This is a genomic window from Poseidonocella sedimentorum (assembly GCF_900116005.1).
GTDB lineage: Bacteria > Pseudomonadota > Alphaproteobacteria > Rhodobacterales > Rhodobacteraceae > Poseidonocella > Poseidonocella sedimentorum.
Genome location: NZ_FOYI01000008.1, coordinates 7,501 through 61,401, shown reverse-complemented (window position 1 = coordinate 61,401; position 53,901 = coordinate 7,501). Strand labels below are relative to the sequence as shown.

60 protein-coding genes (2 of these 60 cut by a window edge) are annotated in these 53,901 nt (G+C 67.1%); 32 read left to right on the top strand and 28 right to left on the bottom strand.

The window, feature by feature from the left end:
• Nucleotides 1–249, top strand: the end of a protein-coding gene (locus BM353_RS12170; RefSeq protein WP_092081251.1) for an adenosine deaminase. It extends 738 nt beyond the left edge of the window; the window shows 249 of its 987 coding nt (coding positions 739–987); the start codon falls outside the window, past its left edge; the stop codon is at nt 247–249.
• On the top strand, nt 246–878 hold the full coding sequence (gene upp, locus BM353_RS12165; RefSeq protein WP_092081249.1) for a uracil phosphoribosyltransferase: 633 nt from the start codon (nt 246–248) through the stop codon (nt 876–878). Before BM353_RS12170 ends, upp begins: the two co-directional genes overlap by 4 nt.
• A 3-nt stretch (nt 879–881) precedes the next feature.
• Here upp and BM353_RS12160 read toward each other — a convergent pair whose 3' ends face one another.
• The 3 genes from BM353_RS12160 to BM353_RS12150 form a co-directional block, all read right to left on the bottom strand.
• Entirely contained in the window at nt 882–1,952 is a 1,071-nt protein-coding gene (locus BM353_RS12160; RefSeq protein ID WP_092081247.1) for a 5-(carboxyamino)imidazole ribonucleotide synthase, read from the bottom strand.
• Nucleotides 1,945–2,433 (bottom strand): 5-(carboxyamino)imidazole ribonucleotide mutase, encoded by a 489-nt coding sequence (gene purE / locus BM353_RS12155; RefSeq protein WP_092081391.1) that lies wholly within the window; start codon nt 2,431–2,433, stop codon nt 1,945–1,947. Before purE ends, BM353_RS12160 begins: the two co-directional genes overlap by 8 nt.
• 72 nt (nt 2,434–2,505) lie before the next feature.
• Complete coding sequence (locus BM353_RS12150; protein ID WP_092081245.1) at nt 2,506–2,730, bottom strand: YdcH family protein; 225 nt, start codon at nt 2,728–2,730, stop codon at nt 2,506–2,508.
• A 157-nt stretch (nt 2,731–2,887) separates the two neighbouring features.
• Here BM353_RS12150 and BM353_RS12145 point away from each other — a divergent pair, with 157 nt between their 5' ends.
• Together BM353_RS12145 and BM353_RS12140 are read left to right on the top strand one after the other, a co-directional pair.
• The gene (locus tag BM353_RS12145; RefSeq protein ID WP_092081389.1) at nt 2,888–3,301 is read left to right on the top strand and encodes an Hsp20 family protein; all 414 of its coding nucleotides are present in this window, start codon (nt 2,888–2,890) and stop codon (nt 3,299–3,301) included.
• A gap of 4 nt (nt 3,302–3,305) precedes the next feature.
• Nucleotides 3,306–3,533 (top strand): DUF1150 family protein, encoded by a 228-nt coding sequence (locus tag BM353_RS12140; RefSeq protein WP_092081243.1) that lies wholly within the window; start codon nt 3,306–3,308, stop codon nt 3,531–3,533.
• 138 nt (nt 3,534–3,671) lie between these two features.
• Here the strand turns inward: BM353_RS12140 and BM353_RS12135 are convergent, their stop codons facing one another.
• Together BM353_RS12135 and trxB are read right to left on the bottom strand one after the other, a co-directional pair.
• Nucleotides 3,672–5,390 (bottom strand): bifunctional sulfate adenylyltransferase/adenylylsulfate kinase, encoded by a 1,719-nt coding sequence (locus BM353_RS12135; protein WP_092081241.1) that lies wholly within the window; start codon nt 5,388–5,390, stop codon nt 3,672–3,674.
• Between the two features lie 192 nt (nt 5,391–5,582).
• Nucleotides 5,583–6,527: a thioredoxin-disulfide reductase gene (gene trxB / locus BM353_RS12130; RefSeq protein ID WP_092081239.1), complete on the bottom strand. Its 945-nt coding sequence runs from the start codon at nt 6,525–6,527 to the stop codon at nt 5,583–5,585.
• Between the two features lie 193 nt (nt 6,528–6,720).
• Between trxB and BM353_RS12125 the strand changes: the two genes are divergently transcribed.
• Nucleotides 6,721–7,221, top strand: coding sequence for an Lrp/AsnC family transcriptional regulator (locus BM353_RS12125; RefSeq protein ID WP_092081387.1), 501 nt, complete (start codon nt 6,721–6,723; stop codon nt 7,219–7,221).
• A 15-nt stretch (nt 7,222–7,236) separates the two neighbouring features.
• Here BM353_RS12125 and pgeF read toward each other — a convergent pair whose 3' ends face one another.
• From pgeF to lgt, 3 genes are read right to left on the bottom strand one after another with little or no spacing between them, the layout of a single operon-like run.
• Nucleotides 7,237–7,992 carry a peptidoglycan editing factor PgeF gene (gene pgeF, locus BM353_RS12120; RefSeq protein ID WP_092081237.1) on the bottom strand — a complete coding sequence of 252 codons (756 nt, stop codon included), beginning with the start codon at nt 7,990–7,992 and terminating at the stop codon, nt 7,237–7,239.
• Entirely contained in the window at nt 7,989–9,053 is a 1,065-nt protein-coding gene (locus BM353_RS12115; protein WP_092081235.1) for a class I SAM-dependent methyltransferase, read from the bottom strand. Before BM353_RS12115 ends, pgeF begins: the two co-directional genes overlap by 4 nt.
• The gene (lgt, locus tag BM353_RS12110; protein ID WP_092081233.1) at nt 9,050–9,943 is read right to left on the bottom strand and encodes a prolipoprotein diacylglyceryl transferase; all 894 of its coding nucleotides are present in this window, start codon (nt 9,941–9,943) and stop codon (nt 9,050–9,052) included. The genes BM353_RS12115 and lgt overlap by 4 nt, the downstream gene beginning before the upstream one ends.
• 92 nt (nt 9,944–10,035) lie before the next feature.
• Between lgt and BM353_RS12105 the strand changes: the two genes are divergently transcribed.
• From BM353_RS12105 to BM353_RS12080, 6 genes are all read left to right on the top strand, one after another.
• Nucleotides 10,036–10,287 carry an accessory factor UbiK family protein gene (locus BM353_RS12105; RefSeq protein ID WP_092081231.1) on the top strand — a complete coding sequence of 84 codons (252 nt, stop codon included), beginning with the start codon at nt 10,036–10,038 and terminating at the stop codon, nt 10,285–10,287.
• A 54-nt stretch (nt 10,288–10,341) separates the two neighbouring features.
• The gene (locus tag BM353_RS12100; protein WP_092081229.1) at nt 10,342–11,487 is read left to right on the top strand and encodes an ABC transporter permease; all 1,146 of its coding nucleotides are present in this window, start codon (nt 10,342–10,344) and stop codon (nt 11,485–11,487) included.
• Entirely contained in the window at nt 11,484–12,287 is an 804-nt protein-coding gene (locus tag BM353_RS12095; protein WP_092081227.1) for an ABC transporter ATP-binding protein, read from the top strand. Before BM353_RS12100 ends, BM353_RS12095 begins: the two co-directional genes overlap by 4 nt.
• A gap of 22 nt (nt 12,288–12,309) precedes the next feature.
• Nucleotides 12,310–14,028, top strand: coding sequence for an MlaD family protein (locus BM353_RS12090; protein WP_092081225.1), 1,719 nt, complete (start codon nt 12,310–12,312; stop codon nt 14,026–14,028).
• 8 nt (nt 14,029–14,036) lie between these two features.
• Nucleotides 14,037–14,684, top strand: coding sequence for an ABC-type transport auxiliary lipoprotein family protein (locus BM353_RS12085; RefSeq protein ID WP_177220545.1), 648 nt, complete (start codon nt 14,037–14,039; stop codon nt 14,682–14,684).
• Nucleotides 14,685–14,985: 301 nt separating this feature from the next.
• Nucleotides 14,986–15,885: a UTP--glucose-1-phosphate uridylyltransferase gene (locus BM353_RS12080; protein WP_092081221.1), complete on the top strand. Its 900-nt coding sequence runs from the start codon at nt 14,986–14,988 to the stop codon at nt 15,883–15,885.
• A 39-nt stretch (nt 15,886–15,924) separates the two neighbouring features.
• Here BM353_RS12080 and BM353_RS12075 read toward each other — a convergent pair whose 3' ends face one another.
• The gene (locus BM353_RS12075) at nt 15,925–16,734 is read right to left on the bottom strand and encodes a ferredoxin--NADP reductase (RefSeq protein ID WP_092081219.1); all 810 of its coding nucleotides are present in this window, start codon (nt 16,732–16,734) and stop codon (nt 15,925–15,927) included.
• Nucleotides 16,735–16,845: 111 nt separating this feature from the next.
• Nucleotides 16,846–18,240, bottom strand: a complete 1,395-nt coding sequence (gene cysG / locus BM353_RS12070) for a siroheme synthase CysG (protein WP_092081217.1) — start codon at nt 18,238–18,240, stop codon at nt 16,846–16,848.
• 147 nt (nt 18,241–18,387) lie between these two features.
• On the opposite strand from cysG, the gene BM353_RS12065 reads away from it, so the two are divergent.
• A complete protein-coding gene (locus BM353_RS12065; protein ID WP_092081215.1) occupies nt 18,388–18,849 on the top strand; it encodes an Lrp/AsnC family transcriptional regulator in 462 nt (153 codons plus the stop codon).
• Between the two features lie 49 nt (nt 18,850–18,898).
• Here BM353_RS12065 and tpiA read toward each other — a convergent pair whose 3' ends face one another.
• From tpiA to BM353_RS12025, 8 genes are all read right to left on the bottom strand, one after another.
• Nucleotides 18,899–19,645, bottom strand: coding sequence for a triose-phosphate isomerase (gene tpiA / locus BM353_RS12060; RefSeq protein ID WP_092081213.1), 747 nt, complete (start codon nt 19,643–19,645; stop codon nt 18,899–18,901).
• A 127-nt stretch (nt 19,646–19,772) separates the two neighbouring features.
• The gene (locus tag BM353_RS12055) at nt 19,773–20,153 is read right to left on the bottom strand and encodes a HesB/IscA family protein (RefSeq protein WP_092081211.1); all 381 of its coding nucleotides are present in this window, start codon (nt 20,151–20,153) and stop codon (nt 19,773–19,775) included.
• A gap of 22 nt (nt 20,154–20,175) precedes the next feature.
• Entirely contained in the window at nt 20,176–20,742 is a 567-nt protein-coding gene (locus BM353_RS12050) for a sugar O-acetyltransferase (protein ID WP_092081209.1), read from the bottom strand.
• Between the two features lie 9 nt (nt 20,743–20,751).
• Entirely contained in the window at nt 20,752–21,114 is a 363-nt protein-coding gene (locus BM353_RS12045; RefSeq protein WP_092081207.1) for an SUF system Fe-S cluster assembly protein, read from the bottom strand.
• Nucleotides 21,115–21,190: 76 nt separating this feature from the next.
• On the bottom strand, nt 21,191–22,237 hold the full coding sequence (locus BM353_RS12040; protein WP_092081205.1) for a serine/threonine protein kinase: 1,047 nt from the start codon (nt 22,235–22,237) through the stop codon (nt 21,191–21,193).
• A gap of 64 nt (nt 22,238–22,301) precedes the next feature.
• A complete protein-coding gene (locus BM353_RS12035) occupies nt 22,302–23,483 on the bottom strand; it encodes an ammonium transporter (RefSeq protein WP_092081203.1) in 1,182 nt (393 codons plus the stop codon).
• Nucleotides 23,484–23,648: 165 nt separating this feature from the next.
• The gene (locus BM353_RS12030) at nt 23,649–24,125 is read right to left on the bottom strand and encodes a CinA family protein (RefSeq protein WP_092081201.1); all 477 of its coding nucleotides are present in this window, start codon (nt 24,123–24,125) and stop codon (nt 23,649–23,651) included.
• Nucleotides 24,122–24,613, bottom strand: a complete 492-nt coding sequence (locus tag BM353_RS12025; protein ID WP_092081199.1) for a phosphatidylglycerophosphatase A family protein — start codon at nt 24,611–24,613, stop codon at nt 24,122–24,124. The genes BM353_RS12030 and BM353_RS12025 overlap by 4 nt, the downstream gene beginning before the upstream one ends.
• A gap of 338 nt (nt 24,614–24,951) precedes the next feature.
• Between BM353_RS12025 and dusB the strand changes: the two genes are divergently transcribed.
• From dusB to hflX, 9 genes are all read left to right on the top strand, one after another.
• The gene (gene dusB, locus BM353_RS12020) at nt 24,952–25,947 is read left to right on the top strand and encodes a tRNA dihydrouridine synthase DusB (protein ID WP_092081197.1); all 996 of its coding nucleotides are present in this window, start codon (nt 24,952–24,954) and stop codon (nt 25,945–25,947) included.
• Nucleotides 25,944–27,011, top strand: a complete 1,068-nt coding sequence (locus tag BM353_RS12015; protein WP_092081195.1) for a two-component system sensor histidine kinase NtrB — start codon at nt 25,944–25,946, stop codon at nt 27,009–27,011. The genes dusB and BM353_RS12015 overlap by 4 nt, the downstream gene beginning before the upstream one ends.
• Nucleotides 27,012–27,014: 3 nt before the next feature.
• Nucleotides 27,015–28,382 carry a response regulator gene (locus tag BM353_RS12010; RefSeq protein WP_092081193.1) on the top strand — a complete coding sequence of 456 codons (1,368 nt, stop codon included), beginning with the start codon at nt 27,015–27,017 and terminating at the stop codon, nt 28,380–28,382.
• A gap of 159 nt (nt 28,383–28,541) precedes the next feature.
• A complete protein-coding gene (locus BM353_RS12005; protein WP_092081191.1) occupies nt 28,542–30,788 on the top strand; it encodes a sensor histidine kinase NtrY-like in 2,247 nt (748 codons plus the stop codon).
• Nucleotides 30,785–32,200 carry a nitrogen assimilation response regulator NtrX gene (gene ntrX / locus BM353_RS12000; RefSeq protein WP_092081189.1) on the top strand — a complete coding sequence of 472 codons (1,416 nt, stop codon included), beginning with the start codon at nt 30,785–30,787 and terminating at the stop codon, nt 32,198–32,200. The genes BM353_RS12005 and ntrX overlap by 4 nt, the downstream gene beginning before the upstream one ends.
• 106 nt (nt 32,201–32,306) lie before the next feature.
• A complete protein-coding gene (trkA, locus tag BM353_RS11995) occupies nt 32,307–33,683 on the top strand; it encodes a Trk system potassium transporter TrkA (protein ID WP_092081187.1) in 1,377 nt (458 codons plus the stop codon).
• A 3-nt stretch (nt 33,684–33,686) separates the two neighbouring features.
• Entirely contained in the window at nt 33,687–35,204 is a 1,518-nt protein-coding gene (locus tag BM353_RS11990; RefSeq protein ID WP_092081185.1) for a potassium transporter TrkG, read from the top strand.
• A gap of 123 nt (nt 35,205–35,327) precedes the next feature.
• On the top strand, nt 35,328–35,567 hold the full coding sequence (gene hfq / locus BM353_RS11985) for an RNA chaperone Hfq (protein WP_092081183.1): 240 nt from the start codon (nt 35,328–35,330) through the stop codon (nt 35,565–35,567).
• Nucleotides 35,564–36,844, top strand: coding sequence for a GTPase HflX (gene hflX, locus BM353_RS11980; RefSeq protein ID WP_425439412.1), 1,281 nt, complete (start codon nt 35,564–35,566; stop codon nt 36,842–36,844). Before hfq ends, hflX begins: the two co-directional genes overlap by 4 nt.
• A gap of 7 nt (nt 36,845–36,851) precedes the next feature.
• Here the strand turns inward: hflX and BM353_RS11975 are convergent, their stop codons facing one another.
• Nucleotides 36,852–39,317 (bottom strand): penicillin acylase family protein, encoded by a 2,466-nt coding sequence (locus BM353_RS11975; RefSeq protein WP_092081181.1) that lies wholly within the window; start codon nt 39,315–39,317, stop codon nt 36,852–36,854.
• Between the two features lie 86 nt (nt 39,318–39,403).
• Between BM353_RS11975 and BM353_RS11970 the strand changes: the two genes are divergently transcribed.
• Nucleotides 39,404–40,276, top strand: coding sequence for an NAD(P)-dependent oxidoreductase (locus BM353_RS11970; RefSeq protein WP_092081180.1), 873 nt, complete (start codon nt 39,404–39,406; stop codon nt 40,274–40,276).
• Between the two features lie 93 nt (nt 40,277–40,369).
• Here the strand turns inward: BM353_RS11970 and BM353_RS11965 are convergent, their stop codons facing one another.
• The gene (locus BM353_RS11965; RefSeq protein WP_092081178.1) at nt 40,370–40,930 is read right to left on the bottom strand and encodes a lipid-binding SYLF domain-containing protein; all 561 of its coding nucleotides are present in this window, start codon (nt 40,928–40,930) and stop codon (nt 40,370–40,372) included.
• 316 nt (nt 40,931–41,246) lie between these two features.
• On the opposite strand from BM353_RS11965, the gene rpsB reads away from it, so the two are divergent.
• Both rpsB and tsf read left to right on the top strand, forming a co-directional pair.
• Nucleotides 41,247–42,035 (top strand): 30S ribosomal protein S2, encoded by a 789-nt coding sequence (gene rpsB, locus BM353_RS11960; protein ID WP_092081176.1) that lies wholly within the window; start codon nt 41,247–41,249, stop codon nt 42,033–42,035.
• A gap of 92 nt (nt 42,036–42,127) precedes the next feature.
• Complete coding sequence (gene tsf, locus BM353_RS11955; protein WP_092081174.1) at nt 42,128–43,003, top strand: translation elongation factor Ts; 876 nt, start codon at nt 42,128–42,130, stop codon at nt 43,001–43,003.
• 51 nt (nt 43,004–43,054) lie between these two features.
• On the opposite strand, the gene BM353_RS11950 is transcribed toward tsf, so the two are convergent.
• The 5 genes from BM353_RS11950 to BM353_RS11930 form a co-directional block, all read right to left on the bottom strand.
• Nucleotides 43,055–43,765 carry an alpha/beta fold hydrolase gene (locus BM353_RS11950; RefSeq protein WP_092081172.1) on the bottom strand — a complete coding sequence of 237 codons (711 nt, stop codon included), beginning with the start codon at nt 43,763–43,765 and terminating at the stop codon, nt 43,055–43,057.
• Nucleotides 43,758–44,552: a 3-oxoadipate enol-lactonase gene (gene pcaD / locus BM353_RS11945; protein ID WP_092081170.1), complete on the bottom strand. Its 795-nt coding sequence runs from the start codon at nt 44,550–44,552 to the stop codon at nt 43,758–43,760. The genes BM353_RS11950 and pcaD overlap by 8 nt, the downstream gene beginning before the upstream one ends.
• 70 nt (nt 44,553–44,622) lie before the next feature.
• On the bottom strand, nt 44,623–45,627 hold the full coding sequence (locus tag BM353_RS11940; RefSeq protein ID WP_092081168.1) for a threonine ammonia-lyase: 1,005 nt from the start codon (nt 45,625–45,627) through the stop codon (nt 44,623–44,625).
• A complete protein-coding gene (locus BM353_RS11935) occupies nt 45,624–46,472 on the bottom strand; it encodes an alpha/beta fold hydrolase (RefSeq protein WP_092081166.1) in 849 nt (282 codons plus the stop codon). The genes BM353_RS11940 and BM353_RS11935 overlap by 4 nt, the downstream gene beginning before the upstream one ends.
• A complete protein-coding gene (locus tag BM353_RS11930) occupies nt 46,472–47,155 on the bottom strand; it encodes a haloacid dehalogenase type II (protein ID WP_092081164.1) in 684 nt (227 codons plus the stop codon). Before BM353_RS11930 ends, BM353_RS11935 begins: the two co-directional genes overlap by 1 nt.
• A gap of 139 nt (nt 47,156–47,294) precedes the next feature.
• On the opposite strand from BM353_RS11930, the gene BM353_RS11925 reads away from it, so the two are divergent.
• On the top strand, nt 47,295–48,164 hold the full coding sequence (locus BM353_RS11925) for a 50S ribosomal protein L11 methyltransferase (protein WP_092081162.1): 870 nt from the start codon (nt 47,295–47,297) through the stop codon (nt 48,162–48,164).
• 75 nt (nt 48,165–48,239) lie between these two features.
• On the opposite strand, the gene BM353_RS11920 is transcribed toward BM353_RS11925, so the two are convergent.
• Nucleotides 48,240–48,446 (bottom strand): DUF1127 domain-containing protein, encoded by a 207-nt coding sequence (locus BM353_RS11920; protein WP_092081160.1) that lies wholly within the window; start codon nt 48,444–48,446, stop codon nt 48,240–48,242.
• A gap of 271 nt (nt 48,447–48,717) precedes the next feature.
• Here BM353_RS11920 and ruvC point away from each other — a divergent pair, with 271 nt between their 5' ends.
• The 5 genes from ruvC to thpR are packed head-to-tail and all read left to right on the top strand — an operon-like array spanning nt 48,718 to nt 52,125.
• On the top strand, nt 48,718–49,215 hold the full coding sequence (gene ruvC / locus BM353_RS11915) for a crossover junction endodeoxyribonuclease RuvC (protein ID WP_092081158.1): 498 nt from the start codon (nt 48,718–48,720) through the stop codon (nt 49,213–49,215).
• Nucleotides 49,212–49,889 carry a Holliday junction branch migration protein RuvA gene (gene ruvA, locus BM353_RS11910; protein WP_092081156.1) on the top strand — a complete coding sequence of 226 codons (678 nt, stop codon included), beginning with the start codon at nt 49,212–49,214 and terminating at the stop codon, nt 49,887–49,889. The genes ruvC and ruvA overlap by 4 nt, the downstream gene beginning before the upstream one ends.
• A gap of 2 nt (nt 49,890–49,891) precedes the next feature.
• On the top strand, nt 49,892–50,917 hold the full coding sequence (ruvB, locus tag BM353_RS11905) for a Holliday junction branch migration DNA helicase RuvB (protein ID WP_092081155.1): 1,026 nt from the start codon (nt 49,892–49,894) through the stop codon (nt 50,915–50,917).
• Nucleotides 50,917–51,552 (top strand): hypothetical protein, encoded by a 636-nt coding sequence (locus BM353_RS11900; RefSeq protein WP_092081383.1) that lies wholly within the window; start codon nt 50,917–50,919, stop codon nt 51,550–51,552. Before ruvB ends, BM353_RS11900 begins: the two co-directional genes overlap by 1 nt.
• A gap of 9 nt (nt 51,553–51,561) precedes the next feature.
• On the top strand, nt 51,562–52,125 hold the full coding sequence (thpR, locus tag BM353_RS11895; RefSeq protein WP_092081153.1) for an RNA 2',3'-cyclic phosphodiesterase: 564 nt from the start codon (nt 51,562–51,564) through the stop codon (nt 52,123–52,125).
• Between the two features lie 16 nt (nt 52,126–52,141).
• On the opposite strand, the gene BM353_RS11890 is transcribed toward thpR, so the two are convergent.
• The gene (locus BM353_RS11890; protein ID WP_092081151.1) at nt 52,142–52,858 is read right to left on the bottom strand and encodes a response regulator; all 717 of its coding nucleotides are present in this window, start codon (nt 52,856–52,858) and stop codon (nt 52,142–52,144) included.
• Between the two features lie 131 nt (nt 52,859–52,989).
• On the opposite strand from BM353_RS11890, the gene mce reads away from it, so the two are divergent.
• Complete coding sequence (gene mce, locus BM353_RS11885) at nt 52,990–53,394, top strand: methylmalonyl-CoA epimerase (protein ID WP_092081149.1); 405 nt, start codon at nt 52,990–52,992, stop codon at nt 53,392–53,394.
• A gap of 36 nt (nt 53,395–53,430) precedes the next feature.
• Entirely contained in the window at nt 53,431–53,724 is a 294-nt protein-coding gene (locus tag BM353_RS11880) for a DUF1467 family protein (protein ID WP_092081147.1), read from the top strand.
• On the opposite strand, the gene BM353_RS11875 is transcribed toward BM353_RS11880, so the two are convergent.
• Nucleotides 53,657–53,901, bottom strand: the 3' end of a protein-coding gene (locus BM353_RS11875) for an EI24 domain-containing protein (RefSeq protein ID WP_092081145.1). It continues 478 nt past the right edge of the window; the window shows 245 of its 723 coding nt (coding positions 479–723); its start codon lies off the right edge, out of view — the gene reads right to left on this strand; it ends in the stop codon at nt 53,657–53,659. The two genes, BM353_RS11880 and BM353_RS11875, sit on opposite strands and share 68 nt — an antisense overlap.

Here is a 53,901-nt window from a genome sequence, read left to right as displayed (position 1 = left end):
CTCGGGGTCGTGCCCTCCTTCGCCGCGCACCCGATTGCGAAGCTGCGCGAGGCCGGCGTCCGCGTGACCATCTCGACCGACGATCCGCCCTTCTTCCACACCACCATGACGCGCGAATACGATGAGCTCGAGCGCGCTTTCGGCTGGGGCGAGGAGGATTTCGCCGCGCTCAACCGCATTGCGCTTGACGCCGCCTTTTGCGACGACGACACACGCGCCCGCATCGCCAAACATTGGGACCCATCATGACCGAGCATCTCACCGTTGTCCGCCACCCGCTTGTCCAGCACAAGCTGACCATCATGCGCGAGAAGAGCACCTCCACGGCCGTCTTCCGCCAGCTTTTGCGCGAGATCAGCCAGCTTCTGGCCTATGAGATCACCCGCGAGCTGCCGATGACGACCAAGCCGATTGAAACGCCCATGGAGGCGATGGACGCGCCGACGCTCGACGGCAAGAAGCTCGCGCTCATTTCGATCCTGCGCGCGGGCAACGGGCTGCTGGACGGCGTGCTGGAGCTCATCCCTTCGGCGCGGGTCGGCTTCGTCGGCCTGTACCGCGACGAGGAAACGCTGCAGCCGGTGCAGTATTACTACAAGGTGCCCGAGGCGCTGGAGGATCGGGTGGTGATCGCGGTCGATCCGATGCTGGCGACGGGCAATTCCTCGGCGGCGGCGGTGCAGCTGCTCAAGGATTCGGGCGCCAAGAACATCCGCTTTTTGTGCTTGCTGGCCGCGCCCGAGGGTGTCGCGCGGATGAAGGAGGCGCATCCGGATGTGCCGATCGTGACCGCCGCGCTGGACGATGGGCTCAACGATCTGGGCTACATCATGCCGGGGCTCGGCGATGCGGGCGACCGGATGTTCGGGACGAAGTGACGCCTAGCGGCGCGTAACCCGGTTCACATGGCCGAGTTTGCGCCCCGCGCGCACCTCGGTCTTGCCATAAAGATGCAGCGCGGCGCACGCGTCTGTCGCATAGTCCGCGACCTTCTCGATATCCGAGCCGATCAGGTTCTCCATCTGGACATCCGCATAGCGCGACCCGTCGCCAAGGGGCCAGCCGGCCACGGCGCGGATGTGCTGCTCGAACTGGTCGACGGTGCAGCCGTTCTGCGTCCAGTGGCCCGAATTATGCACGCGCGGCGCGATTTCGTTGACCAGAAGCCCCTCGGGCGTGACGAAGAGCTCCACCCCCATGACGCCGCAATAGTCGAGCTTGTCGAGGATGCGCGCGGCGATATCGACCGCCTCGGCGCGCTGCGCGTCCGTCAGGGTGGCGGGCACGGTGGTGGTGCGCAGGATGCCGTCGCGGTGGACGTTTTCGCCGGGGTCGAAACAGGCGAGGCGCCCGTCCGCGCCGCGCGCGGCGATCACGGAAACCTCGTGGGTGAAGTCGACGAACCCTTCGAGAATCGAGGGCGCGCCGGCCATCGCCTCCAGCGCGGGCGCCGCCTCGGCCTCGGTCATGATCCGCGCCTGGCCCTTGCCATCATAGCCGAAACGCCGCGTCTTGAGGATCGCGGGCAGGCCGATTTCGGCGACGGCCTCGGCGAGGTCCACCGCGTCATCGACCGCCGCGTACGGCGCCGTCCCGAGACCCAGATCGCTCAGGAAAGCCTTTTCCACCAGCCGGTCCTGCGAGACGGCCAGCGCTCGGCGGTTGGGCCGGATCGGACGCAGGGTGTCGAGCAGGTCGAGCGCGGCGGTGGGGATGTTTTCGAATTCAAAGGTGATCACGTCGACTGCCTCGGCAAAGCCGCGCAGCGCGTCCAGATCGTCATAGGCGGCGGTGGTGACCGCGTGGGCCACATCGCCCGCCGGCGGGGTGCCGCCGGGCTCGAAGATGTGGGTGCGATAGCCCATGCGGCTGGCCGCGACGCTGAGCATCCGGCCAAGCTGGCCGCCGCCGAGAATGCCGATGATCGCGCCGGCGGGGAGGGGCTCAGTCATCGCTTGGGGCCTCCGGGATCGACGCTGAAAGCGCCGCGCGCCACGCGTCGACGCGGGCCGCGAGATCGGCATCCGCGGTGGCGAGGATCTGAGCCGCCATGAGCCCGGCGTTGGCCGCACCGGCCGCGCCGATGGCCATGGTTGCGACGGGAAAGCCCTTGGGCATCTGGACGATGGAATAGAGGCTGTCCACCCCCGAGAGCGCCTTGGTCTGGACCGGCACACCGACAACCGGCACGCGCGTCTTGGACGCCATCATGCCGGGCAGATGCGCCGCCCCGCCCGCGCCGGCGATGATCACCTTGAGCCCGCGCGCAGCGGCGGTCTTGCCATAATCCCACAGCCGGTCCGGGGTGCGATGCGCCGAGACGATCCGGGCCTCATAGGCGATGCCCAGCTCGTCGAGAATCTCCGCGGCCTGTTTCATTGTGGGCCAGTCCGACTGGCTCCCCATGATGATGCCCACCTGTGCGCCCGCCATGCGCCCCTCCATCTTGTCTGGTCAACCGCTTAGCAGGGGGCGGCGGGGCGATGCAATGGCGCGGGGCCCGGCTCAGGCGATGATGTCGGGATAGAGCCGGTCTTCGATCTGGCGGATGCGATCCTTGAGGAAGAGCTTCTTTTTCTTGAGCCGTTGCAGCGTCAACTGATCGCCCGTCCCACGGTCGGCCAGCGCCTCGATCGCCTCATCCAGATCGCGGTGTTCGCGGCGGAAAACTTCCAGCTCCACGCGCAGCACCTCGTCGGATTTCATCGCAATATCGTTCTGCGCATTCATCCCTTGCTACGCTCCGGCCTTGTTGAACAGCTCCTTTTATCAGCTTGCGCCCGTCGCGCAAAGGTCTTGCGCGAACCATGGTTGATGCCCATATCTTGCCCGTGGTCGCCGCTTTCAGGGGCCACGAATGTACAGTCGCTTTTTGAAGGACCTGTCGATGACGAAACTGACCCTGGGCTCGCACCCCTTCCTGCTTGGCTTTGATCAGTTGGAGAGGCTGGTGGAGCGCACCGCCAAGAGCGGCAACGAAGGCTACCCGCCTTATAATATCGAACAAAGCTCCGAGACCACCTTCCGCATCACCCTCGCCGTGGCCGGGTTCCGCGAGGAAGACCTGTCGATCACGCTGGAGGACCGCCAGCTTGTGATCCGGGGGCGTCAGGGCGACGAGGCGGACGATCGCGTCTTTCTCCATCGGGGGATCGCCGCGCGGCAGTTCCAGCGCTCATTCGTGCTGGCCGACGGGGTTGAGGTGGGCGAGGCGCGGCTTGAAAACGGGCTGCTGCATGTCGATCTCAATCAGGCCCGCCCGGAAAGCGTGGTGCAGACCATCAACATCAATCGGGGGTAGGACCATGCAGACACCAATTGACATCATCAAAGACGAGGGCTCGCGGATCGTCTACGTCCGCGAGGTCGAGCTGGACGATCTGCCCGCCGGCGTGCGGCACCAGATCGAGGACGTGACCAAGCTTTATGCCGTGCACAGCGAATCCGGAGAGCGGCTTGCCATCGTGACAGACCGCGACGCGGCCTTCATGCTCGCACGCCATCACGACCTCGCGCCCGTTCCGGTCCACTGACCGCGCAGCGCGTTTCACAGACCCGCAAAGACCAGAGCCGCCGCGCGTAACCGCCGGCGGCTCTTCTCGTTCTCTCCCCCCAAACGCAAAGCGCCCCGGCGAGAGGCCGGGGCGCGGAGCATGGATCGGCCCGAAGGCTCACATCCCGGCGATGAGGCCGAGCTGCTCGAGCTTGAGGATCACCTGGTGGGCGCAGTTGTCCACGTCCACGTTCTCGGTCTCGAGGCGAATCTCGGGATTCACCGGCACGTCATAGGGATCGGAGATGCCGGTGAATTCCTTGATCTTGCCCTCGCGCGCCAGCTTGTAGAGCCCCTTGCGGTCGCGCCGCTCGCATTCCTCGATGGAGGTCGCGACGTGGACTTCGACAAAGGCGCCGCACTGCTCGATGTCCTCGCGCACGGCCCGCCGGGTGGTGGCATAGGGCGCGATGGGCGCGCAGATGGCGATACCGCCGTTCTTGGTGATCTCGGAGGCCACAAACCCGATCCGGCGGATGTTGAGGTCGCGGTGCTCCTTGGAGAAGCCGAGCTCGGAGCTGAGGTTCTTGCGGACGATGTCGCCGTCGAGCAGCGTCACCGGGCGGCCGCCCATTTCCATCAGCTTGACCATGAGCGCGTTGGCGATGGTCGATTTGCCGGAGCCGGAGAAGCCGGTGAAGAACACGGTGAAGCCCTGTTGCGCGCGCGGTGGGCGCGTCTTGCGCAGCTCGGAGACAACCTCGGGGAAGGAGAACCATTCGGGAATTTCCAGCCCTTCGGCCAGACGGCGGCGCAGCTCGGTGCCCGAGATGTTGAGGATGGTCACGTCATCCTTGTCGGCGATCTCGTCGGCGGGCTCGTACTGGGCGCGCTCCTGGACGTAGACCATGTGTTTGAAATCGACCATCTCGATGCCGATTTCGTCCTGATGCTCGCGGAAGAGATCCTGGGCATCATAGGGGCCGTAGAAATCCTCGCCGGCTGAGTTCTTGCCGGGGCCGGCGTGATCGCGGCCGACGATGAAATGGGTGCAGCCGTGGTTGCGGCGGATCAGCCCGTGCCAGACCGCCTCGCGCGGGCCGGCCATGCGCATGGCGAGGTTCAGAAGGCTCATGGTCGTGGTCGCACTGGGGTATTTGTCGAGCACGGCCTCGTAGCAGCGCACGCGGGTGAAGTGGTCCACGTCGCCCGGTTTGGTCATCCCGACGACCGGGTGGATCAGCAGGTTGGCCTGGGCTTCACGCGCGGCGCGAAAGGTCAGCTCCTGGTGCGCGCGGTGCAGCGGGTTGCGCGTCTGGAAGGCGACGACCTTGCGCCAGCCGAGCTTGCGGAAATAGGCGCGCAGCTCGTTGGGCGTGTCGCGGCGACCGCGGAAATCATAATGGACGGGTTGCTGGATGCCCGTCACCGGGCCGCCGAGGTAAATCTCGCCCGCGGTGTTGTGCAGGTAGTTGACCGCCGGGTGGGCATCGTCATCGGCCCCGAACACCTTCTCGGCCTCGCGCGCCTTGTCCGGCGCCCAGCGGTCGGTCACGGTCATGGTGGCGAGGATGACGCCTTCCTGGTCGCGCAGCGCGATATCCTGCCCGATTTCGAGCGCTTCGGCGAAGGCGGAGTTGACGTCGAGTGTGATCGGGATTGGCCAGAGGTGGCCGTCTGCGGTGCGCATGTTCTCGACGACGCCGTCGTAATCCGCCTCGCTCATGAAGCCCTTGAGCGGGTTGAAGCCGCCGTTCATCAGCAGTTCCAGATCACAGATCTGGCGCGGCGTGAGATCCCAGCTCACGAGATCCGCGGCCTCGACTTTCAGTTTCAGCGCGGATTCGTGGGAAACAAACAGCTCGGGGACAGGGGCGAGATTGGGGCTCATCGACATGCAAATGACCTCACGTAGAGAAAAAAGAGGCCCATCGCGGATCGGCGGGCCTTTGGGGCGGTTTCGGGTGCCGCTTTGCCCACACTCGCCGCGAAAGGCAAGGGTCGGGTGTCGAAAACGCGTGCCGATGGACAGAAACCCGCCATGCGGCGGGGGTATGGCGCGGGGCGCGACCGGGGCGCCCCGCCGCGCTCAGCTTTCCTGTTCGGCGAGGAAGCGTTCGGCGTCGAGCGCGGCCATGCAGCCCATGCCCGCGCTGGTGACCGCCTGACGATAGATGTGGTCGGTCAGATCGCCCGCCGCGAAAATGCCCGGAATGGAGGTCGCCGTGCTGCCGGGCTTGACCCTGACGTAGCCGCCCATGTGGGTCTCCAGCTTGTCCTTCACGAGCTCGCTCGCAGGGGCATGGCCGATGGCCACGAAAACGCCCTTGCAGGGGATTTCGGTGATCTCGCCCGTCTCGGTGTGGCGGACGCGCACGGCGGTCACCCCTTTGGGAGTGTCCTCGCCCACAACCTCGTCAAGCTCGTGGAACCAGAGCGGCTCGATCTTGGGGTTCTTGAACAGCCGGTCCTGCAGGATCTTCTCGGCGCGGAGCGTGTCGCGGCGGTGGATCAGCGTGACCTTGGAGGCGAAGTTGGTCAGGAACAGCGCTTCCTCGACTGCGGTGTTGCCGCCGCCGATCACGACGATCTCCTGCCCGCGGTAGAAAAACCCGTCACAAGTGGCACAGGCCGACACGCCAAAGCCCTTGAACGCGTCTTCCGAGGGCAGGCCGAGCCATTTCGCCCGCGCGCCCGTTGCGAGAATTACGGCATCGGCGGTGTATGTCGTGCCCGAATCGCCGGTGGCGGTGAAGGGGCGGCTCTCGACGTCGAGCTCGGTGATGATGTCGCCGATGATCTCGCAGCCCATCGCCTTGGCATGGGCCTCCATCCGCACCATCAGGTCCGGCCCCTGCACCTCGGTATCGCCGGGCCAGTTCTCGACTTCGGTGGTGGTGGTGAGCTGACCGCCCGGCTCGATCCCCTGCACGAGGATCGGCTCCAGCATGGCCCGGCTGGCATAGACGCCCGCCGTGTAGCCCGCGGGCCCCGACCCGATGATCAGAACCTTCGTGTGCCGTGTATCCGCCATGTGTGTCTCGCCTTTCCTTCGCGTGTCCGCGGCCCATATAGCCCCGGTGACCGGCCGTTGAAAGATGCGCATGGCCCCCATGCGACGGCCGAAACCCGAGCCCGCCGGCTGCGATAATGAAATTGCGCGCGGGTGAAATTTAATTGCGCCCCTGCGCGCATTGGGTTAACTTGTGGAAAAACCGAGGATGACGATGCCAACGTCTCGACTGGACCCGATCGACCGAAAAATTCTGGCGGAGCTGCAGGCCGATGGCCGGATGACCAACGTGGAGCTTGCGCGCCGCGTGGGGATCTCCGCGCCGCCCTGCCTGCGCCGGGTGCGCACGCTGGAGGAGGCGGGGTTCATCCGCGGCTATCATGCGGATGTGGACAGCCGCGAGCTCGGCTTCGAGGTGCGCGTCTTCGCCATGGTCGGGCTGCAGTCGCAGGCCGAGGGCGATCTCAGCGCCTTCGAGGCGCTCTGCCGTGATTGGCCGCTGGTGCGCGAATGCCACATGCTCAACGGCGAGGTGGATTTCATGCTCAAATGCGTGGCCCCCGACCTCAGCACCTTCCAGTCCTTCCTGACCTCGCAGCTTCTGACCGCGCCCAACGTGGGCAGCGTCAAGACGTCGTTGGTGATCCGGGTGGCCAAGGATGAGCCCGGCGTGCCCTTCGAGGTCCTTGAGGATCGGCTCAGCAAGACCGCCTGAACCGGAGCGCCGGCGTCAGAGACGGATCGCCGCGATGAGCCGCCCGTAATCCGCTTCCTTGCGATGGACGCTGCGACGGTAGGAGTAGAATCGCTCCTCGTCCGAATAGGTGCAATGCCGCGTCCATTCCGCCTCGCCGATGCCCGCCGCGCGCAGCCGGTGGAGCAGGAAGGCGGGCAGGTCAAACTGCATCCGGTCGCCCGCGCCCCCGGCAAAGAAGCGCGCGTTGTCGCGGTCCTCGTCGAGGAAGGTCTCGAAGAATTCCGGGCCGACCTCATAGGCGCGCTGGCTGATGGTCGGGCCGATGACGGCGGTGGTCCGCTCGGGCCGCGCGCCGAGCGATTGCATCGTCTCCAGCGTCGCTTCCAGCACCCCGTCGAACCCGCCGCGCCACCCCGCATGAGCCGCCCCCACGACGCCCGCGTCCCGGTCGGCAAAGAGGACAGGCGCGCAATCGGCGGTCAGCACCGAAATCGCGAGCCCCGGCACATCGGTTACGATCGCATCGGCGCGCGGCGGCTCGGACGGCGACTCCCGCAGGTGCACGACGCTCGCGGAATGGACCTGATGCACACCGGCGAGCGCCTCGGTGCCCACGCCCATCGCCTCGGCCACACGCGCGCGATTGATGCTCACGATATCGGATTGATCAGAGGAGCCGCGCCCGCAGTTGAGCCCGGCGAACACCCCCGAAGACGCGCCGCCACGGCGGGTGAAGAACCCGTGTTGCACGGGCGCGAGGGTGTCGGACGTCAGAATTTCCAAAGTCATGAGGCGAGCCCCGGTGGTGGTGGTGCGTCGGGTGAGTGGAGGGCGAGTACCTTGAACAATGAGCCCATTTCGCCGGGGTGGGTCAAGCGCCGATGTGCGGCGGCCACGGCATCGGCGGCGGCTGGCCCGGCATTGCCGGCGAGGCTTCGGGCGCGGGCGGTGATGCCGAGCGCCTCGAGGAAAACGCCTTGGGGGACGGGGCCGGAATGAGCGCAGGGCGCGGCGCGGGCGAGGTCTTCGAAGCTGACATGGGCGGTCAGGTCCGCCGCGCCGGGATGCGCCAGCGGCGGGGCTTTTTCCCGGGCGTGGATCGCCTGAAGGCTGTCTCCCGTCGCCCGCCAGTCGCCGTAATCGATGATCAGCGCGGCGCCGCCCCGGGCCGTGATCCGGCGCCCGATCTCGGCGGCGATGCGCGCGCCGGCGGGGCACCAGGACACCATGTCGCCCTCGGCGCTGCCCGCGAGGCGATGGTCGAGCTCGGGCTGTGGGCCCGGCGGCGAAAGCCCCCAGCTCAGGCGCCCGTCCGAGACGCCGACCAACCGCTCGCACCATCCCGCGCCGGAGCGCAGGAATTGCCGAACCGGCAGGGCGTCGAAGAACTCGTTGGCGATGACAAGGAGCGGCGCTTCCTCCGGGAGGCTCTCCGCGCTCTCGTGAAACACGGGATCAAACCCGGCCAGCGCGGCGCTCTGGACGGCGCGAAGTGGGGGCGAGACCTCCACCAGATGCAGCCGAAGCGCCGCGTGAAACCCCGGCACCCCGCGCGTTGCCCGCAGCGCATCGGCCATCAGCACGCCCCGGCCGGGGCCAAGCTCGGCCAGGGTGAACGCCTCCGGCGCGCCCTGATCGAGCCAGGATTGCGCCAGCGCGAGCCCCACAAGCTCGCCGAACATCTGGCTGATCTCCGGCGCGGTGGTGAAATCGCCCTCCGCGCCGATCGGCTGGCGCGTGGTGTAGTAGCCGTGTTCGGGGTGGAGCAGGCAGGTCTGCATGTACGCCGCGACCGTGAGCGGCCCGTCAAAGGCAATGCGGCGGTGGAGATGCTCTTCGAGCGGGCTCATGCGAGGCGGGAGCCGGGCCGCGTGCGGGCGATGAGGAAGAGCCCGGCGAGGATCATCGGGAGCGTCAGGATCTGGCCCATGGTCAGCCCGGCCTCGCCCAGTTGCAGCGCGTAGCCGACCGGGTTGCCCGGCCCGGCGAACTGGGCGTCCGGCTGGCGGACAAGCTCGACCGCGGCGCGCGCGAGCCCGTAGCCCAGAAGGAAGACACCGGTCAGCAGGCCGGGGCGTTTGAGCGCGGAGGCGCCCAGCACGAGGGCCCAGAGCAATGCGCCGAGGATCAGCCCCTCCAGCGCGGCTTCGTAGAGCTGCGAGGGATGGCGCGCGCAGGGGCCGACGACGCCCGCGCACTCCTGTGCCAGCGCGCCGGGAAAGACCACGCCCCACGGCGCCTCGGTCGGCCGGCCCCAGAGCTCGCCGTTGATGAAATTCGCCAGCCGCCCCAGCAGAAGCCCCGGCGGCGTCGCGAGCGCGAGCGCATCGGCCAGCGAAAGCGCGGGGATGCCATGGCGGCGGCAATAGAGCAGGGCGGCGATGACGACGCCCGCAAACCCGCCGTGAAAGGCCATTCCGCCTTCCCAAAGACGCAGGATGGCGGCGGGGTTCTGGAGGTAGAAATCGGGTTGATAGAAGAGCACAAAGCCGAGCCGACCGCCCAGGATCACGCCGAGGATGATCCAGAAGAGCAGGTCCTCGACCTGTGTCGGCGCCATCGGTGCGCGCGACGCGGGCCACAGGGACGGGCGCCGCATCAGCCCCACCACCGTGCGCCAACCGATCAACAGCCCGACGATATAGGCCAGAGCATACCAGCGCAGTGAAAAGGCGAACTCGCCCAGACGGATCGTGAAGATCTCGGGCGACAGCTCTGGAAAGGGGATCGCGGCCAGCATGGCGCTTGTCTGCTCACGGTCGGCGGGGAAGTCAACCTTGTGACCGGGGCCGGACGCCCCATATAAGGAGCACGCCAGACACGGAGTGAGCTATGCAGACGCGCAACAAGATCATGGACGACATCTCGCAGATCATGACCAATGCCATGGGCGTGGCCCAGGGCGCGCGGCAGGAGGCGGAGACGGCGATGAAATCGCTGCTCGACCGTTGGCTGGCCGAGCGCGATCTCGTCACTCGGGAAGAATTCGACGCGGTCCGCGCCATGGCGCAGAAAGCGCGCGAGGAGAACGAAGCCCTCAAGGCGCGGCTCGATGCGCTAGAGGCCAAGGCTTCGACGGACTGAGCCGGGGCCGCGCGGGCTCTGGTCATTGCCGAAGGGCGGTCCTAGGGTCGCGCCATGGGTTCGATCGCCGACACCACAGCCGAAGCGCACGCCGCCCGCCGGGATGATCCCGCGGACGCGGCGTTTTCGTCGCGCGAGGTGGATGGCGCGCTGTGCCTGAGGGGCGCTGCGACCCTGTCCAACCTTGCCGAGCTTCAGGCGGCCTTGCAAAGCGGCGCGCGGCGCATCGATCTGTCCGATCTGTCGCGGCTCGATTCCGCCGGCGCATGGGCGCTCGCCACGTACCGCAGGCGGGTGGAAGGCGCTGAGCTCATCGGCCTCAAGCCGCCACATGCCGATATCTTCGAAACGGTGGACACGGCCCTCGCGCCCCCCGAGGATGACCCGGCCCCGCGCCGCTCGATGGCGGACCGGCTCGAAGGGATCGGCCGCGCCGTGGTCGGGAGCGCGCGGACCGGGGGCGAGTTGATCGCCTACCTCGGGATTTTCCTCCAGCGCCTCGCCGTCTCGATTCGCCACCCAAGCCGCTTTCACCTCACCGCGCTCGTCCACCATTGCCAGGAAGTCGGCCTCAAGGCGGTGCCCATCGTCGCGCTCATGGCCTTCCTCATCGGCATCGTGCTCGCCTTTCAGGGCTCGACACAGTTGCGCCAGTTCGGGGCAGAGGTCTTCGTGGTCGATCTGATCGCGATCTCGGTGCTGCGCGAGCTCGGGATCCTCCTGACGGCGATCATCGTCGCGGGGCGCACCGCGTCTTCCTACACCGCCGCGATCGGCTCGATGAAAATGCGCGAGGAGGTCGATGCGATGCGCGCGCTCGGGGTTGATCCGGCCCATGCGCTGATCGTGCCGCGCATCCTCGCGCTCCTTCTGATGCTCCCGATCCTCGGCCTCATCGCCAACGTGTCGGGCCTCATCGGCGGCATGTTCATGTCGTGGATCGAGCTTGGCATTTCGCCCGCCATGTTCCGCACCCGGCTCGTCGAGGGGACGGATATTTCCCACGTCTTCGTCGGCCTCGTCAAAGCGCCGTTTTTCGCGCTCATCATCGGCATCGTCGGCTGTCATGCGGGGATGCAGGTCAAGGGCAACGCGGAATCGCTGGGCATGATGACATCGCGGGCCGTGGTGGCCGCGATTTTCATGGTCATCGTCGCCGATGCGCTCTTCTCGATCTTCTTCGCGGAGCTCGGGATATGAGCGGGGCGGAGCGCGAGGTGGTGATCCGCCTGCGCGGCATTCGCAACCAGTTCGGCACCCAGGTCGTCCATGACGGGCTCGATCTCGATGTCTATCGCGGCGAGGTGCTCGGCGTGGTCGGCGGCTCGGGGACGGGCAAATCGGTGTTGCTTCGCACCATCGTGGGCCTGCAGGAACCCGCCGCCGGGGAGATCGAGGTTCTCGGCGTCGATGCCCGCACGCATGATGAGGACAAGCGCCAGGCGCTGCGCCGCCGTTGGGGCGTCATGTTTCAGGACGGGGCGCTCTTTTCCTCGCTCACCGTGCGCGAAAACGTCGAGGTGCCGCTGCGGGATGTCGCCGCCGGCGGGGCCGAGACCGCGCGGCTCGACGACGAGACCCGCCACGCTCTGGCCGATCTCAAGATCGCGCTCTCGGGCCTGCCGCCCTTCGCGGGCGACAAGTACCCGTCCGAGCTGTCGGGCGGAATGCGCAAACGCGCCGGCCTCGCCCGCGCGCTCGCACTCGATCCAGACATCGTCTTTCTCGATGAGCCCACCGCCGGGCTCGACCCCATCGGCGCGGCGGAATTCGACCGCCTCATCCGCCGCCTGAGCCGCGCGCTCGGCCTCACCGTCTTCATGGTCACCCACGATCTCGACAGCCTGCACGCCTGCTGCGATCGGATCGCGGTATTGGCGGAGAAAAAGGTCCTCGTGACCGGCACCATGGCGGAGATGCTTGAGGTCGATCATCCATGGGTGCATGAGTATTTTCACGGCCCCCGCGCGCGCGCAGCCCTTGCCTCGGCGGCAGAATAGAACAGGATAGAGACGGCACACCATGGAAACGCGCGCAAACTTCATCCTGATCGGGGCCTTCACGCTCTTTGGCTTTCTGGGCCTGATGGGTTTTTTCGTCTGGTTCTCGAAGGCCGAGCTCGACCGGCAATTCTCCTACTACGATGTCTATTTCGACAATGTCTCCGGCCTTGATCGCGCCTCCGACGTGCGGTTTGCCGGCCTCTCGGTGGGGCAGGTGGTGCAGATCCAGCTCTCGGATCGTGGCGACGGGCTGGTGCGCGCGCGGATCGAGGTCGAGGCGGGCACGCCGATCCGCACCGACAGCGTGGCCTCCATCGAGTCCCAGGGCGTGACAGGGGTCGGCTATGTCGGGATCACCTCGGGCACGCCGGAAAACCCGCTGTTGCGTTCCGTCGCGCGCGGCACGGTCCCCGAGATCACCGCGGGCCGGTCGCTGCTGCAGAACCTGAGCGAGGCCGCGCCACGGCTTCTGGAGGAGGCGATCGGCGTGACGGAATCGCTCAATGCGCTGTTGTCGGAGGAAAATCGCGGGGCGGTGGAGGAGATCCTCGGCAACCTCAATTCCGCCTCGCGCCAGTTCGACCGGACCCTCTCGGAATTTGCCACCGTGGCGGAAGACGTGGGCACCTCCGTGTCCGAAATCGCGCGCTTTACCGGCGAGCTGGAGGGCATCACCAGCGCGGTGGAGAGCACATTGAGCCTCGCCGATGGCGCCCTGCTCGCCATCGAGAACGTCTCCGAACAGGCCGAGGTCGCCTTCGAGGCCGGGACAACCACGCTGCGCACCGCCGACGAAGTGCTGGGCAATGACGTGCGCCGGGCCATCGCGGAGATCGCCGACACCTCCGGCGCCCTGCGCGAGCAGACCCTGATCCTCTCCGCCGAAGCGACCGTGCTGCTCGATGCCTGGGCCCAGGCCGGGGTTGAGGCGAGCGACCGTCTGAGCGAGGCACAGGAGCTGCTGAGCTCCACCGATCTGATGATCGTGGATCTGGTCGAGACGCTGGATTCGGTCGACAGCGCCGCCGTGACCTTCGAGGAACTGCTGGAGGGCGACGGCTACCTGCTCGTCGAAGAGGCGCGCGCGCTCGTGGCGCAGGCGAGCACCGCCGCGGACGGGATCGCCGCGACCGTCGAAGAGGATCTGCCGCTGCTGATGACCGATCTGAGCGAGACGATCGCCAGCGCCCGCTCCGATATCGAGACGATCGGCGCCGATCTCAGCCGCGCCTCCGGCCGGGTGGACGGGCTGACCGACCGCGCCGAAGAAACCCTGACCTCCGTCACCCGGAGCTTTCAGCGGGCTAACGAAACCCTCGGCCTGCTCGATCAGGTGCTCACCACATCCGACAAGACCCTCTCGGCCGCCGAACGCGCCTTCACCAGCGCGGACCGGGTGCTGGAGGAGGATGTCGGCGCGATCACCGCCGATTTGCGCGCCGCGATCACCCGTATCGAGGGCGCCATCGCCGCCGTCGCCGATGACATCCCGACGATCACGGCCGATGTGCGCGCCGCGGCCAGCGCCGCCCGAACCGCCTTCGCCGATGTCTCCAGCATCACCGGGGACGCACGCGGCCCGCTGGACGATTTCCTCGCCGCAGGGTTGCCGCAATTCACCCGGCTCGGACAGGAAACGCGCCAACTGGTCGCCACGCTCGAATCGCTCGTGGAGCGCATCGAGCGCGATCCCGCCCGCTTTTTCCTTAGCCGCGAAACGCCGGAATTCAGACGATGAGGCCTCACATGCTCCGTATCCTGACGCTCTGCGCTCTGCTGGCCTTGCCCGGCTGTGAGGCGCTCAACACCTTGTCTCAGGCCTCCGAATCGCTCAACGCCTACGAGCTGCGCGGAAGCGGTGCGGGCGTCGGCGCAGCGCGGCAGCTGAACCGGGATCTGACCATCGAGGCCGTGACCGTGTCGGGCGCCCTCGCCACGGACCGCATCCTGATCCGCCCCTCCCCGCTGGAGGCCCAATACCTGCCCGGGGCCCGCTGGACCGACGAGGCGCCGGACATGATCCGCACCGTGCTGGTGCGGCGGTTCGAGGCCACCGGCGGCTTTCGCTTCGTCGGTCGCCGCCCGCTGGCGGCGGTCGGGGACTACGCGCTGCTGACGGAGCTGACCGATCTCGAGGCCGAGCTTGGGCCCCGGGAGGGTCTGACGGGCGAAAATGCTGCAACTGCACGCATCGGCCTGATCGCGACCCTTGTGCGCGAGGATGATGCCGCCGTGCTTGGTCGTCGCGTGTTCTCCGCCGCCGTCCCCACCTCCGGGACCAGTGCCACGGCCGTGGTGACCGCGCTTGATCAGGCAATGAGCCGACTCTTCGGCGAGCTTGGCCCCTGGGTGCTCTCCAACCTGGGCGCGGGGGTGCGGCAGGCGGGCGGGTAATCGCTTGAAATCGCGCCGCATTCCGGCCGCTTTCGACATATTTTCGCTTAAATGCTGAGCAACTGCGCGGGTTTCTGCCGCAGTCACAAAGTTGACGCCAAAATTTCACGCCGCAGTGCAGAATTAACCCTACTTCGAAAAAACGATAACTGTTAAAGGCTTAGCTGGGGTAAACAGAGTCTTGACGAGACAATCTCACGTTTTCCCGGTGGATTTCACCACTTTGCTGTTACTTGAACCGAACTAGATTGGAATTGACGCTGCACAGCAGCACAACCCATTTGCCGAAGGAGTTAATTGAATGCACTCGTCCAAGGTTAGAACGGCGATCTTCCCCGTTGCCGGTCTCGGAACCCGCTTCCTCCCTGCGACAAAGGCCACGCCGAAAGAACTGCTGCCGGTCATCGACACGCCGCTCATCCAATATGCGATCGACGAGGCCCGCGCGGCCGGGATCGAGCGTATGATCTTCGTCTCGCACCCCTCCAAGGGCGCGATCGAGCGCTATGTCTCCGCCGACGCAAAGCTGTCGTCCCAACTGCGCGCCAAGGGCAAGGACAAGATCGCCGACAAGCTCGATGCGGCCTGCATCGACGACTCTTCCGAAGACGCGATTTTCGTGATGCAGCATGAGCCGCTCGGCCTTGGCCACGCGGTGCTCTGCGCCGCCGAGCAGGCGCTGCCCGGCCCGGTGGCCGTGGTCCTGCCCGACGATCTGATCCTCGGTGAAAAAGGCTGCCTCGCGGAAATGATCGAAGCCCATGAGGCCGGTGTCGCCGGGCATATCGTTGCGGCGATGGATGTGCCGCGCGAGAACGTCTACAAATATGGCATCCTTGAGGTGAGCCACCGTCAGGGGGAGGTCAGCCGCGCGCTCGGCATGGTCGAGAAGCCCGAACCCGAAGCCGCGCCGTCGAACACCGCCGTCGTGGGGCGCTATGTTCTGGACGAAAGCATCTTTGACGATCTGCGCACGCAAGAGCCCGGCGCCGGCGGCGAGATCCAGCTCACCGATGCGATCGCGCGCGGGATCGGCCGTGTCGGTCTCGCCGGTTTCCACTTCAGCGGTCAGCGCTTCGATTGCGGCTCCAAGGAGGGCATGCTGCGCGCGACGCTCAAGCTTGCGAGCCAGGATCCGGCCTTCGATCAGGTAATCGCCGAGTTCACGCCCGTGCCCGCATCCGATCTGGCCGCGGAATAAACCCTGCCTTGAAACGCGTCGGTTGATGCGCCCGCCGCATCAGCCGACGAAGGCTTTCTCCACAACGTATTCCCCCGGCTCCGAGTTGGCGCCCTCGCGCAGCCCGTGGCTTTCCAGAATCGCCTTCAGGTCTGTGTTCAGCCCGAGCGAGCCGCAGACCATCGCGCGATCCGTCTCCGGCCCGAAATCCGCGACGCCAAGATCGGCAAACAGCGTCCCGTCCTTCAGAAGATCGGTGATCCGCCCTATCTTCGCGCTCTCTTCGCGCGTCGTCGTGGGGTAGTAGCTGAGCTTGCCGGACAGATCGCCCAGCAGCTCCTGCATCATGTTGTCCGACCGCAGATGGTCAATCAACTCGCGCCCATAGGCCAACTCGGCGACCTCGCGACAGGTGTGGGTCAGGATGACGCGATCATAGGTCTCGAAGGTCTCCGGATCGCGCAGGAGTGAGGCGAAGGGCGCGATCCCGGTGCCGGTCGCAAAGAGCCAGAGCCGTTTGCCCGGCAGCAGAGCGTCATGAACAAGCGTGCCCACCGGTTTGGGGCGCAGGATGATCTGATCGCCCGGCTGGATGTGTTGCAGCCGGGATGTCAGCGGGCCGTCCTGCACCTTGATCGAATAGAATTCGAGTTCATCGTCCCATGAGGGCGAGGCGATGGAATAGGCGCGGAGCAGCGGCCGGCCGTCCTCCTTCAGCAACCCGATCATCACGAATTCCCCGGACCGAAAGCGCAGGCTCGGCGGGCGGGTCGTGCGGAAACTGAAGAGGCGGTCCGTCCAGTGCCGGACCTCGGTCACGGTCTGGGCGTCGGGCAGGGTGAGCGCGGGGCGCGGATCGGCGTGGGTCACGGAGGGTCTTCCATGGGCGGCGCGGCAGAGGGCCGCAACTGGCCACCTTGCATACAGGCTCTCGCCCGGACGGCAACCCCAAAGGCCGAAGGAGGTGGCGGCGATGCCGCGTCAGGCAAGCTCCTGCGACGTGATCTCCTGCAGGCGGGCTTCGGTCTCGCGCGGGGCGAGGCCCCAGAAGGTGAGCGACGGGCCGGAAAGATCCGCGGCGGCGAGATCATCGGCCATGCGGCCCAGCGTGGAAGCGACGATGCGCTGATCGGGGCGGGAGGCGTTTTCGACGAAGGTGACGGGGGTTTCCCGGTCGGCCCCGTGCATGATGAGCCGGCCCTGAACGAAACGCGCGGATTTCTTGCCCATGTAGATCGCGGCGACCTGCCCGGCTTGCGCGAGCGTGGCCCAATCGTGATCGGCGAACCCCGTCATGTCATGCCCGGTCAGGAGCCGCACCGATGCGTTGCGCCCTCGGCGGGTGAGGGACTGCCCGATGCTCGCCACCGCGGCGGAGGCGGCGGTGATGCCGGGCACGATGTGCCAGCCGATCCCGGCCTCCTCCAGCGTCTCGATCTCTTCGTCCAGTCGGCCAAAGATGGTCGCGTCGCCGGATTTGAGCCGCACCACCTGCGCGCCCTCACGTGCATGCTGGACGAGCAGGGCGTTGATATCCTCTTGTGCGGTCGAGGGGCCGTAGGCCTCCTTGCCGACGTCGATCAGGATCGCCTCGCGGCGGGCAAGCTCAAGGATCGGCGCGGTGACGAGACGGTCATGGATGACCACGTCGGCTTCGTCCAGCGCTTTGCGCGCCTTCAGCGTGAGCAGTTCCGGATCGCCCGGGCCGGCGCCGACGAAGGCGACATGGCCAGGTCGCGCCTCGCGGTTGAGGTGATCGTCGAGGAGCCGTTCCAGCGCGGACGGCACGGCCTCGGCCCCGCGTTCGATGGCGCGGGGGCCGGCGGCGAAATAGTAGTCGGACCAGAAGTCGCGGCGGGCGCGACCGAAGGGCAGCGCCTCTGCGGCCTTGCGGAAGAGCTTGCCGATGCGCGCCAGAGTGCCCAACTGTTCGGGCAACCGCTCTTCCAGCTCGGCCTTGATCGCGCGGGCGAGCACGGGCGCGGCGCCCTCCGTCCCGATGGCCACGGTGACCGGGTCGCGGTCGACGATGGCGGGGGTGATGAACTGGCTGTCCTGAAGATTGTCAACCACGTTGACGAGCGCCCCGTCGGCGCGGGCGATGGCCGCGGTCCGGGCGTCCTCGGCGTCATCCTCGTCGGCGGCGTAGAACAGCGCGGCGCAGAGCGCATCGCCGCTGTCCATCGGGCGCCGTTCGAGGCGCAACTTGCCCTCGGCGGCCCAGGCTGCGATCTCCGGTGCGGGGGCGGGCGCGAAGACCGTGATCCGCGCGGATGTCTTGAGGATCAGGCGCAGTTTCGCGATGGCTGCGTCGCCGCCGCCCGAGAGCACGATCCGGCGGCCTTCGACCGCGAGGAATATCGGAAAATGGTTCATGGCGCCGACGGTAACGAGGTTTGACTTGCTCGCAAATATAGGAAATATTCCCGCCTGAACGCCAGTGACCGGCGCAAATAAGGCGGTTCATTCTGGAAATCGCGCAAAAGCGCGGGAAATAGTTTCCCCCATTCAAGGAAATCGCACATGGCGGTTCGCATTGACGACCTCGACCGGAAAATCCTCGCCGAGCTGCAAAAGAACGCTGATCAATCCTTGGACGAGATTGCTCAGATTGTAGGCAGTTCGAAGACGCCGGTGTGGAACCGGATCCGCAAAATGCGCGAGGCGGGAATCATCGGGCCGACCACGGCTGTGCTCGATGCGGAGGCGCTTGGGTTCGAGGCGTGTTTCTTCGTGCTGATCCGGACCTCGGAGCATGATGCCGACTGGCAACAGAAATTCCTCAAGGCGTTGCAGGCGCGGCCCGAGGTGATGGAGGCGCATCGGCTGGCGGGAGATATCGATTATATCCTGAAGGTGCGGGTCAAGAACGCGCGGGCGTATGACGCGTTTTACCAAGCGCTGATCTCTGAGGTGCGGGTGCACAATGTGACCGCGCTTTTGTCGATGGAAGAGATCAAATCGACCACCGCACTCCCGCTTTAGAGACCCGGCCCGCGCGGAGACGGACCGGGCGACTGACTGGGTGGCGGGCTCAGGCCAGATCGAGCGCCTGAATGATCGGGCCGAAATCCGCGGCCTTGAGGCTCGCGCCGCCGACCAGCGCACCATCCACGTTCGAGACCGCGAAAATCTCGGCCGCGTTCGCGCCCTTGACCGAGCCGCCGTAAAGCAGCCGGATGCCGTCCGCGACCTCGGCGCCGAAGCGCTCGGCGAGGCTGGCGCGCAGGGCGTCGTGCACCTCGCCGATCTGCTCGGTGGTGGGGACGCGGCCGGTGCCGATGGCCCAGACGGGCTCATAGGCGACGACGAGCGTCTCGGCGCTGGCGCCTTCGGGGATCGAGCCCTTGAGCTGGCCTGTCACGACGGCGAGGGTGTTGCCCGCATCGCGCTCCTCGCCGGTTTCACCGACGCAGACGATGGCGGCGAGCCGGGCGTTCCAGGCCGCCGTGACCTTGGCGCAGACGGCCTCGTCGGTCTCGCCGTGGTCGGTGCGCCGTTCGGAGTGGCCGAGGATGACATAGCGCGCGCCCGCGTCGCGGAGCATGTCGGCGGAGATGTCGCCGGTGTGGGCGCCGGAGGCGGCGGCGTGGCAATCCTGCCCGCCGGTGGCCACCGGGCTCTCGCTCAGAAGCGCCGAGAGGCGCGAGAGCAATGTCGTCGGCGGGCAGATCAAGACCTCCGCGCGCGCGCCGTTTGCGACCTCGCCGATGGCCTCCGCCTCGCACAAGGCGCTGCTCGTTCCGTTCATCTTCCAATTGCCGGCAGCCAACTTCCGCATACCACTTACTCCCTTTGGTCTTCGGGTGTGGCATGACGTGTCCGGAAGGTGGGCGTCAAGAATTTCCGTGCAATTTCCGACTCAAACTGCGAGGGGACTACCTGCCGGGGAGTTCAGGCGGGGTCATTCAACCGCCGTCACGTTCGGCCGAAAGCTCTTCGACATCCTTGAACTTGATCGATTCGCCGCAGCCGCAGGCATCGGCCACGTTCGGGTTGCGAAAGCGAAAGCCCGATTCCAGGAGCGAGACCTCGTAGTCGATCTCGGTGCCGAAGAGAAACATCTGCGCCATCGGGGCGATCATGACGCGCGCGCCATCCTGCTCGACCACCTCGTCATTGGGGTCGATCTCGACGGCGTAGTCCATGGTGTATTCCATGCCGGCGCAACCGCCCTTCTTGATGCCGATCCGCAGCCCCTGGTGCCCGTCGCGGCCCATGAGCGTCGAGATCTGCTTCACCGCCCGGGGGGTCATGGTGATCGCCTGTTTGCCTGGAATGCCGAACATGAGTGTCTCCTTCAGACTAAATCTAAGGTGTGTGGCCGCGGTTCTCAAGGACCCTCGCGGGCGATCCCGCCACCGTCGCGCCGGGGGGGACGTCCCGCGTGACCACCGCGCCGGCGCCGACGATGGCGCCTTCGCCCACCGTGACACCCGGCAAAATGATCGCGCCGCCGCCGATCCAGACATCCGCGCCGATGGTGATCGGCTTGCCGAACTCCAGCCCGGCCTTGCGGGTTTCTGCGTCGCGCGGGTGGTCGGCGGTCAGGATCTGGACAGCGGGGCCGATCTGGACACGGTCGCCGATGCGGATGGGTGCGCCATCGAGCAGAACGCAGCCGTAGTTCATGAAGACCTCGCGCCCGAGGTGGATCGAGGCGCCATAGTCGACGTAGAGCGGCGCGCGCAGCACGCAGTCCGCGCCCATGCTGCCGAGCAGTGCCTCCAGGATCTCCTGCCGCCGCGCGCTGTCGCCATAGATCGTCCCGTTATAGTCGCGCATGAGGCTCTGCGCGCGCTTGCGGGCGGCCACGAGCTCGGGATCGCCGGGGCGGTAGAGCTCACCGGCGATCATCTTCTGCTGTTCCGTGGCCATGGGCGGCGCTTACATGAAGCCCAGTTCGAGCCGCGCCTCGTCGGACATCATGTCCATGCCCCAGGGCGGCTCCCAGGTCAGCTCGACGTCAACCTGTTTCACCCCCGGCAGCGGCTCGATCGCCTCGGCCAGCCAGCCGGGCATCTCTCCGGCAACCGGGCAGCCCGGCGCGGTCAGGGTCATGATCACCCGCACGGCATTCTCGGCATCGATCTGGATCGTGTAGACGAGCCCGAGATCGTAGATGTTGACCGGAATTTCCGGGTCATAAACCGTGCGGCAGGCCTCGACGACCTGATCGTACAGCGGGTGGCTCGTGCTCGACGGTGCGATCAGGGGGGTACCTTCGAGAGCGTCGGATGCCTCGTTCATGCGAAACCTTTCGAAAACTGTCAGGGAGACCATACAGGAAAGCCTTGACGCGCGTAAAGGGAGCGCGTGGCGGCGGTCACAGGTCCTTGAGGCGCCGGTCGGTCAGGTTGAGGCGCCCGGCGATGATGGGGGCGACGGTGTCGTGCAGGTCTTGCTCGCGCGCGAGCAGCGCGTCAAGCTCGTCGAGCCGGTTCATCGCGATGAGTTGCAGCACGTCCTCACGCACCGCGCCGCGCGCGTCCATCGGCAGCGCCGCGACCGGTTGCAGGTGGTCGAGCGCGCTTTCGGGGATCATGCGGCGCAGCTCCGCGGCGGAGAGATCGGTTTCGGCAAACCCGTAGAGCCCGACCCCGCGCGCCGGCAGCGAGAAGGGCGAAAGCGCCACGCGGGTGATCTGCGGGTGGGCCAGGAGCCGGGCGCGCAGGCCCGGGCCGTCACGGTCGAGCCGGTGGCCGGCGCCTTCGCCATCGGACCAGTTCATCAGCCGCCGGGTGATGAAGTTGTAGGCCCGCTTGGCGGTGGCCATCCAGATCCGTGAGGGCAACGAGCGCCGCGCGAGGACGCGCTTTTCGGTTGGCGTCAGCAGGTGGCGCGCGTATTTCCGCTTCTGCTTGAGCAGGTGGCGCAGGTCCTCATAGGCCATGAGCCGGTAGCGCAGCCCCTTGCGCCGGTGGCGGGTCGCGAGCTGAAAGTCGATGATCTCCGCGTGGCCGTCGGGCGCCATGAGCCAGTTTTGGGGTTTGGCGAGGTCATTGTGGGTGATCCGCCGCTGGCGCAGCCGGGCGAGGATCAGCGCGGCATCGCGGTAGAACCCCGGATCCTGCGGCTTGGCGAGGTTGAGCGGCGTGCCGTCGGACCAGCTGCGCAGGATGCCCTCGGCGTCGGTGCGGATGAGCTCGGGCGTGCCCGGGATCCCGTGCGCGGCCTTGAGCCCGGCGATTTCCTTGCGCGCGAGCGCCCAGGCCACGGGGCGCGCCCAGAGGGGAACGCCCGAGAGCTTGCGCAGGACGAGTTTGCGCTCCGACGCGCCCGCGAGGTGGCCCGAGATCGTCTCGGAAAATACGTCGCGCTTATGCACCGTCAGGGGGACAAAGGCGGGGGGATGCTCCGGGGCGCTGGTCATGGCGGAGATGTGCCACGCCGGTGGGCGGGCGCGCAAGCGATCTTGCGCGCCGCGTCGGCCGGCTTCAGTTGGCGATGTCGTAGGCGCGCTCGCCGTGGACGGAGAGATCGAGCCCGGTGGTCTCGGTATCCTCATCAACCCGCAGCGGGACGATGATCCGCACGATGAGGATGAGCGCGAGGGTTACGCTGACGGTGTAGAGCCCGACGATGGCGAGACTGCCGAGCTGGGCGGCCCAGCTTCCGGCGCCGAAGACAGCGATCATGATCGTGCCGAAGATGCCGCCCACGCCGTGGACCGCGAAGACGTCGAGCGTGTCGTCGATCTTGATCGTGGTGCGGATGAGATTGACGGCTTCCTGACAGAGGATCCCGGCCACGGCGCCGATGACGAGCGCCTCCACCGGGCCGACGAAGCCCGAGGCCGGGGTGATCGAGGCGAGGCCCGCGATGGTGCCGGTCACCATCCCCACAAGCGAGGCGCGGCCGAACTTGATCTTCTCCCAGAGCGCCCAGGTCAGAGAGGCCGTCGCCGCGGAGATATGCGTGACCGTGATGGCCATCGCCGCGCCGCCGTCGGCCGCGAGTTGGGAGCCGCCGTTGAACCCGAACCAGCCGACCCAGAGCATTGCAGCGCCGATCATGACATAGCCGGGGTTGTGCGGCGGGGTGGTCTGGTTGCGCCGGGGGCCGAGGAAGACCGCGATCAGCAGCGCCGCGATGCCCGCGGTTTCATGGACGACGATCCCGCCCGCGAAATCGCGCACGCCGGTCTCGCCGAAGAGCCCGCCGTCGGCCAGCATCCCGCCGCCCCAGACCCAGTGGACCACCGGCGCGTAGCACAGGAGCATCCAGAGCCCCGAGAAGAGCAGGACGAAGCCGAAGCCCACCCGCTCCACATAGGCGCCGACAATGAGCGCCGGGGTTATGATGGCGAAGGTCATCTGGAAGGCGAAGAAGAGGATCTCGGGCAGGGTGCCGGCGAGAGTGGTCGGGTCGATGCCGGTCAGGAAGACTTTCCCGGTCCCGCCCCAAAGCCCGCTCGACCCCTCGCCGAACGCGATGGAATAGCCGAAGGCGAACCACAAGAGGCTCATCAGGCAGGCGATGGCGTAGCAATGCATGAAGACGCTGAGGACGTTGCGCGCGCGGACCAGCCCGCCGTAAAACAGGGCGAGCCCCGGCAATGTCATGAAGAGCACCAGCGCGGTCGCGACGATGATCCAGCTCGTATCGGCTGCGTTCATTGAATTCCCCCCTTGGACGTGTTTCGGGGGAGGAAGCGCAGATGAAGTGTTTAAAAAAGAAGCAAATGCGCCTCAGGGCGATTAAACTATCGGCATCGTGTGAATTTCGGCGGTTTGGCCTAAAATATGTGCGAAATGGTCGATTCTGCGGCGGTAATGAAACGATCAGATTTTGAGCAATTGGAGCGCTTCGCGGGCGGCGGCCTCGCGGACGGCGGAGCGGCCGAGCGCGCCGAACTCGCAGGTGAGGCTGACCGTCGGGACGCCGGTTTGCGCAAGCGCGAAGCAGACCCGGCCCTCGGGTTTGTGCTCCGAGCCGCCCGGGCCCGCGATCCCGGTGATCGAGACGCTGCGCGAGGCGGCGCTGTTGCGCAGGGCGCCCTCGGCCATCTCGATGGCGGTCTCCTCGCTCACCGCGCCCGTGGCCTCCAGCGTCGCAGCGGTGACGCCGAGCATCTGCCGCTTGGCCGCGTTGGAATAGGTGACGAAGCCGCGGTCGACCACGTCCGATGCGCCGGCCACTTCCGTCAGGCATGCCGCGACCAGCCCGCCGGTGCAGCTTTCGGCGGTGGCGATCGTCTCACCGCGCGCGCGGGCGCGGCTGAGCACCTCGGCCGCGAGCGCGACGAGATCGGGCGTCATAGCATCATGACCCCGTGGCCAATCGCGGCGAGGGCAAGCGTGGCCAGAGCGGCGAAAATCCCGGCGGCCACGTCGTCGAGCATCACCCCTTCGGGATCGCCGCGCCGGTCCATCCGCCCGACGAGGCCGGGCTTCCAGATGTCGAACAGCCGGAAACACAGCACCGCCGAGATCACACCGGGCCAGAGCGCCAGCGGCTCGGCGCCCATGGCCCAGGCGCCGATGGACACCGGAAGCAGAGCGATCCACTGGCCGATCACCTCATCGACGACGATCTCCGACGGATCGGCGTCCGCGCGGCCCTTTGTTTCGGCGCGGACAGCCCAGAGGCCGAGCGGGTAGAGCGCGACGATGGCCAGCGCGAAGAGCGGCAGGCCGCCGAGCGTGTGGAGCGCCCAGGCGAAGGGCAGGGCGGCGAGCGAGCCCCAGGTGCCGGGGCCGGGGCGCATCATCCCGGCGCCGAACCACAGCGCGATCAATCGCGTCATCGGGCTCCTTGAAGTCATGTCTTGCATGGGTGCGTTCCGGTGGATGTGTTGGTGCGGTGGGGCGAGCGCGCGCCCCGTGCGACGGCGCACCCAAGCGGCGCGGCGCAGGCACGGCGGCGCGATTTCGTCCCGAGCGGCAGCCTCAGTCGATGCTTGGTCATGTCGTCTCCGCTGGTTCCCGCCCTGTTTAGGATGCGGTCACGCATTGCGCAACGCCGGGCCGGAAAGTGATGAAAATATATGCACCACCTCAAACGGGAGGCGAAATCCCGGGATCAAACATTGCGAAGCTGCTAAATCGGGTCTAACTCGATCTGGAATGCACAAGGAATAGGCACTTGGTTATTAGACTGGCAGAGAGCGCTCTCGAACCGCCTGTCTTTCTGGCGCCGCTTGCGGGGATCACGGATTTGCCCTTTCGAACGCTGGTGCGTCGTTTCGGCGCGGGACTGGTCGTGAGCGAGATGGTGGCAAGTCAGGAAATGGTACAGGCCAAGCCCGGCGTGCGCGAGCGCGCGGAGCTTGGTTGCGGGGTCGAGGGGACGGCGGTCCAGATCGCGGGGCGTGATGCCTACTGGATGGCCGAGGCTGCCCGGCAGGTCGAGGGGCAAGGCGCGCGGATCATCGACATCAACATGGGCTGCCCGGCCAAGAAGGTCACCAACGGCTATTCGGGGAGCGCGCTGATGCGTGAGCCTGATCATGCGGTGCGCCTGATGGACGCGGTGGTCGGGGCGGTCAAAGTGCCGGTGACGCTCAAGACACGGCTGGGCTGGGACGACGAGACGCTCAACGCGCCGGAGCTCGCGCGGCGGGCCGAAGCGGCGGGCATCGCGCTGGTGACGATCCACGGGCGCACCCGGTGCCAGTTCTACAAGGGCCGTGCCGATTGGCGGGCAATCCGGGCGGTCAAGGATGCGATCTCGATTCCGGTCATTGCCAATGGCGATATCACCGGGCCCGAAACCGCGGCCGAGGCGCTGCGCCTGTCCGGGGCGGACGGGGTGATGATCGGGCGCGGGGCGCAGGGGCGGCCCTGGCGGCTGGCCGAGGTGGCCCATGCGCTTTACGGCGCGGCCGTGCCGGAGATCCCCACCGGCGGCGCGCTGGTCGATATGGTGCGTGGCCACTACGAGCATATGCTGGCGTTCTATGGCGCGGACCTCGGGCTGCGCGTCGCGCGCAAGCACCTCGGCTGGTACATGGATGCGGCGGGAACGCCGGCGCCCCTGCGCCGCCGGATCCTGACCTCGCGCGATGCGGAGGAGGTTGGCCGGCTGCTGGAGGAGGCTCTGACCTCCGGCGCGCCCGTAGCAGAAGGCGCCGCGGCATGACCTGGGCCACGCTGTGGAATTCGCTGCCTGTGCCGTGCCTTCTGGTGGATGGCGAGGATCGCATCGTCGGGAGCAACCCGGCGGCGGAGGGGTTCCTCAACCTGTCGGAAAAATCGCTCATGGGCGCGCTCCTGTGGGACAAGGTGGCGATCGACTCGCCGCTGGAGGCGGCCTTCGACCGCGCGCGGGAGAACAGCTCCATCCTTTTCGTCAACGATGTCGACGTGGGCAGCGGCGAGCGCCCGCCGCTCCAGTGCAACATCCAGATCGCGCCGCTGGTGGACGCCCCGGGCCACATGCTCTTTCTCATCCACCCGCGCGAATTCGCGGGGCGGATTTCGCATTCCAACTCGGTCAAATCGGCCGCGAAATCGGCGATCGGCATGGCCGAGATGCTGGCGCATGAGATCAAGAACCCGCTGGCAGGAATCACCGGCGCGGCGCAGCTTCTGTCGATGAACCTCGGGGCCGAGGATCAGGAGCTCACCGATCTGATCGTGACCGAAAGCCGCCGGATCGTCAGCCTGCTGGAGCAGGTCGAGCAGTTCGGCAACATCCGCCCGCCGGAGCTCCGGGCCGTCAATCTGCATGACGTGCTCGATCGCGCGCGGCGCTCGGCGATGCTGGGCTACGGCGCGCACATGACCTTCATCGAGGATTACGACCCCTCGCTGCCCGAAGCCTGGGGCGATCCGGACCAGCTTCTGCAGGTGGTGCTCAACCTCATCAAGAACGCGAGCGAGGCATCGGGCAAGGACGGCGGGACGATCCGCTTGCGCACCTATTACCAATATTCGCTCCGGCTCAGGCGGCGGGACGGGACGGGCAACCCCCTGCCGCTCCAGATCGAGATCGTCGACGACGGCCCCGGCCTGCCGGGCGAGATCGCGGGCGACATCTTCGATCCCTTCGTCTCGGGGCGCGAAAACGGGACCGGTCTCGGCCTCGCGCTCGTCAGTAAAATCATGTCCGACCACGACGGGTGGGTCGGTGTGGACTCGGTCCCCGGGCGCACGGTCTTCCGGCTCTCCCTGCCGCAGGTCCCGAAACAAAAAGGAAGCTAAGAGATGGACGGCACAGTTCTGGTCGCCGATGACGACCGCACAATCCGGACGGTTTTGACCCAGGCGCTGACCCGTGCGGGCTGCAAGGTGCATGCCACCTCCTCGCTCACGACGCTGATGCGCTGGGTCGGAGAGGGAAAGGGCGACGTGGTGATCTCCGATGTGATGATGCCCGATGGGAATGGCCTTGAGATGCTGCCCAAGATCGGCGCCGAACGGCCCGAATTGCCCGTCATCGTCATCTCGGCGCAGAACACGATCATGACCGCGATCCAGGCCGCCGAGGCCGAGGCCTATGATTACCTGCCCAAGCCCTTCGACCTTCCGGATCTGATGAAGCGGACGGCCAAGGCGCTCGAAACCCGCCGCCGCGCGCCGCGCTCCGAGCCGGTGGAGGAGGATACCGATCCCGAAAACCTCCCCCTCGTCGGCCGCACCCCGGTGATGCAATCGCTTTACCGGCTCGTGGCCAAGGTCATGAACACCGATCTGCCGGTCCTGATCACCGGCGAGAGCGGCACCGGCAAGAGCCTCATCGCGCGGGCGATCCATGATTTCTCCGACCGGCGCACATTGCCCTTCGTCACCGTGGTGGCGAGCGATCTGCAGACGCTGGAAGGCCCCGCGCAGGTGCTGGCGCGGGTCAAGGGCGGCTCGCTGCTCTTTGACGAGGTCGGCGATCTCGATGCCGAGAGCCAGCTCCGGATCGTCCGGATGCTCGACAGCCTCGGGGAAAACGCCCCGCGGATCATGGCGACCTCGCTGTCGGATCTCAATGACCGGCTGGAGGAGGGCGAGTTTCGGCAGGATCTCTTCTTCCGCCTCGCGGGCGTGACGATCACGGTGCCGTCGCTGCGCGAACGGGTGGACGACATCCCGCTTCTGGCCGAGTTCTTCCTCGGCCGCTCAGAGCGTGATGGCGGCGCCTTGCGGACCCTCTCGGACGAGGCCGACAAACTCATGCGCGCCTACAGCTGGCCCGGCAACGTGCGGCAGCTGGAGAACACCGTCAAACGTCTGGTCGCCACCTCGCGCGAGGAAGCCATTAGCCGCGCCGAGGTCGAGGCAGTGCTGGGCAACCAGCCGGCGATGGAGCCGCTCATGGGCTCGTCGGGCAGCCAAAAGCTCTCCTCGTCGGTGGCCCAGCATCTCAAGCGCTATTTCGATCTGCACGGCGGCGTGCTGCCGCCCGCGGGGCTCTACAATCGGATCCTGCGCGAAATCGAGATGCCGCTGATCGAAATCTCGCTCGACGCGACCGGGGGAAATCAGGCCAAATGCGCCGAGCTTCTGGGCATCAACCGCAACACGCTGCGCAAGAAAATCACCGAACTCGACATCCAGGTGACGCGCCGCAGGAAACTGACCTAGGCGTTGATGTAAATGCGCAACAGTAATTGTGGCCATCGCGCACCCGATCAGGTATAGACACAATATCTCGCGGAAGAGCGCGAGGGTTGTACCTGTTTCTGAGGGGCCACAGTGACACTTGCGACACGCAAGGGCTTGAGCGGCTGGAGCTGGGAGCGGATGACGCGTCTTGCGCGCCGCCGCCGCGTCCGCAATGCAACGACGCTTGGCCTCGTGCTGCTTGGCCCGGCGCTCGCGCTCGCGACCTTCCTCGTGCTCGGGCCGCTGGAGCTCGGGGAGACGTCAACCGGGCTGCGGCTCGTGATCCTCGCCGATCTGGTCTATGTCATAACCATCGCCACGTTGATCTTCCAGCGCGTCGTCCGCAGTTTCGCGCGGCAAAGAGCCCGCGGCGCGAGCAACTCCAAGCTGCACCAGCGGCTCATGCGGGTCTTTGCGCTGCTCGCCCTTTTGCCCACGGTCACGGTGGCGATCTTCGCGGTGATCACGGTGAATTTCGGGCTGGAGGGCTGGTTTTCCGAACGGGTCCGCAACGTGGTCGGCGCCTCGCTCGCGGCGGCACAGGCCTATGAGGCGCAGCAGCGCGAGGATCTGCTCGAAGACGCGCAAGCGCTGGCGGGCTTTCTCAACGCCAACCGGCGGGCGAATTTCTTCATGGCCGACGGCAACGTGCGGCAGGTGCTGGCGCAAGGGCAATCGCAGATCCAGCGGGGCCTGCGCGAGGCCTACGTGATCGACGCCAGCGGTGAGATCAAGGCGCGCGGCGAGCGGTCCTACCTCTTCGATTATGAGCAGCCGGACGGCGCGCGCTTTGCCCAAGCCGACGAAGACGGCGCCGCGATCATCGAGGATTGGGACAACAACGAATTCCGCGCGCTGGTGCCGCTGGAAGCCTTCGTCGACCGCTACCTCTATGTGAGCCGCACGGTCGATGGTGAGCTGCTGAGCCTGCTCGATGACACGCGCGAAACCGTCTCGCTCTACCAGCAGCTGGAAAGCGAGCGCGGGCGTCTGCTGTTTGAATTCGGCCTGCTCTACCTCGGGTTTTCGCTGATGCTGATCCTCGCCGCGATCTGGCTCGGGCTGTGGTTCGCCGCCCGGCTCGCCAACCCGGTGAGCCAGCTTGCGGGCGCGGCGCGGGCGGTGGGCGCGGGGGATCTCGACGTGCGGGTGCCCCGGCCCGACGGAGATGACGAGCTTGCGATGCTGGGGCGGACCTTCAACACAATGACCGCCGAGCTCAAGCGCCAGCGCGAGGAGCTTTTGAACAACACCCGCCAGATCGAACGCCGCCGCCGGCTGTTCGACAGCGTGCTGAGCTCGGTGACCTCCGGCGTCGTCGGGGTCGATCCGGAGGGGCGAATCACGCTGGTCAACCGCTCGGCCGGGCGGCTCTTGCAGTTCGACGGCGGCCCCGAGACGCAGGCGTTGCAGGTCGCGGTCCCGGAATTCGCGCCGCTCTTCGCCGAGCTTTGCGAGGGGCAGAAGGACGCGGTCCAGCGTGAGATCAAGGTCACGCGGGCCGGCCGGCTGGAGAACCTTCTGGTGCGCATGTCCACCCGGCGCAACGAGGAAGGCGGGCTCGAGGGCTACGTGGTCGCCTTCGATGACGTGACCGATCTGGTGAGTGCGCAGCGCATGGCCGCCTGGGGCGACGTGGCCCGGCGCATCGCTCATGAGATCAAGAACCCGCTGACCCCGATCCAGCTCTCAGCCGAGCGCATCCGCCGCAAGTTCGCGCCCAAGCTGGCCGAGGACGCCGAGACGCTGGAAGAGATGACCGATGTGATCGTCCGCCAGACCGGCGATCTGCGCCGCATCGTGGACGAATTTTCCCGCTTCGCCCGGATGCCCGCCCCGGAGCGCCACACCGTTGCGCTCGATCAGATCCTGCGCGAGGTTGTCCTGCTTCAGCAAACCGGCCTGCCCGATATCCGCATCAGTGCCGACCTGCCCGAGGGCCCGATTCTGGCCGAGCTCGACGACACGATGATGCGCCAGGCGCTGACCAATCTGATCAAGAACGGCGGCGAGGCGATCGAGACCTTCCGCGAGCAGGGCGCGCCCGAAGGCTTTGATCCGGAAATCCGCGTCGCGCTGCGCCAGGACGGGCCCGTGCTGGAGATCACCATCGCCGACAACGGGGTCGGCCTGCCCGAAGATCGCGCCAAGCTGTTCGAGCCATATGTCACGACCCGCGCCAGCGGCACCGGGCTCGGCCTGCCGATCGTGCGCAAGATCGTCGAGGAACATGGCGGCACGCTCGCGCTCGACGATGCCGCGCCCTTCACGCCCGGCGCCCACAGTGGGGCCTGTGCCACCATCCGCCTCGGGGCGGCGGATCCGGCCGCCAGCGAGCCAGAAGACGATACAACGACAAAAACCAGAAGGTATGAGGACGCATGAGCGACATTCTGATCGTGGACGACGAGCGCGACATCCGCGCCCTGATCGGCGACATTTTGAAGGACGAGGGGTTCTCCGTCCGGCTCGCGGGCAATTCGGATGACTGCATGAAAGCCATCGCGGAGGAGCCGCCCGCGCTGATGGTGCTCGATATCTGGCTCAAGGACAGCCAGATGGACGGGATCGACATCCTCACGTCGGTCAAGCGCGACATGCCGGAGATCCCCATCGTGATCATTTCGGGCCATGGCAACATCGAGATCGCCGTCGCGGCGATCAAGCAGGGTGCCTACGACTTCATCGAAAAGCCCTTCAACATCGATCAGTTGCTGGTTGTGATCCGCCGCGCGATGGAAACGGCGAGCCTGCGCCGCGAGAACACGGCGCTACGGCGGCGGGATGTGAGCGGGGCCGAGATGATCGGCGAATGCACCGCGTTCCGCACCCTGCGCGGCCAGCTCGACAAGGTCACGCGGTCCAACGGCCGGGTGCTGCTCAAGGGCGCGTCGGGCGCGGGCAAGGAGATCGCCGCGCGCTATATCCACGCCCAGTCCGACCGCGCCAAGGCGCCGTTCGTCACGCTCAACTGCGCCGCGACGGAGCCCGACCGGGTCGAGGAAATGCTCTTTGGCCGCGAGGCGCGGGGCCAGCGGGTGGAGCAGGGGCTTCTGGAGGAGGCCAACGGCGGCGTGCTGTTCCTCGACGAGGTGGCCGACATGCCGCTCGGCACCCAGTCCAAGATCCTGCGCGTGCTGGTCGACCAGACGTTCCAGCGCCTCGGCGGCAGCGACCGGGTGCGCGTCGATGTGCGGGTGATCTCGGCGACGAGCCGCGATTTGCTGGCCGAAATCGAGATGGGCCGGATGCGCGAGGAGCTCTATCACCGGCTCAACGTCGTGCCGATCGAGGTGCCGTCGCTGGAAGACCGGCGGGAGGATATCCCGCTTCTGGCCGCGCATTTCATCGACGGGTTTCACCGCCATCAGGGCCTGCCGCACCGGCCGCTCTCCGATGAGGCCGCGGCGATGCTTCAGACGATGGTCTGGCCCGGCAATGTGCGCCAGCTGCGCAATGTGATCGAGCGCGCGCTCATCCTGGGCGATGAGGACGGGCCGATCTCGGCGCGCGATATCTCCGGCGGGGCGCCCGAAGACGGGGCCGAGGACCGCGTCGTCCTCTCCGGCGCGCTCGCGACATTGCCGCTGCGCGAGGCGCGCGAGGCGTTCGAACGCGAATACCTGCTGACCCAGATCAACCGCTTCGGCGGCAACATCTCGCGGACGGCGCAATTCGTCGGCATGGAGCGCAGCGCGCTGCACCGCAAGCTCAAGTCGCTCGGCGTGGTGACAACCGGCAAGGGTGGCGGGCGCGTGGCCCATGTGGAGGACGACGCCGTCGATGCCGCCGAATAGCGCGGCGGAGCGGGTGATCGGCCATCGGGCGCCGGCCCGCGATTGACCGGCGCGGCGAGGTCTGTCATCCAAGGCATCTGGAGCCACGGGCACCGGGAAGAGGCGCATGAAAGTCATCATTTGCGGCGCAGGTCAGGTCGGCTGGCAGATCGCGCGCCATCTCGCCGGCGAGCGCAACGACGTGACCGTCGTCGACAACAAGCCCGACCTGGTGCGCCGCGCCACCGATACGCTTGACGTGCAGGGCGTGGTGGGCTTCGCCTCCTACCCCGATGTGCTGGAGCGCGCGGGCGCACGCGACGCGGACATGATCATCGCCGCGACCCACTCGGACGAGGTCAACATGGTGACCTGTCAGGTGGCGCATTCGGTCTTTGCCGTGCCGCGCAAGATCGCCCGGCTGCGCGGGCAGTCCTATCTCGATGCGATCTACTCCGATCTCTACCGGCGCGATCACATGCCCATCGACGTGGTCATCAGCCCCGAGCAGGAGGTGGCCGAAGCCGCGCTGCAGCGGCTCGCCGCGCCGGCGGCCTTCGACACCGAGCGCTTCCTCGACCGGCGGGCCCAGCTTCTGGGCATCACCATCGAGGAAAACTGCCCCGTCATCGACACGCCGCTGCGACAGTTGACCGACCTTTTCTCGACCCTGCGCGCCATCGTGGTCGGCATTCGCCGCGAGGGGACGCTCTTTGCCCCCGAGGCGGGGGACCAGCTTTTTCCGGGCGATGCCTGCTACATCTTCGTACACACCGAGGATGTGGAACGGACGATGGAGATCTTCGGCAAGACGCAGCGCAAGCAGGAGCGCGTCGTGATCGTCGGTGGCGGCAACGTGGGGCTCGCCGTGGCCGAAGCGCTCGAAAAACGCACCGAGCGGGTGCGGGCCAAGGTCATCGAGATCAACCGCGACAACGCCGAGCGGGCGGCGGATGCGCTGGAGCGGACGATCGTGCTGCATGGCGACGGGCTCGACATGCAGCTCCTCGCCGAGGCCGGGATCGACCGCGCCGACGCGATGCTCGCGGTGACAGACGACGACAAGACCAACCTGCTGGCCTCGGTGCGCGCCAAATCCGCGGGCTGCCCGATGACCATCGCGCTGGTGAACGACCCGACGCTGGTGCAGCTCATGGAGCCGTTGGGGATCGATGCCTACATCAACCCGCGCGCCACGACCGTGTCCTCGATCTTGCGCCACATCCGCCATGGCCGCGTCCGCGGGGTCTATTCCATTGGCGATGCCGAGGCCGAGATCATCGAGGCGCAGGTGCTCTCCACCTCGCCGATGGCCGGCCAGCGGATCGGTCAGATCGAGTTTCCCGAAGGGGTCCTCCTGGGCGGCGTGCTCAAGGGCGACAAGGTGGTCCGGCCCACCGGCAACACCAAGATCGAGGAGGGCGACGTGCTCGCCATCTTCGCGCTCACCGCCGATGTGCCCGAGGTCGAACGCCTGCTTCAGGTCTCGATCGACTTTTTCTGAGCCATGTGGGATCGCCTCCGCTCGCTTCCCGTACTCCTGCTGCTGATGGGGGTGGCGGCATTGGCGATGCTGGTGCCGGCGGCCCATGCGCTCACGCTGCAGGATCACGCCATAGCGCGCAGCTTCTTCTACGCGGCGCTGCTTTTATTCTTCGTGACCGCGCTCATCGCGGTGGCCCTGCGGCCCCGGCGCGGCGGCATGAGCCCGCGCGAGCAACTCCTGACCATCTTCGCCACTTTCACGCTCCTGCCGGTCTTCCTCGCCGTGCCGTTCCATCACGCGGTCGGCAACACCAGCTTCCTCAACGCCTGGTTCGAGATGGTCTCCTCGCTCACCACCACGGGCGCGACGCTTTTCGATACGCCCGGGCGCCTGCCGACGACGCTGCATCTGTGGCGCGGGCTGGTTGGCTGGCTCGGCGGGTTCTTCATCTGGGTGGCGGCGATTGCCCTGCTCGCGCCGATGAACCTCGGGGGGTTCGAGGTCACCAACGCGGCCGATCCGGGGGCGGGGATGTCGGGGCTCAAGCGCCAGCGCGGCGTGCTCGATGCCTTCGGGCGGCTGAGCCGGGCCACGCGGGGCTTTGCCCCGATCTACGCGGTGCTGACGCTGGCGCTCTGGGTGCTTTTGCTGATCTCGGGCGAGCCGAGCCTCCCGGCGCTGGTCGATGCGATGAGCACGCTTGCGACCTCGGGCATTTCCATGGGCGACAAGACCCCCGGCCCAGACGGGCTCGGCGGCGAGGCGGTGGTCTTCTTCTTCATGTTCTTCGGCGTGACGCGCCTCGTCCACGGGGCCGAAACCAGCGGCTCGCTGCCCTATCGCGTCGCAATCGACCCCGAATTCCGCCTCGCCATCGCGCTTCTGATCCTTATCCCGAGCCTGCTGTTCCTGCGCCACTGGGTCGGCGCCTACGAGGTCGAGGAGTATCAGGACGCAAGCGCGGGGCTGCGGGCGCTCTGGGGCGGGCTCTTCACCACGCTTTCCTTTTTGACCACCACCGGGTTCGTTTCCGCCGAGTGGGACACGGCGAGCAACTGGTCGGGCCTGCCGGCCTCGGGCGTTTTGCTGAGCGGGCTGTGCCTCATCGGCGGGGGCGTGGCCACCACGGCGGGCGGGGTCAAGCTGCTGCGGGTCTATGCGCTCTTCCGTCACGGCCAGCGCGAACTGGAGCGGCTGGTGCATCCCTCTTCGGTGGCCGGGACAACGGGGACGAGCAATTTCCTGCGCCGCCACGGCGCCTATGCCGCCTGGATCGCGTTCATGCTCATCGCGCTGTCGATCTGCGTGATCGTGCTTGGCCTGTCGATCATGGGCGTGCCGTTGGATTCGGCGATGATGCTCGCGATTTCGGCCTTGTCCAACACAGGCCCGCTTGCGCCCGTGGCCACCAACGAGACGCTGACCTACGCGGCACTCGGGCCGGGCGCCAAGCTCCTGCTCGCGGCCGGCATGGTCTTCGGGCGGCTCGAAGCGCTGGCCATCGTCGCGCTGTTCAACCCCGACTTCTGGCGCCGATGACCCCGCGGCACCGCGCGGTCCGGGAGGGGGCGAATTTTCCGGCTGGAAGTTCCCGCCATGGCATTCCATAATCCCCTGACTCAATAAGCAATCCGCAGTGGCGCAAGAACAAAGGCGACTTTTATGGCTTCCGACAAGCAGAACTTGCAGGATGCGTTTCTCAATCACGTTCGCAAGACCAAGATTCCGGTTACGATATTTCTCATCAACGGCGTGAAACTTCAGGGTGTCATCACCTGGTTTGACAATTTCTGTGTCCTGTTGCGCCGCGACGGGCAATCCCAGCTTGTCTACAAACACGCTATTTCCACGATCATGCCGTCGCAGCCGATCAACCTCTACGACGGCGACGAGGGGGCTTGAGCCTCTCCGATACCGGCGCCCGCGATACCATCGCGCTGGTGCTTCACCCTGACATCACGGGCGCAGAACGTGCGCGCGATCCGGCGCGCGCGCTCGAAGAGGCCATGGCGCTCGCCGCCGCGCTTCCGGGCCTGCAGATCACCGGCGGCGAGGTCGTCCGGCTGCGCGATGTGCATCCGGGCGCGCTCTTCGGATCGGGCAAGATCGCTGAGCTGAAGGCGCGGATCGAGGCCGATGAGGTCGAGCTTGTGCTGATCGACGGGCCGGTGAGCCCGGTGCAGCAGCGCAATCTGGAGAAAGCCTGGGGCGTCAAGCTGCTCGATCGCACGGGGCTGATCCTCGAGATCTTCTCCGACCGGGCGGCCACGCGCGAGGGTGTGCTGCAGGTCGAGATGGCGGCGCTTACCTATCAGCGCACGCGGCTGGTCCGGGCCTGGACCCACCTTGAACGCCAGCGGGGCGGACTCGGCTTCGTCGGCGGGCCGGGCGAAACCCAGATCGAGGCGGACCGCCGCGCCATTGACGACCAGCTCACGCGGCTGCGCCGCCAGCTTGCCAAGGTCGTCAAGACGCGCAAGCTCCACCGCGACGCGCGCGCCAAGGTGCCCTATCCGATCGTCGCGCTCGTGGGCTACACCAACGCTGGCAAATCCACCCTCTTCAACCGCCTGACCGGGGCGAATGTGATGGCCAAGGACATGCTCTTCGCCACGCTCGATCCGACCATGCGCGGCGTGCGCCTGCCGGACGGGCCGGAGGTGATTCTCTCCGACACGGTGGGCTTCATCTCCGATCTGCCGACCGAGCTTGTCGCCGCCTTCCGCGCGACGCTCGAAGAGGTGCTGTCGGCCGATCTCATCTTGCACGTGCGCGATATCTCGCACCCCGAGACCGATGCGCAGGCCGAGGATGTCGAGGGCATCCTGAACGGGCTGGGGATCTCCGAGACGACGCCGATGCTCGAAATCTGGAACAAGATGGACCTGCTCGACGCCGAGGCCGCGGAGGCCGCCCGCACCCGCGCCGAGCGGCGCGATGACATCCTCGCGCTCTCGGCCTGGACGGGCGAGGGGCTGGGGCCGTTGCTTGCGCGCATCGCGCTTTGCCTTGAGGGGGAGCGGCACCGGGAGACGCTGGTGCTGGCCTATGCCGATGGCCGCCGCCGCGCCTGGCTCTTCGAGCAGGGCGTGGTCGAGGCCGAGCGGCAGGGCGAGGACGAATTGGAGCTCGACGTGCGCTGGACCGCGGTGCAGAAGGCCCGTTACTCGGACCTCTGAGCCCGGCTCAGCGCGGGGTGAGCACCGTGATCCCCGTCGCCGCCGCCCGCGCCAGCGCCGGATCGAGCGACATCGGCACGTATTCGCCCCGCCGCCAAAGCTCGCCCAGATCGTCATAGTGCCGCGAGAGCAGGTGCCCGGACTGGCCGGTGGCGATAACGAACACCGAGCTGTCGGGATCGGCGAAATCATAGACCCCGCGATAGCCCGCGCCGTGGATGTTTTGATAGGGGTCGTCGCCGCTGCTGCGGGTCATCCCGCGCTGGAGCGTCTGGTCGCCGCCGCTGGTCGAATGGCGGATGTTGGCGAAGTAGCGCAGCAGCGGGGCCTTGCCGAGCGTCTGGTGGTCATGGGTCGCCTCATGCGCGTCGCCCCAGCGGAGCGCATCGAGATTGTCGCCCCAGTCGCGGGAAATCTCCACCAGCGCGTCATCCAGCGCCAGCCGGGCGATATCGGCGCAGCTCTCGACCGGCGCGCTCTGGATCACGTCGCACCAGCGCGCGGCGCCGTCGATGTCGCGGTAGACCCGTTCGAGAAACAGCGGCGAGACGCGGGTAATCCGGCGGGCGAGGGGGCCGAGCTCATCGCGGATGAGCCGCGTCTGGAGCGCCCGGACCCAGGCCGCGTAGATCAGCGGCTCGGGCAGATGCTCGTTCATCTCGCCGTTCCAGTCGGCCAGCAGCGCCAGCGCCCGTTCCCGCTGGGCCGGCATCGTCCCCTCGGGCGCGGCCTCGCCGGTGAACCACAGATCCGCGCCGATGAGCGGCAGCAGCGTGCGCGCGGTGGGGCTCACGGTGTCGAGCTGGGCTTCGATGAAGCTGTCGCGGGTGTGGACCTGCCGCGATTGCATGAGCCGGCGCCAGCGCTGGATCCGCTGGGTGTCGCCCCAGTGGAAGCTGATGTGGTCGGGGAAGGGCCGGTCGATGATCTTGTTGTTGGTGTTGCCGAGGATGCCGCCCTCCGGATCGGTGAACTCGGGGTTCATCGCGTAGCTCGCGCGGCCCTGCCATTGGTTTTCCGGGCGCCAGCCGGGCGTCGGCAGGCGGCCTTGGCTCTGGTGGCGCGGATCGCGCTGCGGGATCGCGCCGATGACCTTCATCGCCACGCGCTCCCGGTCGGCCAGCGTCACGGTCTGGACCGGCGCGAGGTAGCTTTCGAAACCGGCGAGCGCGCCTTCGACACTGTCGGACTGGACCGCCTTTAGGGCTGAGGAAAACGACGTGTCGCGGCCCGAAAGCCCGGTCCAGGCAAGGCTCATGACATGGCCCGGCGGGGTGACCGCATCGATCTCAAACTGGTCTTCGGGCAGCACCGGGCCGTTTTCCGTCCAGCGCAGCGTGAGGGTGATGGGCGGCTGGCCCTTCACCTTGACGATCGACTCGCGCGTGCGAAACTCGGCGTAGCCATCGGGCGTCCGGTAGCGGGCCGGGTTCTCGGGATCGAGCGCCTCGATGTGGAGGTCCTGATCGTCGGCGTAGGTGGTGGTCAGCCCCCAGCCGAGCGTCGCGCTGCGGCCCGAGAGAATCAGCGGCAGGCCCGGGATCGAGCCCCCGATGAGCCCGCCCGACGCCAGCTCCAGCCGCGCGAGATACCATGTCGAGGGGGCGGTGAACCCCAGATGCGGGTCGTTGGCCAGCAGCGTGCCCCCAGAGGCCGAGCGTGCCGGCGTCGCGGCCCAGGCGTTGGAGGCCCCGGCGAGCCCCGCGGGGCGGACCGGGGTCAGCGGGTGGCGCGCGGCGGTGGCGACTTGCGCAGGTGGCGGCAGCTCGCGCCCGGGAAAGAGCGAGGCGTAGTCGGGCAGTTCGGCCACGCCGGGCCCGGGCACGATCGGCATCAAATCCTCGACCAGTTCCTCGGGCAGGGCGAGCGAGAGCTGCGCGCGCAGGATCTCGTTGGAGAAGTGATCCGAGAGCTGGAGCGCCATCAGCTTCATCACCACCAGCGAATCAGCCGGCGTCCAGGGCGCGATCTCGGCGGGGAAGAGGAAGAATTCCGGCGCGCCGCGGCCGAGCGCCTCGTCGTTGATCTGGCGAATGCGGGCATTGACCCCCTTGGCATAGGCGGTCAGCGCGGCGAGGCCGGCCTGATCCTGTACCGCGACGGATTGCACCGCGAGCGCGTAAAGGTCGAGCCGGCGGATGAAGGTGTCGATCTCCAGCGTGGCCTCGCCGAAGAGCTCCGACAGCCGCCCCTGGCCGGTGCGGCGCAGCATCGTCAACTGCCACAGGCGATCCTGCGCATGGGCGTAGCCAAGGCCGAAGAAGACATCCTCGTCCGACTGGCCGAAAATATGGGGCACGTTCGCGGTATCGCGGACGATCTCGACCTCCGCCCCCAAACCATCGACCGCCACCCGCGCCTCATACTGCGGCAGCGAGCGGGAGGCGAGGTAGTAGGCGCCAAGGATGGCCACCACCGCGAGAACTACGAGCAGGGTCGCGAATCGGAGCAACCATTTAAAGATCAATGCCATGAGCGGCCCTTGTAGTTGCGCAGGCGGTATCGGTTAGGTAGCCAATAGGGACGAGGGGAACAAGCGGTCGCGGAAAGGGAGCGATTATGGCGAAATTGGCGTTTTTGGGGCTTGGGGTCATGGGCTATCCCATGGCCGGGCATCTGGCGAAGGCGGGGCATGATGTCTGCGTCTTCAACCGCACCGGTGCAAAGGCCGAGGCCTGGGCCGCGGAATTTGGCGGGCGCTCGGCGGCAACACCGGCCGAGGCTGCGGCCGGGGCGGAGGTGGTCTTCGCCTGCGTGGGCAACGATGACGATCTGCGCAGCGTCTGCACCGGCGAGTCCGGCGCCTTCGCGGGCATGGCAGCCGGGACGGTGTTCGTGGACCACACGACGGTCTCGGCGCAGGTGACGCGAGAGCTCGCCGAGACGGCGGCGCATGCGGAGATCGGCTATGTCGATGCGCCCGTCTCCGGCGGTCAGGCGGGTGCCGAAAACGGCGTGCTCTCGATCATGTGCGGCGGCGCGGAAGAGACCTTTGGCAAAGTCGAGCCGATCATTGCGGCCTACGCGCGGATTTGCCGTCGCCTTGGCGAAGTGGGCGCGGGCCAGTTGACGAAAATGTGCAACCAGATCGCGATTGCGGGGCTGGTGCAGGGGCTCTCGGAGGCGCTGAACTTTGCCGAGAAGGCCGAGCTCGACGCCGCGGCGGTGGTCGAGGTGATCAGCCAGGGCGCGGCCGGAAGCTGGCAGATGGAAAACCGCTACAAAACGATGATCGCGGACGAATTCGAGCACGGGTTCGCCGTGGACTGGATGCGCAAGGACCTGAACATCTGCCTGCGGACAGGCGACGAGATCGGCGCGGCCTTGCCGGTGACGGCGCTTGTCGACCAATTTTACAAGGATGTGCAGGCCCTCGGCGGCGGGCGTTGGGATACCTCTTCGCTGATCAAACGGTTGCGCGCTCTGGGCTAACCGGGCGCTGCGCGCGCCACGGGCGCCGGAAAATGATCAATCATTTTCCGGCACGTTTTCTGATCGATCAGAAAACGGCGCGCGGACCGGCCGTCAGGGGATGATGCGGGTGTATTTCGAGCCCTCGAGCGTCGCGCCGAGCTTCAGTCCGGCCTGGCCGAAGACCACGGCGATGACGGGCGATGTGGCGGTGTTGGTATCGGCGCGCAGGGTCTCTCCGCGATCAGACACCACGTATTCGAGGTCCGCGCCTGCGGCCCAGCCGGCGGAGCGGCGGAAGTCCATCAGGGCCTCTTGCGTCATGAAAAAGAGCACGTGGGCATATTGTTGCGCGCCGACCTGCACGCCGATATTCGCCGCCGCCGCAGAATAGTAATCCACCGTGGCCCCGTCGACCCGCAGCGCGCCGCGCCCGAAGGATCCGCCGATCCCGAGCCCCACTTCCGTGACCAGCGGCATGACCAGTTGCCCTGCCGATTTGGCGGCGAGGTCGCGCGTTCCGGGATAGGTGGTGTAGAGGTAGTTGAGGGTCGAATCCACGCGGGCGTCGATCGTGGCCGCGCCTTGGGAGCCGATCCCGTTGTTGCATGCGGCCAGCGCGCCCGTGCTTGCGGCCAGCCCTAGGGTGAACATACGTCTCGACAGACTGCTCATGGTGTTTTTCCCGCCTCGATTGCGATGTGGTCTGATGTGGTTTGCCTGGATGTCGCGCCGGGTGGTCCCGGTCATTGCCGCCACTTTAAGCCCTTCGGCCTGTCTTGTCACGCCATGCGCGGGCCCGGAGCGGAAACCGGCTTGGGCGCGCGGCTTGCGAATCTCCTTGCCAAGTCCGCCGCACTGCCCTATGAGCCGCCCATTCAATCCGCAGGTTCGGGCGGGCTGACCCGGGGGAGACATCCCCGGCGGTCCACCGGTTGGCGCATAGGCGCCTCATCCCGATCCGAGGCGAAAACCGGAAAGGAAACGATACATGGCTCTTCCAGAGTTCTCCATGCGCCAGCTGCTTGAAGCCGGCGTTCACTTCGGCCACCAGACGCAGCGTTGGAACCCCCGCATGGGCGAGTTCATCTATGGCGCGCGCAACGGCATCCACATCCTCGACCTGACCCAGACCGTGCCGATGCTCGACGCGGCGCTGAACGCGGTACAGGATGTCGTGGCCCGCGGTGGTCGCGTGCTCTTCGTCGGCACCAAGCGCCAGGCCGCTGGCCCCGTCGCGGAAGCGGCCGAGAAATGCGCGCAGTACTACATGAACCACCGCTGGCTCGGCGGCACGCTGACCAACTGGCAGACCGTCTCCCAGTCGATCAAGCGTCTCAACGAGATCGACGAGGCTTTGGCCCAGGGTGCGGAAGGCCTTACCAAGAAAGAGCGTCTCGGCATGGAGCGCGATCAGTCGAAGCTGCAAGCTTCGCTCGGCGGGATCCGCGAGATGGGCGGCCTGCCCGACCTGCTCTTCGTCATCGACGTCAAGAAAGAAGCGCTCGCCGTGGCCGAAGCCAACAAGCTCGGCATCCCGGTTGTGGCCGTGGTTGACACCAACTGCTCGCCCGATGGCGTGGATTACATCATCCCCGGCAACGACGACGCGGCCCGCGCCATCGCGCTCTACTGTGACCTCGTGAGCCGGACCGCTCTGGAAGGCACCGCGACCCAGCTTGGCGCCGCCGGCGTTGACCTCGGCGCCTTCGAAGAGGCCCCGGTCGAAGAGACCATCGCCGAAGCTCCGGCAGAAGAATCGGCCCCGGCCGAAGGCTGAGCCAACTGTCACGAAAATGACACGGGCGCGCCGCATATGCAGGAGCGCGCCCTTTTTGACCCCGTTCGGGAAAGACTTTGAGGAGAGCCGACATGGCGATCACAGCTGCACTTGTGAAAGAACTGCGCGACACGACCGGCGCAGGCATGATGGATGCGAAAAAAGCGCTGACCGAAAACGACGGCGATATGGACGCGGCGATCGACTGGCTGCGCACCAAGGGTCTGGCCAAGGCCGCCAAGAAATCCGGCCGTACCGCGGCCGAAGGTCTTGTTGCGGTCAAGGTCGAGGGCTCCAAGGGTGTGGCCGTTGAGGTCAACGCCGAGACCGACTTCGTTGCCAAGAACGCCGAATTCCAGACAATGGTCGGCCAGATCGCGGATGCCGCGATCAACGCGGGCGATCTCGATGCGCTCAACGCGGCCACCATCGACGGCAAGACCGTTGCCGACACGCTGACCGACAAAATCGCCAAGATCGGCGAAAACATGACCCTGCGCCGGATGGCCACCGTCGAAGGCACCACGGTTGTGTCTTACGTGCACAACGCGGCGACCGACGGCATGGGCAAGATCGGCGTTCTTGTCGCGCTCAACGGCGGAGACGAGGCGTTCGGCAAGCAGGTCGCGATGCATATCGCAGCTGTGAACCCCGCGTCGCTCTCCGAGGCAGATCTCGATCCGGCGGTTGTCGAAAAAGAGCGTCAGGTCCAGATGGACATCGCCCGCGAATCCGGCAAGCCCGAGCAGGTCATCGAGAAGATGATCGTCGGCCGCATGAAGAAGTTCCTCTCCGAAGTGACGCTTCTGGGCCAGGACTTCGTGATCAACCCCGATCTCACCGTGGCGCAGGCCGCAAAAGAGGCCGGCGCGGAAATCACCGGGTTTGTCCGCCTTGAAGTGGGCGAAGGCATCGAGGTCGAAAAAGAAGACTTCGCAGCCGAGGTGGCGAAAGCCGCCCAGGGCTGAGAACGATCAAGAACTGATCGGAAAGGCGCGCTGGCAACGGCGCGCCTTTTTTCATTGGCGCAGGGCAGCGTCGATGAGGTCGGCGAGGCGTGCAGGGGCAGCGAAGAAGGGCGAATGGCCGGTGTCTATCTCGCTGATCTGCGCCGGGGGCCAGTCTTCGGTCATGGTGACCTGGAACTCCGGCGGGATGGCTTGATCACGCAGGCAGCGGATGTAATGGCGCGGCACGCGCGCGTAGGTCGGCCCGAGCGTGACGGCGGTTTCCTGCGGGAGGATCGCCTCGGGTCCGAGCCGCGCGGTGGCGTAGTCGACCGTCTCCGGGGGGCAGTCCTGATAGAAAACGGTGCGCGCTTTCGCGGGGTCGACGATGAAACTGCCGGAGGCGCGGTCAACCGTGATCGCATGCATCAGCGGCTGGCGCGGCGCTGCGCGTCGGCGATCGGCGAGGGACTGGCCGGGGGCCGGGACATAGGCGCAGAGGTAGATGAGCTGGGTGATGTTGCGCGCGTCGCGTTCGGCGGCGAGGCTGATCGGGTAGCCGGCCATCGAGTGGCCGACGACCACCGTGGGGCCGGCGAGCGCGGCGAGGATCGCCTCGGCATAGCGTTCGAGTGTGGCCTGGGGGAGCGGTGTCGGGTCGTCCCCGTGGCCCGGCAAGTCGATCGCGCGCGCGCTGTGACCTCGGGCGGCGAGCTCCGGAATCAGGTCGCGCCAGCACCAGGCCCCGTGCCAGGAGCCGTGGACGAGAAGGATCTCAGCCACTCAGATGCCCTGTCTGCTCGATGAACTCGGAGAGGATCTCCGCATAGGCCTCCGGCGCCTCGACGCAAGGGATATGCCCGGCGTTGCGGATCAGCTTCAGCTCGGCCCCGGGAATGAGCGAGATGGTCTCGCGCACCAGATCCGGCGGGGTGGAGCCATCTTCGGAACCCGCAATCCCAAGCGCGGGCAGGCGCAGGCCCGACGTCGGGGTGATCATATCCGTCCCCGCGATCGCGGCGCAGCAGCCGAGATAGCCCTCGAGCGGCTGGCGCACCATCATCGTGCGCCAGGCGTGCATCGCGGCGGTCAGGCGGAAAGGCTTGGCAAACCAGCGCTCCATCACCTGATCGGCGATGGCCTCGATGCCGTTTGCGCGGATGCTGTCGATCCGCGCCTGCCACATGTCGCGCGTGCCGATCTTGGCGGCGGTGTTGGAGAGCACCAGCGCGCGGACAAGATCGAGACGTTTGGCCGCGAGGCCCTGACCGATGAGCCCGCCGATGGAAAGGCCGACGAAGAGCACGTCTTTCATGCCCAGATGATCGAGAAGGCGCTCGGCATCTTTGACCAGCGCGCCCATGGCATAGGGCGCGGGCGGGCAGGAGGACAGCCCGTGGCCGCGTTTGTCATAGCGCAGAATCCGCAAGCCCGCGGGCAGAAGCGGGATGATCTGGTCCCAGACGCGCAGGTCCGTGCCAAGAGAGTTGGCCAGGACGATGGGCGCGCCGTCCGGGTCGCCATCGAGCCGGTAGTGAAGCTTTACGTCGCCAAGATCTGCCACCTGCATATGTCGCGCCTTTCATCAGCCAAGGGATCCGTTTTCTGATCTGTCAGAAAACGTGCCGGAATTTAACCGATTAAATTCCGTTTCCGCGCTGTGGTTTCGGTGTGCCCGGATCGGCAAGGCAGCGGGCGAAGGTGGCCGGGTCGACATTTCCGCCCGAGACCGTCGCGATGACGGTGTCTCCAGATTGGCCATCCTTGTGGAAGAGCGCGGCGGCGAGGGCCACGGCGCCGCCCGGTTCGGCGACGATCTTGAGATGGCGGAAGGCGAGCGACATCGCGGTGAGCACCTCCGTGTCGGAGACGGCGATGCCCGGCCCGCAGAGGCGCTTCATGATGGCGAAGGTCATCTCGCCCGGTTGCGGTGTCAGCACCGCGTCGCAGAGGCCGCTTTCCGCCCCCCGGTTGCGCTGGATCGCACCGGTGGCGAGGGAGCGTTTGACGTCGTCGAAGCCTTCGGGCTCCACCGGCCGGACGGTGAAACGCGGCGCCTGCGCCTCCAGCGCGAGGGCGATGCCCGAGGTCAGCCCGCCGCCGCCGCAGCACACCAGCACCTCCGCGCTATCGATCCCGAGCGCCGCCGCTTGCTCGGCGATTTCGAGGCCTGTGGTCCCTTGCCCGGCGATCACGTCGGGGTGCTCGTAGGGCGGAATGAGGCTGAGCCCGCGGCTTTCGGCGATGGTTCGGGCCAGGGTCTCGCGGCTTTCGCCCCCGTCCCGGTCGTAGAACACCACCTCCGCGCCGTAGCTTCGCGTGCCCTCGACCTTGGCGGCCGGGGCGTCGCGCGGCATGATGATTACCGCCGGAATACCGAGGAGCTGCGCTGCGCGCGCGATGCCCTGCGCATGGTTGCCGGAGGAGTAGGCAAGCACGCCGCGCGCGCGCTCTGCCGGGTCCAGTGCGGTGATTGCGGCGAGGCTGCCGCGCGCCTTGAAGCTGCCGGTGGCCTGCAGGCATTCGGCCTTGACCAGAACCCGGCGCCCGGCGATGGCGTCCAGCGCGGGGGCGCCGAGCAGCGGCGTGCGGCGGGTGTGCTCGCGGATGCGCGCCTGCGCGGCGGTGATCCTGTCGATATTCATGCGGAGCGCTCTCCTTGCGTTGTCTCGGTCATGCGTTGGATCCAGAGATGGAGCGCGGCGACGGCGTCGGGTTCGTCGAGAAAGGGCACATGGCCGCGGCCTGGGATCTCGGCGGAGATGAGATCCGGCCGCCGGCGGGCCATCTCATCAACGCAGCTTTGAGCCAGCAGATCGGAGGCGTCGCCGCGGAGCACGGCGACAGGCAGGCCCTCTGTTGCCGCGAAGCACTCCCAAAGATCGGGCAGGGGGCCGCCCGCGCCGGTCAGCACGGCATCCCGCAGTTTGGGGTCATAGCGCAGGGCGAGGCCGCGCTCCGTCTCGATGTAGCTGCGCGCCACATCTTCGCGCCAGCGCGCGGAGGAGGCGCCGGAAAAGCCGGGGAAGCTGGCGGGGCGCGCCGCGGCCGCCGCGTCGAGCGTTGGCCAGGGTGGCGCAATGCCGAGATATCCGGCGATGCGTCCGAGCCCTTCCGGCGCGATCTCGGGCCCGATGTCATTGAGCGCCAGGCCGAGCAGGCGGCCCCGCGCCCGGTGGGCGAGGACGAGGCCGATCAGGCCGCCGCGCGATGTGCCCAGCACCGCGGCGCGCTCGATCCCGAGGTGGTCCAGCAGGCGCAGCGCGTCTTCGGCCTCCTGCGGGATGGAATAGCTTTGCCAGTCGGCCCAGCCCGAGCGCCCGCGGCCGCGGTAGTCCATTCGGATGAGGCGGCACCCAGCGAGATGCGGCGCCACGGGGTCGAAATCGCGCACGTTGCGCGTGAGCCCGCTGAGGCAGAGGATGGGCAGGCCCGCCCCGCTCTCCTCGTAGTAGAGCGGAACCCCGCCCCGACCGTGGATCTGCGCCATCAGGAGACGAGCTCCGGCAGGGATGTCAGATCGGTGAGCACATGGGCCGGGCCATGGGGCAGGCGGTCCTGCGGCTCGCCCTTGCGGTTGATCCAGACAGTCTCGAACCCGAAGCCCGAAGCGCCTGCCACGTCCCAGCCGTTGGAGGACATGAAGAGAATCTCATGCGGCGCGCAGGCATAGCGCTCGGTCACCAGCGCGTAGACCGCGTCCATCGGCTTGAAGGTGCGCGGCGTGTCGGCCGAGAGCACCGCATCGAAGACCCCGCCCAAACCGGCATGCTGCACGGCGCTGTCGAGCATCTCCGGCGCGCCGTTGGAGAGGATCGCAAGCGGAAGACCGGTCGGGCGCAGCGCGGCAAGCGCAGCGGGCACCTCGGGGTAGGTCTCCAGTCGGGCGTAGAGCGCGAGCAGATCGGCCCGCAGGGGTGGATCTCCCGCCAGCCCGTGGCGCTCCAGGGCCCAGTCGAGCGCGTCTTCGGTGAGCTGCCAAAAGCTGTCGTATTCATCCGTGATCGCCCGGAGCCAGGTGTATTGCAGCTGTTTTTGCCGCCAATCTTCGGCCAGCGCGGGCCAACAGCCGGCGAGCGCCGGGGTCTCGCTCCGGGCGGCGAGGGCGCGCGCGGCGGCGGCGACGTCAAACAGCGTGCCGTAGGCATCGAAAACGCAAGCTTTATGTGTCATGGGCGTACCCTGACATGGCCCAGTGCCGGACGGAAGACCAAAGCTCCGGACCCGCGAGACTTGCCGCGATGTGCCATCCGTGACAGACAGCGCGCAACGCCCCCCGGGGCCACGCGCCAGCCGCAGAAGGGCCGCTCTCATGACCACCTTCACCGCATTGACGACCCTGCCCGGCAAGGCGCCGGCCGAACGGCTCGGGGCCGCGCTGGAAAACCTCGCGCCCGAGCCCACCGGGGTCGGCGTCTTCGAGGTTGAGGACGGATCGGGGACATGGGAGGTCGGCGGCTATTTCATCGAGGCGCCGGACGAGACGCAACTGGCCCTGCTCGCGGCGGCCTTCGGCGCCAAGCCCTTCGCCGTGAGCGAGATCCCCGAGACCGATTGGGTGGCCAAGGTGCGGCGCGAGCTGACGCCGGTCGAGGCGGGGCGGTTTTTCGTCCACGGCGGCCATGATGCGGACAAGGTGCCCGAGGGGGCGGTTCCGCTGCTCATCGAGGCGGCGATGGCCTTCGGCACCGGGCATCACGGCACGACGCTCGGCTGCCTGCGCGCGCTTGACCGGTTGGTGACGGATCAGGTTGCGCCCCGCAGCGTGGCCGATATCGGCTGCGGCACAGCGGTGCTCGGCATGGCGGCGGCGCGGGTCTATCCGGCGCGCGTCATCGCCTCTGACATCGACCCCGTCGCGGTAGAGGTGGCCGAAGCCAACCTCGCGGCCAACGGGATGGACGGCGCCGTGCGCTGCGTCGTCGCCGCCGGGTTCGATCACCCCGAACTGGCCGCGCTCGCGCCGTTCGATCTGATCTTCGCCAACATCCTCAAGGGGCCGCTCATCGACCTCGCGCCCGATCTCACCGGCGCGTTGGCCGAGGGCGGCCATGTCATCCTGAGCGGTATTCTCAATGATCAGGCGGCAGAGCTGCGCGCGACCTACGAGGCGCTCGGGCTCACGACCCGGCATCACGAAGAGATCGGCGAATGGTCGACGCTGACCCTGCGCAAGCCCTGAGACCCGCGCCCCGGACATGAAAAAGCCTCCGCGAGGGGCGGAGGCCGTTCCGTTTGTCCGGAGGCGATCCGGTCGTCAGTGCGCGCCGCCGTTGCGGGCCACGCGATCGATGTCCCAGCGGGACAGGCCGATGTCATCCAGCTCCCGGTCGCTCAGCGCGCTGAGGGCCTTGCGGGTGTTGCGCTCCGCCCGCCAGTCGGCGATTGCGGTCACGATACGGTAGATCGCGCGGGGTGTTTCGCTGCGGTGAGACGCAGCATAGATCGAGTCAAAAAAAGCCATGGTTACGTCCTTCCAAGGGGCTGGCAAAACACTCAGGCCCGGGTTTTATCTGGCCGTCTTGTTACCTGAGAGAGCGTGCATTTAGTGTTGAGTGATCGCCCGATCAATCGGGTATTTTTGCATATGAGGCTTGCGTTTTCTGCAAGGATCGGGCGCCGCGAACGGGCGGTCTGCGTGCGTGTTCGAGCAGCGCGGACAATTCCGAGGGGGATTGGCCTTTGTTCGCGTTTCGTGCTAGTGCTTTGCGCAAAACAACGAGCAGGGATCAGTGATGCGCGTTCTGGGAATCGATCCGGGCCTGCGTAACCTTGGCTGGGGTGTGATCGACGTCGACGGATCGCGCATCAGCCATGTTGCCAATGGGATTTGCCATTCAGCCGGCAAGGAGCTCGGGGCGCGGCTTCTGGCCCTGCATGAGGGGCTCAGCGCGGTGATCGCCGCCTATGCCCCGACATCCGCCGCGGTCGAGCAGACCTTCGTCAACAAGGACGCCGTCGCGACCCTCAAGCTCGGCCAGGCGCGCGGGATCGCGATGCTGGTGCCCGCGCAGGCGGGGTTGCCGATCGGAGAATACGCGCCCAACCAGATCAAGAAGACGGTCGTGGGCGTCGGCCACGCGGCCAAGGCGCAGGTTGACCACATGGTGCGGATGCAGCTGCCCGGCTGCGAGATCGCGGGGCCCGATGCGGCGGATGCGCTCGCGATCGCCATCTGCCACGCCCACCACGCCCGCAGCGCCGAACGCATCGCGCGGAGGGTCGTCTCGTGATCGGGCGGATCAGCGGGCGGGTCGATTTCCGGGGCGAGGACCACGTGCTCATCGATGTGCGCGGCGTGGGCTATATCGTCTATTGCTCGGAGCGGACACTGGCGACGCTGCCCGGTCCGGGGGAGGCCGCGTCGCTGTTCACTGACCTGGTCGTGCGCGAGGATCTGTTGCAGCTCTTTGGCTTCCCGACCCTTCTGGAGAAGGAGTGGCACCGGCTGCTCATGTCGGTGCAGGGGGTCGGGGCCAAGGCCTCGCTCGCCGTGCTCGGCACGCTCGGTGCCGAGGGGGTCAGCCGGGCGATCACGCTTGGTGACTGGAACGCGGTCAAGGCTGCCAAGGGGATCGGGCCCAAGACGGCGCAGCGGATCGTGAACGAGCTCAAGGACAAGGCCCCGGCGGTGATGGCGCAGGGCGTGGCGCTGGCGCAGTCCGCCGGCGCGCCGGCCCTTGAGGCGGAGACGGTGATCGAGGCCCCGGCGGCCCCTGCGGCGGAGCCCGCCGCGCCGCCCAGTTCGGTGAGCGCGCAGGCCGATGCCCTGTCGGCGCTGGCCAATCTCGGCTACGCTCCGGGGGATGCCGCCGCGGCGGTCGCCCGCGCCGCGCAGGAGGCCCCGGAGGCCGGGGCGCCTGACCTCATCCGCGCTGCCCTGCGCGCCCTTGCGCCCAAAGGATGAGCATGACCGAGCCCGATCCGACATTGCGCCCCGAGGCGCTCCCCGAGGACACCGACCGCGCGCTGCGGCCCCAGAGCCTTGGCGACTTCGTCGGGCAAGCGGAGGCGCGGGCCAACCTCGCGATCTTCATCGAAAGCGCGCGCCTGCGCGGCGAAGCGATGGATCACACGCTGTTTTACGGCCCGCCCGGGCTCGGCAAGACCACGCTGGCGCAGATCATGGCGCGGGAGCTTGGGGTCAACTTCCGCATGACTTCCGGTCCGGTGCTGGCCAAGGCGGGCGATCTGGCCGCGATCCTGACCAATCTCGATGCGCGCGACGTGCTTTTCATCGATGAGATTCACCGGCTCAATCCGGTTGTCGAGGAGGTGCTTTATCCGGCGCTGGAGGACTTCGAGCTCGATCTGGTGATCGGCGAGGGGCCGGCGGCGCGCACCGTGCGGATCGAATTGCAGCCCTTCACGCTGGTGGGGGCGACGACGCGGCTGGGCCTGCTCACGACGCCCCTGCGGGACCGGTTCGGCATCCCGACGCGGCTGCAGTTCTACACGGTCGAAGAGCTTAACCGGATCGTGAGCCACAACGCGCGTAAACTCGGCGTCGAGGCGGACGAGGACGGCGCGCGGGAGATCGCGCGGCGCGCGCGGGGAACGCCCCGGATTGCCGGGCGGCTTTTGCGCCGGGTGGTGGATTTCGCGGTGGTCGAGGGCGACGGGCGCATCACCCGCGCGCTGGCCGACGGGGCGCTTACCCGACTCGGCGTCGATCAAGTCGGGCTTGACGGGGCCGATCGGCGCTATCTGCGGCTGATCGCGGAAAACTACGGCGGCGGCCCGGTTGGGATCGAGACCATCGGCGCGGCGCTGAGCGAGAGCCGCGATGCGATCGAAGAGGTCATCGAGCCCTTTTTGCTGCAACAGGGGCTGCTGCAGCGCACCCCGCGCGGGCGAATGCTGACCCAGCGGGCCTGGACCCACCTCGGCCTCGCCGCGCCGATCGAGCCGGGGCAGGGGAGCCTCTTCGAATGATGCTGAGCCCTGAGGATATCACCCGCTGTTTCACCCGAGATGATGGCTCCTACGCCTTCGCCCGCTGGGGCCGGCCCATCGCGCCGGTGGTCTTCGGGGTCGAGGACGAAACGCTCGGGGTGATCAAATCGGCGCTGCAAGCGGTGGCGCAGCTGGGCCGCATCGAGATCGCCGAGACCGATCCGGAACTTGGCGCCAATCTGATGGTGTTCTTCTTTCGCGATTGGGCGGAGCTGATGCAGGTGCCCGATCTTGACCGTCTCATCCCCGAGCTCGGGCCGCGCGTTGCGCGGCTGGAGGCGGCGGAGGCGCTGCAATATCGGGCGTTTCGCTTCGATGAGGCCGGCGCGATCCAGGCCTCATTCGTCTTTCTGCGCATGCGCGGCGCGATGGCCGAGCTGGACGCCGAAACCCTCGCGCTCACCCAGGCGGTTTCGCTCATGCTGCTCTGGTCGGAGCGGGCCTTTTCCGCCCGCGCCCCGCTCGCGACGCTTGAGGATGGCCGGGTGGTGGTGAAGCCGGAGATCGCCGCGTTGATCCGCGCCGCCTACGATCCGGTGCTCCCCGCGGCGGCACAAGATCCAAGCCATGCGCTGCGCCTCGCCGCGCGACTCGCTCTCGATCCCGGGGTGTGAGCCCGGGCGATGCGTGTTTTTCTCGCCCTGCCGATGCCAGACGCGGTGCGCGACGGGCTCGTCGCGTTGCAAGGGCGGATCAAGGCCGGGCGGAAGGTTGCGCCGGAACATTTGCACATGACGCTGGTCTTTGCCGGCGAGGTCCCCGAGGCGCAGCTGGCCGAACTTGATGACCAGCTGCAGGACCTGACCGTTCCAGCGCTCCCGATCCGTCTGCGCGGGCTGTCGGTAATGGGAGGGGGGCGCGTGCTGTCTATCCAGCAGCGCGCCGACACGGGCCTGATCGGGTTTCAGGCCCGGCTGGAGCGGCGCGTGCGTGACGCCGGGATTCGCCTTCAGAAACGGCGATTTCAGCCGCATGTGACGATCGCGCGCTGGCGCGAGGGCGATGTGGCCGCTCTGGAGGGCGCGGGCCGCGCGCTGGAGCGATTCGGGGATGTCGAGATGCCGGGCGGAACGATGGACCGCGTCGCGATGTATCGCTCGGAGCTGCGTCCGGAGGGCGCGGTCTATCACGAACTGGCGTGCTATCCCGATCTGCCGCCCTGGGCGGTGGGGCCCGGCGCGCCGTAAAGCGCCGGGCGCGGTCTCAGATCGCCGCGCGTGCCCCGAGACGGGATTTCAGGAAGCTGGCAAACCGCGCCACTTCCGCGCCCGAATAGGTGTCATCCGTGCGCTCATCTTCCAGCCGCCGGATCGCATCGGCGAGATCCGTGTCCTCCGCGCTCCGGGCGACGCCGAGCAGGAACTGCGTCACATAGCCGATCATGTAATCCCCTTCCGACGCGGATAGGACCTCGGCCGCATGGGCGATGTCGTCCTCGAAGGCGATGGGATCGGGCTTGACCGTCTCTTGCGAGATCATGCGCGGCCCGCGCGGATGCATGTCGGGCGGGACGTGGGCGAGCACCGTTTCCTGAAAGGTCGCGAGGCTGCTGATCGGTTTTTCCATAAACCCATCGGCGCCGGCTTCGATCGCGCGGTCGCGCCCTCCGTCATCGCCGCTGATCCCGAGCACGACGGTCTGGTTGTCCTGGGCCTGGGTCAACTCGCGGATCAGATCCTCTCCCGCGCCGTCGGGCAGGCCGAGATCGACCACGACCACCGAGGGGCGGTAGATCTGCAGATGGCGGCGCGCGGCGGTCAGGCTGTCGGCGCGGCGGATGCGGGCGCCACTGCGCAGGCACAACAGGCGCATGGCTTCGCAGGCAAAGCGGCTGTCTTCCACAACGAGAACGGTAAGCCCCAAAAGCGGGCGGCTCGGCGTCGGTCTTCGTGCTTGAAGCATCGGCTCAAGACTGTCCATATCGGCTTCCTCACTGGCATTACTCCCTCAAGCCTTACCCAAGCGTGGCTAATGGAAGGTTAATGTCGCAAGGTCAGCTTGTGGGACCGCGCGGGTGTGGTCATAAACACAGCCGACAGAAGGAGTGGGACATGATCGGACGATTGAACCATGTGGCGATCGCGGTGCCGGATCTTGAGGCCGCGGCTGCGCAATACCGCAATACGCTGGGTGCGACGGTCGGCGCGCCGCAAGATGAGCCGGACCATGGCGTCACCGTGGTGTTCATCGAGTTGCCCAATACCAAGATCGAGCTGCTCTACCCGCTGGGCGAAGGCAGCCCGATCGCGGGCTTTCTGGAGAAAAATCCGGCGGGCGGGATCCATCATATCTGCTACGAGGTCGAGGATATTCTCGCCGCGCGAGATCAGCTGAAGGCGTCGGGCGCGCGTGTCCTCGGCAGCGGGGAGCCGAAAATCGGCGCCCATGGCAAGCCCGTCCTGTTCCTGCACCCCAAGGATTTCAATGGCTGTCTGGTTGAACTCGAAGAGGTCTGACCCACCTCTCACTCAACCCCATCGAGGAGCGCCGTCTTGAGTATCACCTCCGCCATCGTGCTGTTTGCCGTGATCTGGTTCATGGTCTTTTTCGTCGTCTTGCCGCTGCGCATGACGACTCAGGGAGAGGCGGGCGAGGTTGTCCCGGGGACGCATTCCTCGTCGCCTGCCGACGCCCGGATCGGCCGCAAGGCGCTGATCACGTCGATCGTGGCGGCGGTGCTCTGGATCGTGATCGCCGGGGTGATCTTTTCGGGCAAGATTACCGTGCGCGATCTCGACTGGGCCGACCGGATGGCGCCCCGGGCAATAGATGGAACAGGTGAGTGAACACTGCCGCGCCGATCACCGGCACGATGAGGTTGAGCAGCGGCACGGTGAGCGGAATCGCCATGACCACGCCCGCGACCCAGATGCTCATCCGGTGACGATCACGTAGCGCGCGAGCCTCGACCCGCCCGACCCGGCGCATGGCGGCAATCTGGAAATATTCCCGCCCGAGCAAAA

Bases quoted from the DNA above. Each gene is read 5' to 3' on its own strand.
- upp (WP_092081249.1), top strand. From the start codon at position 246: ATGACCGAGCATCTCACCGTTGTCCGCCACCCGCTTGTCCAGCACAAG.
- BM353_RS12160 (WP_092081247.1), bottom strand. From the start codon at position 1,952: ATGACTGAGCCCCTCCCCGCCGGCGCGATCATCGGCATTCTCGGCGGC.
- purE (WP_092081391.1), bottom strand. From the start codon at position 2,433: ATGGCGGGCGCACAGGTGGGCATCATCATGGGGAGCCAGTCGGACTGG.
- BM353_RS12150 (WP_092081245.1), bottom strand. From the start codon at position 2,730: ATGAATGCGCAGAACGATATTGCGATGAAATCCGACGAGGTGCTGCGC.
- BM353_RS12145 (WP_092081389.1), top strand. From the start codon at position 2,888: ATGACGAAACTGACCCTGGGCTCGCACCCCTTCCTGCTTGGCTTTGAT.
- BM353_RS12140 (WP_092081243.1), top strand. From the start codon at position 3,306: ATGCAGACACCAATTGACATCATCAAAGACGAGGGCTCGCGGATCGTC.
- BM353_RS12135 (WP_092081241.1), bottom strand. From the start codon at position 5,390: ATGTCGATGAGCCCCAATCTCGCCCCTGTCCCCGAGCTGTTTGTTTCC.
- trxB (WP_092081239.1), bottom strand. From the start codon at position 6,527: ATGGCGGATACACGGCACACGAAGGTTCTGATCATCGGGTCGGGGCCC.
- BM353_RS12125 (WP_092081387.1), top strand. From the start codon at position 6,721: ATGCCAACGTCTCGACTGGACCCGATCGACCGAAAAATTCTGGCGGAG.
- pgeF (WP_092081237.1), bottom strand. From the start codon at position 7,992: ATGACTTTGGAAATTCTGACGTCCGACACCCTCGCGCCCGTGCAACAC.
- BM353_RS12115 (WP_092081235.1), bottom strand. From the start codon at position 9,053: ATGAGCCCGCTCGAAGAGCATCTCCACCGCCGCATTGCCTTTGACGGG.
- lgt (WP_092081233.1), bottom strand. From the start codon at position 9,943: ATGCTGGCCGCGATCCCCTTTCCAGAGCTGTCGCCCGAGATCTTCACG.
- BM353_RS12105 (WP_092081231.1), top strand. From the start codon at position 10,036: ATGCAGACGCGCAACAAGATCATGGACGACATCTCGCAGATCATGACC.
- BM353_RS12100 (WP_092081229.1), top strand. From the start codon at position 10,342: ATGGGTTCGATCGCCGACACCACAGCCGAAGCGCACGCCGCCCGCCGG.
- BM353_RS12095 (WP_092081227.1), top strand. From the start codon at position 11,484: ATGAGCGGGGCGGAGCGCGAGGTGGTGATCCGCCTGCGCGGCATTCGC.
- BM353_RS12090 (WP_092081225.1), top strand. From the start codon at position 12,310: ATGGAAACGCGCGCAAACTTCATCCTGATCGGGGCCTTCACGCTCTTT.
- BM353_RS12085 (WP_177220545.1), top strand. From the start codon at position 14,037: ATGCTCCGTATCCTGACGCTCTGCGCTCTGCTGGCCTTGCCCGGCTGT.
- BM353_RS12080 (WP_092081221.1), top strand. From the start codon at position 14,986: ATGCACTCGTCCAAGGTTAGAACGGCGATCTTCCCCGTTGCCGGTCTC.
- cysG (WP_092081217.1), bottom strand. From the start codon at position 18,240: ATGAACCATTTTCCGATATTCCTCGCGGTCGAAGGCCGCCGGATCGTG.
- BM353_RS12065 (WP_092081215.1), top strand. From the start codon at position 18,388: ATGGCGGTTCGCATTGACGACCTCGACCGGAAAATCCTCGCCGAGCTG.
- tpiA (WP_092081213.1), bottom strand. From the start codon at position 19,645: ATGCGGAAGTTGGCTGCCGGCAATTGGAAGATGAACGGAACGAGCAGC.
- BM353_RS12055 (WP_092081211.1), bottom strand. From the start codon at position 20,153: ATGTTCGGCATTCCAGGCAAACAGGCGATCACCATGACCCCCCGGGCG.
- BM353_RS12050 (WP_092081209.1), bottom strand. From the start codon at position 20,742: ATGGCCACGGAACAGCAGAAGATGATCGCCGGTGAGCTCTACCGCCCC.
- BM353_RS12045 (WP_092081207.1), bottom strand. From the start codon at position 21,114: ATGAACGAGGCATCCGACGCTCTCGAAGGTACCCCCCTGATCGCACCG.
- BM353_RS12040 (WP_092081205.1), bottom strand. From the start codon at position 22,237: ATGACCAGCGCCCCGGAGCATCCCCCCGCCTTTGTCCCCCTGACGGTG.
- BM353_RS12035 (WP_092081203.1), bottom strand. From the start codon at position 23,483: ATGAACGCAGCCGATACGAGCTGGATCATCGTCGCGACCGCGCTGGTG.
- BM353_RS12030 (WP_092081201.1), bottom strand. From the start codon at position 24,125: ATGACGCCCGATCTCGTCGCGCTCGCGGCCGAGGTGCTCAGCCGCGCC.
- BM353_RS12025 (WP_092081199.1), bottom strand. From the start codon at position 24,613: ATGACGCGATTGATCGCGCTGTGGTTCGGCGCCGGGATGATGCGCCCC.
- BM353_RS12015 (WP_092081195.1), top strand. From the start codon at position 25,944: ATGACCTGGGCCACGCTGTGGAATTCGCTGCCTGTGCCGTGCCTTCTG.
- BM353_RS12010 (WP_092081193.1), top strand. From the start codon at position 27,015: ATGGACGGCACAGTTCTGGTCGCCGATGACGACCGCACAATCCGGACG.
- BM353_RS12005 (WP_092081191.1), top strand. From the start codon at position 28,542: ATGACGCGTCTTGCGCGCCGCCGCCGCGTCCGCAATGCAACGACGCTT.
- ntrX (WP_092081189.1), top strand. From the start codon at position 30,785: ATGAGCGACATTCTGATCGTGGACGACGAGCGCGACATCCGCGCCCTG.
- trkA (WP_092081187.1), top strand. From the start codon at position 32,307: ATGAAAGTCATCATTTGCGGCGCAGGTCAGGTCGGCTGGCAGATCGCG.
- BM353_RS11990 (WP_092081185.1), top strand. From the start codon at position 33,687: ATGTGGGATCGCCTCCGCTCGCTTCCCGTACTCCTGCTGCTGATGGGG.
- hfq (WP_092081183.1), top strand. From the start codon at position 35,328: ATGGCTTCCGACAAGCAGAACTTGCAGGATGCGTTTCTCAATCACGTT.
- BM353_RS11975 (WP_092081181.1), bottom strand. From the start codon at position 39,317: ATGGCATTGATCTTTAAATGGTTGCTCCGATTCGCGACCCTGCTCGTA.
- BM353_RS11970 (WP_092081180.1), top strand. From the start codon at position 39,404: ATGGCGAAATTGGCGTTTTTGGGGCTTGGGGTCATGGGCTATCCCATG.
- BM353_RS11965 (WP_092081178.1), bottom strand. From the start codon at position 40,930: ATGAGCAGTCTGTCGAGACGTATGTTCACCCTAGGGCTGGCCGCAAGC.
- rpsB (WP_092081176.1), top strand. From the start codon at position 41,247: ATGGCTCTTCCAGAGTTCTCCATGCGCCAGCTGCTTGAAGCCGGCGTT.
- tsf (WP_092081174.1), top strand. From the start codon at position 42,128: ATGGCGATCACAGCTGCACTTGTGAAAGAACTGCGCGACACGACCGGC.
- pcaD (WP_092081170.1), bottom strand. From the start codon at position 44,552: ATGCAGGTGGCAGATCTTGGCGACGTAAAGCTTCACTACCGGCTCGAT.
- BM353_RS11940 (WP_092081168.1), bottom strand. From the start codon at position 45,627: ATGAATATCGACAGGATCACCGCCGCGCAGGCGCGCATCCGCGAGCAC.
- BM353_RS11935 (WP_092081166.1), bottom strand. From the start codon at position 46,472: ATGGCGCAGATCCACGGTCGGGGCGGGGTTCCGCTCTACTACGAGGAG.
- BM353_RS11930 (WP_092081164.1), bottom strand. From the start codon at position 47,155: ATGACACATAAAGCTTGCGTTTTCGATGCCTACGGCACGCTGTTTGAC.
- BM353_RS11925 (WP_092081162.1), top strand. From the start codon at position 47,295: ATGACCACCTTCACCGCATTGACGACCCTGCCCGGCAAGGCGCCGGCC.
- BM353_RS11920 (WP_092081160.1), bottom strand. From the start codon at position 48,446: ATGGCTTTTTTTGACTCGATCTATGCTGCGTCTCACCGCAGCGAAACA.
- ruvC (WP_092081158.1), top strand. From the start codon at position 48,718: ATGCGCGTTCTGGGAATCGATCCGGGCCTGCGTAACCTTGGCTGGGGT.
- ruvB (WP_092081155.1), top strand. From the start codon at position 49,892: ATGACCGAGCCCGATCCGACATTGCGCCCCGAGGCGCTCCCCGAGGAC.
- BM353_RS11900 (WP_092081383.1), top strand. From the start codon at position 50,917: ATGCTGAGCCCTGAGGATATCACCCGCTGTTTCACCCGAGATGATGGC.
- thpR (WP_092081153.1), top strand. From the start codon at position 51,562: ATGCGTGTTTTTCTCGCCCTGCCGATGCCAGACGCGGTGCGCGACGGG.
- BM353_RS11890 (WP_092081151.1), bottom strand. From the start codon at position 52,858: ATGGACAGTCTTGAGCCGATGCTTCAAGCACGAAGACCGACGCCGAGC.
- mce (WP_092081149.1), top strand. From the start codon at position 52,990: ATGATCGGACGATTGAACCATGTGGCGATCGCGGTGCCGGATCTTGAG.